Below are 55,050 nucleotides of genomic sequence, written 5' to 3' on the forward strand. Positions count from 1 at the left end.
GTCGTTGACTACCTGCCTGATCTTGCGGAGCAGGTGCCGCGCGGGGATGCGCTCTTCCAGATCGACATAGCTGAAAAGCGATCCGCTTACTTCATCCGTCCCGCGCATCATCACCCCCCGCCGAAGTTGTGCTGAGGGTGAATCATGTTCCTCAGACCGCGTCGAGAACCAACTTCTTCAGCAGCCTGTTAAGGGCGGACGGGTGAAACGTTCCCCCGTAAAAAGCCGGTTAAAAAGGCTCTGCCGCTAGGGGATGAGCGAGCAACAGCCGGTCAGGACGTCCATTTTGCCGCCGGCGCGTAGCTGCAGCATGTCGATCGTGATCCCGAAGGTCCGGTCCGACATGCCATCGGAGCAGTGCTGTGCTGTCAGAGTTCCAGACAGGCTTGCGGGCTCGGAGTCGGGATACTTGCTGTGGCGAAGGTTCACGGCGTGGAAGCCGGCTTTTCCGCTGCGGCCTGATGCCGCCTCCCGCGCCGCGAGAGTAAAGCGGATATCCGGATCATCCGGAGTGGTGAGATTTGGCGTTTCATCCAAAGTGAGGGACCAGAAGGGTTCCGTGCCAAAGCAATCCAGAGCCTGGTTTCGCTGCTGGTACCAGTCCCCGACGGGGGTGCGGTCCAGAAATCGCGGTGCGGTCCAGCCTGACTGCTCGCGGCTGTTCACCAGGCCCCATTTGCCGCTGGTGTCGGGGCGGATCACTTCCACCCCGGTTTGATCCGGCGCCAGCGTGCCGATGATTTCAGCGTCGGCTTGCGGCGCGCTGCGGATATTGAGCATGTCGTCAGCCGCAACGCCGGTGACGCTGTAAAGGGCCGGAAACTCCTGTGCCGCGGCGGGAATGGCTGCGGAAGACAGCCAGAGCAGAGCGGCAGCGAGGCACTGCTTCATCGCCGCGCATTCCAGCTGAGCGAGGCATGGCGGCGGGTGTAGAACTCGCCCATCAGGCCGATCACGATCAGAACCAGAGCCACCCATGCGGCGTACTCCCAGGAGCTGAAATGCGGATTGTAGTTGATAAAGACAAACCCGCGCGACTGATCGATGCAGTGAAACAGCGGGTTCCAGTCGAACATCGCCAGCATGAAACTGGGAAGCGTGTTGGCCAGGAACATTTTGCCCGAGGCGATCATGTTGGCGCGCTGGTAGATCATCGTCAGGATGCTGACAAAACTGGGTGCCCAGGGTTTCAGCACCAGAAACACCAGACCCACACCGACCCCGGTGACCCAGGCCAGCAGAACCATGCCGAAAGCCGGAATGGGTTCTTCGATGTGCACGGGCGTATAGGCGACGTGGTAAGCAAACAGGATGGTGAACAGCGACAGCACCTGAATGTAAAGCGCCCCGATCGCGGCAGACAGAATGGCCACCATCGTGTTCATCGGCGCGTGCTGCATCATCGGGCTGCTGGGGCCTTCGGCGCCGGCTACCGCACTGACGGTTTTGGTGTGCACCATGAACAGGTAAACGCCGGACATCACATAGAGCAGGAAATCGCCGCGGATGGCGGAACCGCGCAGCCCCAGCAGCGAAAACATCACGTAGAAGGCGGCAACGAACAGAACTGTCTGCAGCAGATTCAGGCCGAGCGCGACAAAGGCGTTGTTATGCTTGGAGCGGACGCTGCGCACGACGGAATGGAACACGACCTCGGTGAGGGTGAAGAAACCTGACATCCACGAAGGCCGGGTGCGCTGCTGAAACATGAACCTGCGTTCTCTGCTCGAATGTGATGCGGCTGCTTGCCGTTCTGCTGTCTGCGCATCATAAGGGGCAACAGGCAAATTTTCAATTAAACCCGTGTTGGGGAGAACCGCGTGACCTATGACGACCTGGTGCCCGTGATCCGCCGCCTGGCCATCGAAGCCGGTGCGAAGATCATGGAGATCTACAATTCCGACGATTTCGACGTGAAGGTGAAATCCGACGACAGCCCGGTGACCGCAGCGGATGAAGCCGCGGATGCGCTGATTTCGGCGGGCCTGCGGGCGGCGTTCCCTGACATGATGCTGGTCACCGAGGAGCAGGCGGCGTCGCACAAGGAACGCGGTGACACTTTCCTGATCGTTGATCCGCTGGACGGCACCAAGGAGTTCATCCACCGCCGCGGCGATTTCACCGTCAACATCGCGCTTGTCGAAAAGGGCGTGCCGACCCGCGGCGTGGTTTATGCCCCGGCGCGTCAGCGGATGTTCTTCACGCTGGCCGATGGCAGCACGGTTGAGGAGACCGGCAGCTTCGATCCGGACACAATCGGCGAGACCCGCCCGATACGGGTGGCCGACAGCGACAATTCCGCGCTGATGGTGGTGGCCTCGAAATCGCATCGCGATCAGGCGACCGACGATTACATCGGCAAGTACAATGTAAAGGACAGCAAGAGCGCCGGCTCTTCGCTGAAATTCTGCCTGGTGGCGACCGGAGAGGCGGATCTCTACCCCCGGGTCGGCCGCACCATGGAGTGGGATACTGCGGCGGGCCACGCGGTTTTGGCCGGTGCCGGCGGCAAAGTGGTGCGTTTTGATGATCACGCACCGCTGAAATACGGCAAAGAGGGCTATGCGAACCCGTTCTTCATCGCCTATGCCCCGGCAGTGGAACTAAAGGAAGCCTGATGTCTGTCCTGATCGTCATCCCTGCCCGCTACGCCTCGACACGCTATCCCGGAAAACCGCTTGTGCCGCTGACTGGGGCCACCGGCGAGAAACGCTCCCTGGCGGAGCGCTCCTGGCGGGCGGCCTGTTCTGTTCAGGGCGTTGACCGGGTGGTGGTGGCCACCGATGACGATCGTATCAAACAGGCCGCTGAGGCGTTCGGCGCCGAGGTGGTAATGACTTCGGAGTCCTGTGCCAACGGCACCGAGCGCTGTGCGGAGGCGCATTCGGCGCTCGGCGGCGGTTATGAGATCGTGGTAAACCTGCAAGGCGATGCGCCGCTGACACCTCATTGGTTTGTCGAGGATTTGGTAGCAGGGCTGCGGGCCGCCCCTGGCATGGGGCTGGCTACACCGGTGCTGCGCTGCAATGGCGAAACCCTGAACAGCCTGCTTGCGGACCGTAAGGCGGGTCGGGTCGGCGGCACCACTGCGGTGTTTGCCGGCGACCACAGCGCGCTCTATTTCTCCAAAGAGGTGGTGCCTTATTGCGGGCGCACCTTCGGGGATGGCGAAAACACGCCGGTCTTTCACCACGTTGGCGTCTATGCCTACCGTCCGGATGCCTTGGCAGCGTATCCTGATTGGGATACAGGCCCGCTGGAGCAGCTGGAAGGGCTGGAGCAGCTGCGTTTCCTGGAGAACGGACGCAAGGTGCTGTGTGTGGAGGTCGAGGCGCGGGGGCGTGAATTCTGGGAGCTGAACAACCCTGAAGATGTGCCGCGCCTGGAAGCCATGATGAAGAAGATGGGGCATGAGTGAGTGAATTATGGTAATAAATAAAGTAACAGGAAGGCAGCCGCTGCAAAGCGGCAGCCAGAGGCGGCGGGCAGCTGCTTTACAATTTGTTGGAACGAGCCGGGCATGATGCGCGCAAACCTTCCCGCGCGTGATGCGGGGCTGAGCCGCCAAGTCTGGAATTTGAGTATTGAGAGAACGCCATGCGCAAAAAAGTAACTAAGGCAATTTTTCCGGTTGCGGGCCTGGGGACCCGGTTCCTGCCGGCAACGAAGTCCGTCCCGAAGGAAATCATGACTCTGGTCGACCGGCCACTGGTGCAATACGCCATCGACGAGGCGCGGGCTGCCGGGATCAAGGAGTTCATTTTCGTCACCTCTCGCGGCAAGGGCGCACTGGAGGATTATTTCGATCACTCGCCGGTTCTGGAGCAGGAGCTGCGCAAGAAGGGCAAGGACGACCTGCTGGAAATCCTGAAAAGCACCGACATGGAATCCGGTGCCATTGCCTATCTGCGCCAGCACAAGGCGCTGGGCCTGGGCCATGCGGTGTGGTGCGCCCGCCGCCTGATCGCCAATGAGCCCTTTGCGGTGATCCTGCCGGACGATGTGATCGCGGCAGAGAAGCCCTGCTTGCAGCAGATGGTCGAGGCCTATGACGAAACCGGCGGCAATATGGTTGCCGCTATGGAGGTTCCGCCGGAGAAGACCTCTTCCTACGGTGTGCTCGACGTGAAAGAGGATATGGGCCGGGTGGTCGCCGCCAATGGCATGGTCGAAAAGCCGAAGATGGAAGACGCGCCGTCGAACCTCGCGGTGATCGGCCGCTATATCCTGGCGCCGTCGGTTCTGAAGAACCTGAACAAGATGAAGCAGGGCGCCGGCGGCGAGATCCAGCTGACCGATGCGATTGCCGAGGATATCGCCCAGGACGTGCCGGTTTACGGCTACCGCTTCAACGGACAGCGTTTCGATTGCGGCTCCAAGGCTGGCTTCCTGCAGGCGACCGTTGCCTTTGCGCTCGCGCGCGATGAGTTGCGCGATGACCTGATGAGCTACATCACCGAGATCGCGCAGGTCGGCAAGGCCGCGCAGTAACCACTCTGGCCGCCCTTCTTGGGGGCGGCCCAGCATGGGGCAGAGACAGTGACCAATATCCTCGTGACCGGCGGAGCCGGATACATCGGCTCGCACGCCTGCAAGGCGCTGAAGGCGGCGGGCTATACCCCTGTAACCTATGACAACCTGGTGACCGGCTGGCAGGATGCGGTCAAGTTCGGCCCCTTCGAGAAGGGCGACCTGAACGACCGCGCGCGGCTGGATGAGGTGTTTGCTAAATATCAGCCGGCAGCGGTGATGCATTTCGCGGCGCTGAGCCAGGTTGGCGAGGCAATGAGCGAACCGGGCCTCTACTGGGCCAACAACACCGGCGGGTCGCTCAATCTGATCGAGGCCGCGGTGGCGGCGGGCTGCCTGGACTTCGTGTTCTCCTCGACCTGCGCCACCTATGGCGAGCATGACAATGTGGTGCTGGACGAAAACACGCCGCAGCTGCCGCTGAATGCCTATGGCGCATCCAAGCGCGCGGTGGAGGATATCCTCAAGGATTTCGGCGCCGCGCATGGGCTGCGTTCGGTGATATTCCGCTATTTCAATGTGGCGGGCGCCGACCCCGAGGCGGAAGTGGGCGAGTTCCACCGTCCGGAAACCCATCTGGTGCCACTGGTGCTGGATGCGATTGCGGGCAAGCGTGATGCGCTGACCATTTTCGGCACCGACTACGACACCCCGGACGGCACCTGCATCCGCGACTATGTGCATGTCTGCGACCTGGTGGACGCGCATGTGCTGGGCCTGCAATGGCTGGAAAACGGCAACGGAAGCCAGGTGTTCAACCTGGGCACCGGCAGCGGTTTTTCGGTGCGCGAGGTAATGGACAAGGCAGAAGCCGTGACCGGGCAGAAAGTGCCCTGCAACACCGGCCCGCGCCGGGCGGGCGACTGCACCAAGCTGGTGTCGGGATCGACCCGCGCGGTCACCGATCTGGGCTGGGAACCGCGCCGGTCCAGCCTGGAAACCATGATCGCAGACGCCTGGAAGTGGCACAAGACAGGCTACTACGAGCGCTGACAATGGCTAAACCCGCCGCGCCAGAACTGCCGCCGCTGGGCCTGACCGGGGCCTACCGGATGCGGTGGAAGCGGCGGCGGATGCTGTGGCGGGCCCTGCGCGCCCGCCGCCAAATGCAGAAAATTGCGGACCGCACCCTGCAAATCCCCAGAGGCGGCGTTCTGGTTTTTACTGTGCTGCGCAACGAGATCACCAGACTGCCCTATTTCATGGAGCATTACCGGCGGCTGGGTGCCTTGCATTTCCTGGTGGTGGATAATAGCAGCGATGACGGCAGTGCGGAATTCCTCGCGGTTCAGCCGGATGTTTCCCTCTGGTCTGCAACTGGCAGCTACCGGGATACGCGCTTCGGTCTGGACTGGCTGGGCTGGCTGCTGATCCGCCATGGCCACGGCCGCTGGTGCCTTACAGTGGATGCCGATGAACTCCTGGTTTATTCCGGCATGGAGGCGCACGGACTCAATGATCTGACCGGCTTGCTGGAGCAGCAGGGGCGTGCGGGGTTTGGCGCGTTGATGCTGGACCTCTATCCCAAAGGTCCCTTGGGCGCCCAAGCCTACACACCGGGTGAGGACCCGGCAGAAGTGCTGCAATGGTTTGATGCAGGTCCTTACAGGGCGGTGCGTCAGCCGCCGAAGGGCAACCTTTGGGTGCAGGGCGGCGCCCGTGAAAGGGTGTTTTTCGAGGATCAGCGGGAATGCTCGCCGACGCTGAACAAGTTGCCGCTGGTGCGCTGGAACCGCCGTTATGCCTATGTCAATTCCACCCATTCGATGCTGCCGCGGCAAATGAATGCGCTTTATGACGGGCCGGGCGGCACTGCGCCTTCCGGGGTGCTGCTGCACAGCAAGTTTCTGCCCGAGATTGTTTCCAAATCGGCAACGGAAAAGCAGCGGCAACAGCATTTCCATACGCCGCAGCAGTTTACGGGCTATTATGACCGGATCACTGATGCTCCGGATATGTGGTATGCGGGGTCGGTGCGGTACCGCGGCCCGGACCAGCTGGCGGCGCTGGGGCTGATGACGCCGCTGGCCTGGTGACGTCTGGGCATGTTCTCCCGACTGTTGCAGCCGGGCCGTGCGCCGGCGTAACTGTTTCTAAATTCATTGTTAATAGACTGTGTGCGTGACATATTGCGCGGAAGCTAGCGCCCCGCCATGGGGGCGGGCAGGTGCGCTCCTTGGAAAATGGTTTGGAGTTGACGTGGGGCTTTGGGATTCTTACCGGATGCGGTTGCGGCGCAAACGGCGGCTGGTCCGTGCTGTGCGCAAATCCGGTGAGCTGTCGCCTGTGCAGGACAATACAAAGGCAATCCGGCCCGGGGATATCCTGCTGGTCTCCACCATGCGCAATGAGCAGATCAGACTGCCCTATTTTCTGCAATACTACCGCGGTTTAGGAGTCAATCATTTCCTCTTCGTGGACAATGGTTCCACCGACGGCACCGCGGATTACCTGCGCGGGATGGAAGATGTGTCGCTGTGGCACACAACTGCCAGCTACAAGCGGTCAGGTTTCGGTATCGACTGGATGAACTATCTCAAGCGCAGATACGCGCATGAGCATTGGGTTCTGGTGGTCGACCCGGATGAGTTCTTCATCTACCCGTTCTGCGACACAAGGCCGATCCGGGCGCTGACCGACTGGCTGGACAACTCCGCGATCCGCAGCTTTTCGGCGATGCTGCTGGATGTCTATCCCAAGGGCCGGATCGGCGAGGTGCCGTATCAGGCCGGGCAGAACCCGTTGGAAATCGCCCATTGGTTCGACAGCGGCAACTACACCATCAGCCGAAACCCGGAATACGGCAACCTGTGGATCCAGGGCGGGCCCCGGGCACGGGTGTTCTTTGCCGATCAGCCCAGGAAGGCACCGGCGCTGAACAAGATCCCGCTGGTCAAATGGAACCGCCGCTACGCCTTTGCCAGCTCCACCCACGCGCTGCTGCCGCGCGGGCTGAATCAGGTCTATGAGACCGATGGCGGCGAAAAGGCCAGCGGCGCGCTGCTGCATACCAAGTTCCTGGATACTTTCACCGCCAAGGCGGAGGAGGAGCTGGTACGCGGCCAGCATTACGGCGGATCAGCGGAATACAAGGCCTATGCCGCCAGGCTGGCGGAGCAGCCGGAACTGTGGTGCAAGTGGAGCGAGAAATACATCAACTGGCGCCAGCTCGAGATCCTGGGGCTGATGTCCAAGGGGAATTGGGCATGAGCACGGTCGGCGTTGTCATGCTGGTGCACACAGCGCTGGAGCGCGCGGCGCAAGTGGTGCGCCATTGGACCGCAAACGGTTGCCCCGTGGTTCTGCACGTCGACCGGAATGTCAGCCGCGATCTGTTCGCCCGCTTCCGCCAGTCGCTGGACGGCAACCCGCTGGTGCGGTTTGCAGCCCGGCACCGCTGCGAATGGGGCACCTGGGGCATCGTTGCCGCTTCGCAATCCGCGTCGGAGGTGATGCTGGCGGAATTCCCGGACGTTCGGCATGTCTACCTGGCCTCCGGTTCCTGTCTGCCGCTCAGACCGGTACAGGAGCTGACAGACTACCTGGCCGCGCGGCCGCAGACGGATTTCATCGAAAGCGCCACCACCGCGGATGTGCCCTGGATCGTCGGGGGCCTCAGCCATGAGCGGTTCACGCTGCGGTTTCCGTTTTCATGGAAAAAGCACCGCTACCTGTTCGACCGCTATGTGAACTTGCAGCGCAGGCTGCGGATCAAGCGGCGGATACCTCCGGGGCTGGTACCGCATATGGGCAGCCAATGGTGGTGCCTGACGCGGCAAACGTTGTCAGCGATCCTGCAGGACCCGGAGCGCCCGGTTTATGATGCCTATTTCCGCAAGGTTTGGATCCCGGACGAAAGCTATTTCCAGACCCTCGCCCGGCTCTATTCCGGCAATATCGAGAGCCGCTCCCTGACGCTGAGCAAGTTCGATTTTCAGGGCAAGCCGCATATCTTTTATGACGATCACCTGCAGCTGCTGCGCCGCTCTGACTGTTTCGTGGCGCGCAAGATCTGGCCGCATGCGGAGCGCCTGTATCAAGCCTTCCTGACCGATCCTGCCGGGGCGATGAAGCGGACCGAACCGAATCCGGGAAAGATCGATCGGATCTTTGCCAAGGCGGTGGAGCGGCGCACCCGGGGCCGGGCCGGATTGTATATGCAAAGCCGCTTTCCCGGACACGGGTCGGAAAACGGCGTTACCTCCAGCCCCTATTCGGTGTTCCAGGGCTTCACGGAGCTGTTCGAGGATTTCGAAACCTGGCTGGCGCGGACAACCGGCGCCCAGGTGCACGGGCATATCTTTGCGCCGCAGGGAGCGGCGTTCTCCGAAGGTCAGAGCCTGGTCAACGGCTGTCTGAACGGCAACGCCAAGGCGCGCGATTACAACCCGGAGAGCTTTCTGACCAGCCTGATCTGGAACACCCGCGGGGAGCGCCAGTGTTTCCAGTTCGGACCGCGGGACAATCAGGCGGTGAACTGGCTGGTCGCGCGAGATACCAATGCCCAGGTCTCTGTCATTAGTGGCGCCTGGGCGATCCCGCTATTCAAGTCGAGCCGCAGTTTCGCGGAGCTGCGTCAGGAGGCCGCCAGGCTGCAGCAGCGGGAGGCAGAGCAGCTGCAGATCCTGCGTTCGCAATGGACCAAGGCGCGGGTGCGGATCTGGAGCATGGCAGAGTTTGTCGAAGCGCCGATGGAACCCTTGCAGACAATCATTGACGAGATTGGCCCGCTGACCGCGCGGCACCTGGGAGAGGCCCCGAGAATGACCGATCTTGAAGGCTTCGGGCAGTTCCTGCAGAATCTGAAAAATCAGGGCATGCATCCCTACCTGATGGGGGACTTCCCGGTCGGGCAAAGCCCTGCCAGCCCGTCCAAGCCGCAGCGCAAACCCTATCTGGTGCGAAAATCCTGATGTCATCTTCCTTTGATTACTTCGTCGTCTTTGCAGAAATGCGGACCGGCTCCAATTTCCTGGAGACCAACCTGAATGCCTTTGACGGGCTGGCCTGCCATGGCGAGGCGTTTAACCCGCATTTTATCGGCTATCCCAACAGCACAGATATCCTGGGTGTGACCCGGTCCATGCGGGAAGCAGACCCGGCACGGCTGATTCAGAAGATTAAGGCAGATCCGGGTGCGCTGGGCGGCTTCCGCTATTTCCACGATCATGACCCGCGGGTGCTGGACCTGATGCTTGAGGATCCGCGCTGTGCCAAGATCATTCTGACCCGCAATCCGTTGGACAGCTATGTGTCCTGGAAAATCGCCAAGGAGACCGGCCAGTGGAAGCTGACTGATGTGAAGCGGCGCAAGGACGCCAAGGCGCGGTTTGATGCAGCGGAATTTGCAGCCCATGTGGGAGCGCTGCAGGATTTCCAGATCACACTGCTGAACCGGCTGCAGGCCCTGGGCCAGACAGCGTTTTATGTGGCCTATGAGGACCTGCAGAGCGTAGAGGTGATGAACGGGCTGGCCCGCTGGCTGGGGGCTTTGCACCAGCTGGAAGCGCTGGACGGCAGCCTCAAGCGGCAGAACCCGGCGCCGGTGCTGGCCAAGGTGGCCAATTCTGAGGAGATGCAGGAGGCGCTGGCCGGCATGGATCGGTTCAACTTGACGCGGACTCCGAATTTCGAGCCGCGCCGCGGTCCGGCGGTGCCGGGTTATGTGGCCGGGGTGGTGACGCCGCTGCTTTATCTGCCGCTGAAGGGCGGCCCCGAGGCCGAAGTGGTGCAGTGGATGGCAGGGCTGGACCGCGTGGCGCCGGAGGGGCTGATTCAGGGCATGAACCAGAAACAGCTGCGCCAGTGGAAGCGCGGCAACAAGGGATTCCGCAGCTTTACGGTGCTGCGCCACCCGGCGGCGCGGGCGCATGCGGTGTTCTGCCGCCGGATCCTGAATGCAGGCGAGGGCAGCTACCGGCAGATCCGTAACACGCTCCGGCGGCAGTTCGGTTTGCCAGTGCCAGAGGAGGGGCCTGGTGCGGATTATTCCCGGGCGCAGCACCGCGAAGCGTTTACAGGGTTCCTGGAGTTTGTGCGTGCGAGCCTTGCAGGGCAGACCTCAGTCCGGCTGGATGCGGAATGGGCCACCCAGAGCCAGGCGCTGGCCGGCTTTGCCGAGCTGGGCACGCCGGATCTTCTGGTCCGGGAGGCGGAAATGGGCGAAGATCTGCCCGCGCTGGCCTGCAAACTGGGCCGGATGCAGCCGGAGGCTGTGCCGTCTTCGCCTCCGGATGTACCATTTGAGCTGACGGATATCTATGACGCGGAGCTGGAGGCGCTGATCGCCTCTGTTTACCAGCGCGACTACCTGGCCTTTGGCTTCGGGCCCTGGCAGGGCTGACCTCTCCGTTTCCGCCGGCAGGCTGCCGATGACGGGCGGGAGACCTGACGGATCTGCCGGGTGAAGGTGCTTTGTGCGGCAGCCGGGCTGTGCGGCCGACGCTGCCTGGTGCCTCAGGCCGCTTGGACGGATTGGCCTTCGGTCAGGATGGTATAAAGCGTGGCCGGATCGTGGTTGGCGCGCAGCTTGGTGCAGAAACTTTGCTCGCGCAGAGTGCGCGAGACCAGCGCCAGGGCCTTCAGATGTTCGACACCTGCATCTTCAGGGGCAAACAGGGCAAAGGCAATATCCACAGGCTGTCGGTCGACCGCGCCGAATTCCAGCGGCTTTTCCAGGATCAGGAACGTGCCGCAAACTTCGCTGATGGTGTCCAGCCGGGCATGCGGCAGGGCCACACCGTGGCCGACCCCGGTGGGGCCGAGGCTTTCGCGGTCCAGCAGCGCTTCGAGCGTCGGCTGGGCGTCCAGACCGTAGGCGGCCTGAGCGACATCTGCGATTTCCTGGAACAAGCGCTTCTTGCTCGAGACCGCTCCGATCACCCGGACGGCCTCTGGCTTGAGGATGCTGGAAATATGCATGTGTCTGCTCCGTTCCGGCGCCCCGATTGGGGGCGCCGATGCCTTAGGTGTGTTTACGGATCAATCCAGCCGATGTTGCCGTCGTCGCGGCGGTAGACCACATTCAACCCGTCTTTGCCTTCGTTGCGGAAAACCAGCACCGGTGCGCCTGCCAGCTCCATCTGCATCACCGCTTCCCCGACAGACAGGGAGGGGATGCGGGTCTCCATTTCGGCGACAATGATCGGCTGCAGCGAGTCCGGTTCGGAATCCGCTTCCTCAGAGGCGAGGATATACGAGTTGGCGCCCAGATGTTCAACCGGCTCGCTGCGCTCCTTGTGGTGATCCTTGAGGCGGCGCTTGTACCGGCGCAGCTGCTTTTCCATTTTCTCGCAGCAGGCATCGAAAGCGGCGTAGATTTCGGTTTCGTGAGCCTTTGCCTGAGCGCTCAGCCCCGTTGACAGATGGACCGTAGCTTCACACACATATTCATGCGCCGAACGGGAAAAGACCACAGTCGCGTCGGTTGGCCGTTCGGCGTATTTTTGTACGGCCGAACCCAGCTCATTCTGCACATGAACCTGCAGAGCGTCGCCGATGTCGATCTGTTTGCCGCTGATTTTGTAACGCATGTGATCTCCTTCACAAATTATTGCGGCCGGGCCCGCCGCCAAGGCAATCCTTGGCGGTGTCACGTCAGGTCCGGAACCGGGGGGCAGGCCGGCCATCCGGTTGCATCCGTCCGGGCCTTGTCGCCAAGGCTTCTGTTCGGACTGCATCGGATTGCGCGTATGCCATGAAACAATTCCACGGCAAGACAGCGGGAGAGTCAATGGATAACGCGAAAAAAGAGCCCCGGGTTTACGGCGGTTTTCCGCGATCCTCCAAGGCGGCTGCAAGGGTCAGGAGATGCGGAAATTGTCACCCAGATAGACCCGGCGGACGTTCTCGTTTTCCACGACTTCCCCGGGGCTTCCGGACATCAGCACCTGCCCGTCATGCAGGATGTAGGCACGGTCGACAATCTCCAGAGTCTCGCGCACATTATGGTCGGTTATCAGCACCCCGATGCCGCGCTTCTTGAGGTCTGCCACCAGATGACGGATGTCGCCAACCGAGATCGGATCCACCCCGGCAAAGGGTTCGTCGAGCAGCAGGTACTTGGGATCGGCGGCCAGGCAGCGGGCGATTTCCACCCGGCGCCGTTCGCCGCCGGACAGTGCCAGAGCAGGCGCGCGGCGCAGGTGCTCGATCGAGAAGTCGGACAGCAGCTCCTCCAGCCGCTCGCGGCGCTTGTGCTCGTGCTTTTGCGAGATGTCCAGAACCGCGGAGATGTTGTCCTCCACCGACAGTCCGCGGAAAATGGACATCTCCTGCGGCAGATAGCCGATGCCCAGCCGCGCGCGGCGGTACATCGGCAGGCCGGTGACGTTCTGGCCATCGATGCTGACGGTGCCGGCCTCGGGGAAGACCAGGCCAGCAATGGCGTAGAAGCTGGTGGTCTTGCCGGAGCCGTTGGGGCCGAGCAGGGCCACGACCTCGCCGCGGTTCAGGGACATCGAGACATCCCGGATCACCACTTTCTTCCGGTAGGATTTGCGCAGCCGCTCGATGCGCAGCCCGGAAGAGCCCTCAGTCACAGTCAGGTCCGGTTTTGCCATCAGTTGCTGCCGCCGTTCGGGTTGAGGATGGTTTTTACCCGGCCGGCCATGCGGGCTGTGCCCGACGTGAGGTTCACTTCCAGCCGGTTCGAGGCCAGTGTGCCGTTTTCCTGATTCAAGAGTACATTGCCGGTCATCACAATGGTGCCTTGGTCGATTGTGTATTCTGCCCGTTGCGCTTCAGCGGCGTCCGGGCCGCTGACCAGCACCACGTTGCCGGTCGCCTCCAGCCGTTCGATGCCTGCCTTGCCGCCGCTTTCGCCCGCCGTCTTGTAGATGACCAGAACCCTATCGGCGGACAGCCGCATAATGCCCTGCACGATCAGCACGTTGCCGGTGAATTCGGCGGAACCGTCGGTCTGGTTCACGGCCAGATTATCAGCGGTGACTTCAACCGGCAGACTGGGGTCGGCCTTGACCGCGCCGAAGGCAACGGAAGCCGTCTGTGCCATTGCGAGGCCGGGAAGCACCGCGAAGGGCAGGCAGAAAATCAATGCGCGCAAATAGGACACAGGCTATCTTTCCGGTTGCTGGGGTTCATATAGCAGCTTCACCCCGTTTTTGAACAGCATATGGACCGGGCCGCCCTCGGTTTTTGAGCTGATCTGCATGTTTCCTGCGGTCAGTTTTCCAATTGCGCCGGTTGCGCGGACCGGGCCGGGGCTGTTGGCCTCCAGCCCGCTGAGCGCGGTGTTCAGTTCTTCGGTTTCGACTACCAAGCCATCCGCAGAGGTGATGGTCACATGACCGGTAAAGCGTGCGATGTCCTGGCCGGGGTGGATGGCGCCGGTTCGGGACGCAAGCGTAATCCTGCCGCCGTCTGCCAGCCGGAATTCCGCAGAAAGGTCGCTGGCAACCGCAGGCGTTCCTTCGCCGCCAGGGCGGGCCAGTGCTGCGGTGACCATGATCTCGTCGCCTTGGGCAGTGGTGCCCGAGAAGAACGGCGCGGTGACCTGCTGGCCTTTCATCCGGTCTTCGATTTCCCGTTGCGCGAAGGGGATCACCGCATCTGTATTCACGCCGCGGGAGATCAGGAACAGGGTCGACAGCAAAGCCAGGGCTGCCAGCGGCAACAGCACTTTGAGGTAGGCGACGGCTCTGGAATGGCTGTCCATGGTCTGCTCTCGGGCCCCTGTCTCAGCCCAGTCCTGCGCGCAGGCAGTCGTGGATGTGGAGAAGACCCTCGGCCTTGCGGCCGTTCTCCGGGTCGACCACGAACAGGCAGGTGATCTTGCGCTGGTTCATCACCGCGACGGCCTCTTGCGCCATGGCGTCCGGTGCGATGGTGGCGGGACCGGTGGTCATCACCTCGGCCGCGGTCTTGTCCAGCAGCCCGTCCATGTGGCGGCGCAGGTCGCCGTCGGTGATGATGCCGGCCAGCGAACCATCGGCAGCGGCCACGCCAGCGACACCAAACCCCTTCTGGCTGATTTCAATCAGCGCGTCGGCCATCGGCGTGGTTTCGGAGACCAGCGGCAGGGCGTTATCCGCATGCATCAGGTCGCGCACCTTGCTGAGCTGGGCGCCGAGCTTGCCGCCGGGGTGGAAGTCGCGGAAGTTTTCCGGCCGGAAATTGCGGTGCTTCATCAGCGCAATTGCCAGCGCATCGCCCATCGCCAGGGTCAGCGTGGTGGAGATCGAAGGCACCATGCCAAAGCCGCAGGCCTCGCCCATCGAGGGGATCTGCAGGTGCACATCCGCCTGCTTCATCAGAGTGCTGTCCATTTTGCTGGAAAGCCCGATCAGCGGGATGGCGAAGCGGCGGGTGAAGGCCAGCAGGTTGGCCAGTTCCGGCGCTTCGCCCGAATTGGAGATCGCCAGCACGACGTCGCCTTCGGACAGCATCCCCAGATCACCGTGGCTGGCCTCAGCCGGGTGCACGAAATAGGCCGGCGTGCCGGTGGAAGCCAGGGTGGCGGCGATCTTGTGGCCGATGTGGCCGGACTTGCCGATGCCGCTGACGATGATGCGGCCCTTGGCCCCGAGGATCAGCTGCACCGCTTCGGCAAAGCGTTCGTCCAGGCCTTCAGCCAGGGCGTTCAGCGCCTTGGCCTCATCGGCAATCACCTGCCGCGCGGTGATGAGGAATTTTTCTGCGTCGGTCATGAGTGGGCAAAGATGTCCGTTTCGGGCCAGCCGGCCAGGTCCAGCTTGGCACGCATGGGGAGGAAGTCGAAGCAGGCCTGGGCCATCTCAGAGCGGCCTTCGCGGGCCAGCCGTTTGTCCAGCGCCTCGCGCAGCTTGTGCAAGTGCAGGACGTCGGAGGCCGCGTAGTCCAGCTGTGCCTCGGTCAGCTCTTCGGCGCCCCAGTCGCTCATCTGCTGCTGCTTGGAGATATCGATTCCCAGCAGTTCCTGTAAAAGGTTCTTGAGACCGTGACGGTCGGTGTAGGTGCGTACCAGCCGGCTGGCGATTTTAGTGCAGTAGACCGGAGCCGTCAGGGCTCCGAAGGCGTGGTACATGGCAGCAATGTCAAAGCGGCCAAAGTGGAAGAGCTTCAGCACGTTCGGGTCTTCAAGCATCCGGCACAAGTTGGGCGCTTCGGTCTGGCCCTTTTCCACCTGCACGATATGCGCGTTGCCGTCACCGCCCGACATCTGGATCACGCACAGCCGGTCGCGGTGCGGGTTCAGCCCCATGGTCTCGCAGTCGATCGCGACAACGGGACCGAGATCCAACCCGTCGGGCAGGTCGTTCTTGTACAGGTGATTGGCCACAGGAGTTCCCTTTAGATTATGATCGCGGCAGCAGGGTCTGGAGAGGAAATAGGCGCTTTGGCCGACAAACTCAACTACACTGGGCGAGCTGGTTTATTCGGGCGGAAACGGAATTGCGCCGGTCAGCCGGAGCAGGATGTAGATTCTAAGGTAAGGGGGATGGTGCCCAGGAGAGGACTCGAACCTCCACGTCCATACGGACACTAGCACCTGAAGCTAGCGCGTCTACCAATTCCGCCACCTGGGCAGGTGTCTTGGGATGGGCGTATAGGACGGTTTTGCGGGGCCGTCAAATGGAAATGGGAGGCAAGCCGCCGGAAGCAATAGCGGCCGGTGGCAGCCTGAAGCTGCGAGCGCCGCGTGGCAGGATTTATGTGACAAATGAGACTGAGTGGGGGCTTTGTCATTCCTTTTCGGAATGAAGCCAGAACGCAAACTCATTGGCATTAGGCTCCGCATTCACGGATAAGGTTCCGGTCATTCAGCGCAAGGAGGCCGTATGGACCGCGCCCAGATCGTGCATCAGAACTTCCTGGACCGGGTTCAGGCAGGTGATTTTCCCTCCGGCGCCGGACCGAAGGGGCCGCTTGCGGCAACTGAAGCGGTATCCGTTTTCCGCGCACAGGTCCTGAGCCGCGCGCTGGATCTGGCCAGCCGGTCAATGCAGAAGGCGGGGGAGGGGTTCTATACTATCGGCTCTTCAGGCCATGAGGGGATGGCCGCGGTCGCGCGCGCCCTGCGGCCATCCGATATGGCGTTTCTGCATTACCGCGATGCGGCGTTCCAGATCGCCCGCGCCGATCAGGTGCCGGGGCAGCGGATTGCCTGGGATATGCTGCTGTCCTTTGCCTGCTCCAGCGAAGATCCGACCTCTGGTGGGCGGCACAAGGTCTTGGGCTCCAAGGCGCTGATGATCCCGCCGCAAACTTCGACCATCGCCTCGCACCTGCCCAAGGCGGTGGGGGCGGCCTACTCCATCGGTGCCGCGAAACGGCACCAGCCGGAACATCAGGTGCTGCCGGAGGATGCCATGGTCATGTGCTCCTTCGGGGATGCCTCGGCCAACCACTCCACCGCGCAGGGGGCGATCAATACGGCGGGCTGGACCTCGGTGCAGTCGACGCCGCTGCCGCTGCTGTTTGTCTGCGAGGATAACGGCATCGGCATCTCGGTGAAGACGCCGAAAGGCTGGATCGAGGCGTCGATGGCGCAGCGGCCCGGCATCCGGTATTTCAAGGCGGACGGACTGGATATTTACAACGCCTTTGCAGTGGCGCAGGAGGCGGCGGAGTATGTGCGGACGCGCAAGAAGCCCGCGTTCCTGCACCTGCGCACGGTGCGTCTTTATGGCCATGCCGGGGCGGATGTGCCGACAACCTATATGGCCAAGGCCGAGGTGGAGGCGGATGAGGCCAATGATCCGCTGCTGCATTCGGTGCGGCTGCTGGATGAGGCGGGGGCACTGGGTCCGGAAGAGGCGCTGAAGATCTACACGGACACCTGCGCGCGGGTGGAGCGGATCCGGGCGGAAGCGGTGACGCGGCCGCATCTGAAAACCGCAGAAGATGTCGCGGCCAGCTTGATCCCGCCCAAGCGGGCATGTGCGCCGACCAACGGCCCCAGTGCCGAGGCGCGCGCCAAGGCATTCGGCAGCGACATGCGGGCGATGGAGGAGCCGCAGCCGATGTCGCGCCTCATCAACTGGGCACTGACCGACCTGATGCTGGAGCATCGCGGGATCGTCATGATGGGCGAGGATGTGGGCCGCAAGGGCGGGGTCTATGGTGTCAGCCAGAAGCTGCAGCAGCGGTTCGGGCCGGACCGGGTGATCGACACGCTGCTGGACGAGCAGTCGATCTTGGGACTGGCGATCGGCATGGGGCACAACGGGTTCCTGCCGATCCCGGAAATTCAGTTCCTTGCCTATCTGCACAACGCCGAGGACCAGCTGCGCGGCGAGGCGGCGACCCTGCCGTTTTTCTCGAACGGGCAGTTCTCCAACCCGATGGTGCTGCGGATCGCCGGACTGGGGTACCAGAAGGGCTTTGGCGGCCATTTCCACAATGACAACTCACTGGCCGTGCTGCGGGATATTCCGGGGATCGTGATTGCCTGCCCGTCGGACGGGGCAGAGGCGGCGATGATGATGCGCGAGGCCGTGCGGCTGGCGCGTGAGGAGCAGCGGGTGGTGGTTTTTGTCGAGCCTATCGCTCTCTATCCGATGCGGGATCTGCACGAGGCCAAGGATGGCGGCTGGATGCGGACCTACCCGTCGCCGGACCAGCGGATCAGCTTGGGGGAGGTTGGCGCGCATGGCGATGGCACCGATCTGGCCATCGTCACCTATGGCAACGGGCGGTATCTCTCCACCCAGGCACAAGCAGAGCTGGCCGTGCATGGCGTGAAGACCCGGATCGTCGATCTGCGCTGGCTCGCACCGTTGCCGGAGACGGCGCTGCTGGGGGCGGTCGAGGACTGCAAGAACGTGCTGATCGTCGACGAATGCCGTGTCACCGGCAGCCAGTCGGAAGCGCTGATGGCGCTGTTTGCAGAGCAAAGCTATATCCCGACGGCCAGGATTGCAGCCACTGATTGCTTCATTGCAACTGGCCCTGCTTATGGAGCTACGCTGCCGTCAAGGGACAGCATTGTTGGGGCCGCTTTGAAGCTGGCAGGAGGCAAGAAATGACCCGCACTGCTGTTTTGATCTGCCCGGGACGGGGTACTTACAACAAGGCGGAGCTGGGTTACCTGCATCGTCATCATACGGACAAAGCCGCACTGTTTGCGGGCTTTGACGCGCAGCGCCGGGATGCCGGGCAGGAAGAGGTAACGGCTCTGGACGGGGCTACCCGGTATTCTGTGTCGAAGTACTCCCGCGGAGATGTTGCCTCGCCGCTGATTTTTGCTTCGGCGCTGGCGGATGCGCAGTCGCTGGCCGAGGATATCGAGGTTGTTGCGGTAACCGGCAATTCGATGGGCTGGTATATTGCGCTGGCCGCAAGCGGGGCGCTGAGTGCGGCGGACGGGTTCAGGGTGGTGAACACCATGGGCACACTGATGCAGAAGCAGCTGATCGGCGGCCAGCTGGTCTATCCCTTTGCCGGGCCGGATTGGCAGGATGATCCCGCCCGCAAGGCGGAGCTGCTGGCGCTGGCAGCAGAGATCAATGCGCGCGAAGGGCATGACCTGGCGCTCTCGATCGATCTGGGCGGGCTGCTGGTGCTGGCCGGGAATGAGGCCGGGCTGACGGCGATTGAGGCGGCAGTGCCGGTGGTGGAGGAGCGTTTTCCGATGCGGCTGGCTAATCATGCGGCCTTTCACACGGCACTGCAGGCGCCGGTGGCGGCCGAGGGGCGCAAGCGGCTGGGGGCGGAGATGTTCACCCAGCCGGAGCTGCCGCTGATCGACGGGCGCGGGCAGATCTGGTGGCCAGGCGCGACGGACACACGGGCCCTTTGGGACTACACCTTGGGGCATCAGGTGGTGGAGGCCTATGATTTCACCCGCGCGGTGCAGAATGCGGCTTATGAGTTCGCGCCGGACCTGTTCATCGTGACCGGCCCCGGCACTACGCTGGGAGGCGCGGTGGCGCAATCGCTGGTTCTAGGCGGCTGGCAGGGTATGACCGGCAAGGAAACGTTCAAGGTTCGGCAGGCCAAAACGCCGATGCTGGTTTCAATGGGCGATGATGCACAGCGCGGCCAAGCAACCGGCTGATCCGAAAATGTTTAAGGCGTCCCTCACAGGAGGGCCAAAGGGCAGAGGCTATCCGGTGGCTGCCTGAGGTTTCTGCGCCGCTGGAATGGCGAAGCTCGCGACCGGCCGTGAGACATTGTGCAGGCTGATCTGCCCGAGGGAGAGAGCCTCGGACGGGTCGTTCACAATGTCGCTGCTGACTACAATTGCGTGGTTGACGGTTTTTCCGTAGTCGCCCAGACGGGCGGCGACATTGGCGGCCTGGCCGATCACCGTAAAATCCAGCCGTTCGCGCGAACCGATGTTGCCATAGGTGACCCGCCCATAGGCGATGCCGATTGCGGCCTCGCAGCGGTGGCCGTCTTCTTCCCGGGCGATCTCCTCCAGCCGGGCAACAATGGCGCGGGCGCTGTCCAAAGCCTGAGAGCGCGCTTGCTGCGGTTCGCTGCCGGCCGGAAACACCGCCAGCACAGCATCGCCGATGAACTTCAGGACCTCGCCGCCATGATCATGCACAATGGTCGAGGCGGTTTCGAAAAACTGGTTCAGAAGCACGATATAGTCTTTCCGCCCCAGCTGCTCCTCCAGCCGGGTGGAGCCGCGCAGATCGCAGAACATGATGGCAGCATCGATTTCATCGCCGTCGCCGCGGCGGATTTCGCCGCCCAGAACCCGGGCGCCGGTGCGTTTGCCCACATAGGTTTCCAGAAGCGACCGGGCGTTTTCGCGCTGCATGAAGATTTCGTAGTAGCGGGCAATTACCCCTGAGCATTCGAAGGTAAGGCCTAGATTGGCGGTTGAGAAGCCTTCCGGGTGATCGCTGGTGAGCGTCAGCACATTGATGCGCCCGTCAGAAAACCGCAGCGGCATGGCGACATAGTCGGTGGCACCTTCTTTGCGCAAGTCCTCGAGAATCGGGAAAGCGTCGTCCGTGCAACAGCTGTCTAGCCTGTGCCGAACCCCGCCCAGCCCGTTTGAAACATGCCGCAGCGGGCTGTTCTGGTAGGCTGGGTGGTCGTGGATTTCATACGACGGGGCGTAGGTCGTGACCTCGCCCGTTCTTCTCTGCCAGATAAAGTTCTTGCCCGCGATCAGCGGGTGCAGAGACCAAGCCATGACCGAGAGGCGGGACAGGCAGATACCCTGCTCGACAAACTTTTCCGCCAGCGCGGCGGTCAGCTCTTCCGGCGTTGGCACTGTGAAGGCGTCCCGCAGCAGCCAGTCGATCACCGGGCCGGAGATATTCCCGTAGTCCGGCATCTCAACGGTGTTGCGGCCGTAGTCGAATTCAACCCCGGCACCGGGCATGAACCCGATATAGCCGGAGATGGCAGACGCTTCAGGCAGGGCATCCTCATAGGCCCAGACGCCGTTCTCGACGGTCTCCCCGGGCAGCAGGATGTCGCGGTAGCTTGCGGTGCCCTTGAACGGGCAGAATGTCTGCAGCGGGGTATGGGCAGAGAGCGGAGCGGTTACGTCTTCTGCAGGGAAATAGACCGCTGGGAGAAGCCGGGTTTCATACATCACCTTGGCGCGGCTGCTTTGTGCCAGAATGGTTCCGCCGCGCTGGGCAATGACCCGCCCCTTTAGCGGTTCTACGACAATCCCGTATCCCGGATTGCGGGTCTGCACCTGCGTATCCATCCCTAAGATCCTTGTTCAAGGTGCCGGGCTAGCGGCGGCAACAGGACCGGCCGGCGCGGGCCGGTTCTGCATTATCTGGGGGATCGGGGCGGAAAATCCAGAGCCGGACACATGATGTTGAGCAAAACGGCGCGGCGGATCAGACCATGCGGATCACGTCTTTGCTGATCGCCAGCACATAGCCGCGCTTGGCGATGTTCTTGACCAGCAGCTCGCTGACCATCTGGTTGCCCAGGGTGTCCCGAAGGCGTTTGATCCGGGTGGCGCCGGCGGCTTCCTCGCAATCCGCCGACGTGCGGCCTGAAATCACTGCCTCGATCTCGGCGCCGGACAGCACATCGTCGTCCAGTCTCGCCTCTGCGAGGACCGACAAGGTTTCCATTGCAGCCGGGGTGAGCTTGAACCCCATGTTGTTGAGGTAGACGGTGTTCTCGTCGCGGCTGATCAGCAGCTCGTTCACCTGAATGCCGGAGCGTTCGATCTGGGCCATGCGGCGGTTCAGCATGACCAGCATGCCCAGCACAGTCAAAGCCGCAACCATCATCGCAGTGGCAAAGACCAGCAGCACAAAGATCACCATCCGGTAGCTGGTCAGCGTGTCGGCAAAGGCGGTGCCGGATTGGGCCAGGATCTCCAGCAGTTTGATTTCGGCTTGGGCGGTCAGGTCGTTTTCGACAAACAGCCGCTCGACCCGGGCATTGAAGGCATTGGCATCGGGCAGCGTAAGCAGCAGCACAGTGCCGGCAATAACCAGCAGGGCAACGATGGCGGCGATACCAAATGCAATGACCCGTCCGCCGGCGGCACGGGCTTCAGAAACGGAGATAGTAGGGTCCGGCATTGGCCTTCCTTTGCTGCAGGCCTTCGGGGCCGAAAACCGAAAGGACGTTCAGAAGCGTCCAGCCGTCAGGAGCAATGCGGGCCTGGATTTCACCTCGGGCGGCCTGCTTCTGGCAGTCACCGGACAGCTGAATCACACCATAGTGCAGGCGCAGCGGGTTGTCCTGCTTGGCCTTGTAATCGGCGTAGCAATCAGCGGCCTGAGCTGGCGCCGAGAATGCCAGAAGAGCAGCCGCAAGGGCGGGGATCAGAAGGGTCTGTTTCATGCGTGCATCCTGCGTCTGCGCTGCTTGAAATTCAATAACCGCAGGAGGTTGAGTGCGCTGATATCCGATAACAAGCTGCCGATATTGCCTGTCTGACGGGGACGGGGACAGGCTGGCGGCATCAAGTGTTCCGCATTTTCAATAGAAAGGTCCCGTCATGGCTCGTATTCAACGCCCCCAACCGCACCGGAAATTCATTGCAATGATTGTTGCTGCAGCAATTGCCATAACCGGTTTCTCTGCAGCGCCTGCCCGCGCCGACGACGATGTCGCGAAGATCCTTGGCGGTCTGGCGCTGCTTGGGATCTTGGGCGCGGCCATCAAGCATTCCCGGGACAAGGACGACCACGCTGTGACACGCACCTACAGTCCGCCGCAGAACCACGCGCACGGCGGCCACCGGCACCATGGTCACAACCGCCACGGCGGTCACGTCAAACCGCTGCCGCAGTCCGTGCGCCGCTATGATTTGCCTGCGCAGTGCGTCCGCTACTACCCGCGGTACAGCACCAGCTATCCGCTGGCCGCAAAGCGCTGCCTGGAGCGCAACTACGGCTACACACACAAGCTGCCGAGCGCATGCAAGGTGACCTTCTGGAACGGCCAGCGCAACCGGACCGGCTTCAAACCCGGATGCCTGAAGCGGCATGGCTACCGGATGGTGAACCGCTGATCCGCACAGGGGGTTCGAGCAGCAGCAAACCTGGGGGGCTTCGGCCTCCCTTTTTTGTGCGGGTTGCATCCGGTGCGGGGATTGGGTTTGTCAGAGGCATGATACAGCCCGATTACAATCTTGAAGCCGCTGCCCGTGACAACGGGTTCCTCAGAATTGCAGGTGTGGACGAGGTAGGCCGGGGGCCGCTGGCTGGTCCGGTGACCGCCGCCGCGGTGGTTCTGGATGCCAGCGCAGTTCCTGAAGGTCTCAACGATTCGAAAAAACTCAGCTTGAAAAAACGCGAAGCGCTGGAGGTGGAAATCCTGTCCTCGGCCCAGACAGCGGTCGCCCATGCGACGGTGGAAGAGATTGATTCCCTGAACATTCTGCGCGCATCGCACCTGGCAATGGAGCGCGCAGTGGCAGCGCTGGACCCGCCGCCGGACTACCTGCTGATTGATGGCAACCTGATCCCCAATGGTCTGGCCCTGCCCGCGGCCGCGGTGGTGAAGGGGGATGCTATATCTGTGTCCATCGCGGCGGCCTCGATTTTGGCGAAACTGGCACGTGACAGGATCATGGTGGATTTGGCGCAACAGTTCCCGGGTTATGGCTGGGAGAAAAACGCAGGCTATCCCTCGAAACAGCACCGGGATGCGCTAGTTCAGCTGGGGGTAACCCCACATCATCGGCGCTCATTCAAACCGATACACAATATCTTGTATCAAGAGTGAACCGTAAGGCGTTGTTGTAATAAACAAATTGACCTCGAATCCGCGATGACTCATCCTGTGGACAACCTAATGAGCGCAAAAATGCGCCGCGGTTATGAGGCAGAGCAATGAATAAAACCATGACAAAGGGCGCGGCAGCGCTCCCTTTAAACACGATTATTGGCGGGGACTGCGTCGAAGCGATGAACAGTCTGCCGGCCAATTCGGTCGATCTGATCTTCGCGGATCCGCCGTATAACCTGCAGCTGAAAGGCCAGTTGCACCGCCCGGACAACTCCAAGGTCGATGCCGTGGATGACCACTGGGATCAATTTTCCAGCTTTCAGGCATATGACAACTTCACCCGCGATTGGCTTAAGGCGGCGCGCCGGGTGCTGAAGCCGAACGGTTCGATTTGGGTTATTGGGTCCTACCACAACATCTTCCGCGTCGGCTCTGTGCTGCAGGACGAAGGCTATTGGGTGCTGAACGACGTCATCTGGCGCAAGTCGAACCCGATGCCGAACTTCCGCGGAAAGCGCTTTACCAATGCTCATGAGACGATGATCTGGGCGTCGAAGTCCGAAGGCGCGAAATACACCTTCAACTACGAGGCGCTGAAGGCGCTGAACGAAGGCATTCAGATGCGCAGCGACTGGGTGCTGCCGATCTGCACCGGCCATGAGCGCCTGAAGGACGAAAACGGTGACAAGGCGCATCCGACGCAAAAACCGGAATCGCTGCTGCACCGGATCCTGGTTGGTGCGACCAACCCGGGCGATGTGGTGCTGGATCCGTTCTTTGGCACCGGGACCACCGGTGCGGTGGCCAAGATGCTGGGGCGCGAGTATATCGGCATCGAGCGCGAGGAGGCCTACCGCAAGGTGGCGGAAAAGCGGATCAAGGCGGTGCGCAAGTTCGACCGCGAGGCGCTGGAGGTTTCCGCCAGCAAGCGCGCGGCGCCGCGGGTGCCGTTCGGCCAGCTGGTCGAGCGCGGCATGCTGCGCCCGGGCGAGGAGCTCTATTCGATGAACCGCCGCCACAAAGCCAAGGTCCGGGCTGACGGCACCCTGATCGGCGACAACATCAAGGGATCTATCCATCAGGTGGGCGCGCATCTTGAAAACGCGCCGTCCTGCAACGGCTGGACCTACTGGTGCTTCAAGCGTGATGGCAAGACGGTGCCGATCGACGTGCTGCGCCAGCAGATCCGGGCCGAGATGCAGAACTAGGGCCCGTAGGTCCTTCAGGTCTCGATAGGCTATTGCAGGCGCCTGCGCACCTAGCGCAGGCGCACACCTCGCCCCGCCTGGATCAGGCGGGGTTTTTTGCTTTTGGCGCTTGATGCGCTATTCCCTGTTCGAAGTCCGGCATTTATCTGAAGCCCTGAACCAGCCGGCGGGATAAGGGGACACCATGACCGATACCGCGTATGTATCCGCGCCCCGGGGCTCCCAGGCGGCCGCAGGCGAAACCCCGCAGGGGTCCGCCGCGGAAAACAGGTATGCCGAAGCCGCACTGGATGCGCACAAGCGGCGAGGGCTGCAGCTGGCGGTGCGCGCCCGCTGGATTGCGCTGCCAATTATCGCAGTGTTCATTGTTTTCCTGAACCCCAATTGGAGCGTTCTGTACTATCACGGGCTTCTGGCGCTCTTGTGCCTCAACGGCTGGTTCATCAGCCGGGTGGGGAAAGTCGGCCGGTCGCGCCTGGAGCTGTTCCTGATTTTCCTCGACCTTGCGATCATGACGTTCGGGCTGGTCGTGCCCAATCCGTTTGACAGCCGCGGGATACCCGCGTCCATGCTCTACCGGTTCGACAATTTTCAGTACTTCTTCATCATCCTGGCAGCCGGCACGATGGCCTATTCCTGGCGCACGGTGATTGCCATCGGCACCTGGACCGCGGTGATGTGGCTTGGTGCGCTGGGGCTGGTTTGGTGGTTCTCCAGCCCTGTACCCGGGCTCAGCGAAGCAGCCGCGGCTGCCTTTGGCTATGAACCGGAACTTGCACAGTTTTTTGACCCGAACAGTTTTGTGGTGCAGCTGCGCATCCAGGAAGCCGTGATCTTTGTTCTGGTTGCTGTGACGCTGGGGTTTTCGGTGCGCCGCTTCAACGGGCTGCTTCGGAGCAATGCCGGCCTGGAACGGGAACGGGCAAACCTGTCGCGCTATTTTTCCCCTAATGTGGTGGAGCAGCTGTCGCAGAACGATGAGCCGCTGAAGCAGGTACGCAGTGAAAACGTGGCGGTGCTGTTCATCGACATCATCGGTTTCACCCGGCTGTCGGCGGGGATGGATCCGCACGCGGTGATCGGGCTGCTGCGGGAATTCCACGGCCGGATGGAGAGGGAGGTGTTCCACCACCATGGCACGCTGGACAAGTATCTGGGGGACGGGCTGATGGCGACCTTCGGCACGCCGGTCGCCGGTCGGCAGGATGCGACCAACGCGCTGGCCTGTGCCCAGGCGATGCGCGGCTCGCTGGCGAAATGGAACCGCGAGCGTGCAAAGCAGGGCAAGGAAGAAATCCGCGCCGGGATTGGTATCCACTACGGTGAGGCGCTGCTGGGAGATATCGGTGCCAACAGGCTGGAATATGCGGTGCTGGGAACGACGGTGAATGTTGCCGCCCGTTTGGAAAATCTGACCAGAAAGCTGCAAGCCAGGATAGTGATCAGTGAAACGCTGGCAGAGCGGGTGACCGCGGAACAGGCGCGGGGGGATTTGCTGGAGGGGGCCGCCCTGCACCGGGATCAGGAGGTGCGCGGGCTGGACCAGCCGATGACAGTGCTGGCGTGGGGCTGACCCTTTAGCGCGGCATCGGATTCTGTGCCTTGTTGTATGGGTGCCAGTCGGTGATTTCCGGATAATACCTCTGCCGCCAGCGCCGCACCCGCGGGTTCATCACCCGGCTCCACAGCGGCGGGATCATCGCCGCGATAGTCATCACCGGGTAGCCATAGGGCAGCTGCGGCGCGTCAGCCTCGGTATAATTCTGCAACAGCGGGAAGCGGCGGTTCGGTTTGTAATGGTGGTCCGAGTGGCGCTGCAGGTTGATCAGCAGCCAGTTCGAGGCCTTGTGCGCGGCGTTCCAGGAATGGCGGGGCCGGACCGGCTCGTATTTCCCGTCGCCCAGATGTTTGCGGGTCAGCCCGTAGTGCTCCACATAGTTGACCACCTCCAGTTGCCAGATTGCGGTGCCTGCCTGCACAAGGAACAAGAGGACGCCGGTCAGACCGCCCAGCATCAGCGCCAGCAGCAGCATTGCCGCCTGCAGCGCCCAGTAACGGAAGAACGGGTTGGAGCGGTCAGTCCAGGGGCGGTTCTTCTTGGCAAGCTTGTCCTTCTCTGCCTGGAAGGCGGAGTGCCAGCACTGCCGCAACACCCGCGGATAGAAGCGGTGGAAACCTTCGTTGTAGCGAGCGGTTACAGGATCGCGCGGGGTGCCGACATAGCGGTGATGCACCAGCAGGTGCTCGGACCGGAAGTGTGAATAAAGCACCATCGCCAGCAGGATATCCCCCAGCCATCGCTCGATCCGGCTGGGCTGATGCATCAGCTCGTGGCTGTAGTTGATGCCGACAGCGCCGGTCACAACGCCGACGCCGAAAAAGGCGGCGAACTTTTCGAAGCCATTCAGGTGCTCCGCGCCGCTGACGTACCAGATCAGCCCGAACAGCATGATGAACTGCAGCGGCACCCAGGCCGCAGTCAGCGCTTTGTACCATCTGAGGTCGCTGTCCGGCGTCTCTGGGTCGGCGTTCTCAAGATTCAGCCCGAACATCCCGTCCAGCACCGCAAACAGATGCCAGGTCACCAGCGGCGGCAGCAGCAGAGCCCATCCGCCTTGCAGCGCGGCGGCAACGACCAGCGGCAGCAGCAGAAAGGACATCCAGAACGGCAGGGCGCTTTGCCAGCGGGCAAGGGTTCCGGGGGCAATCATGCCAGTGTCTCCCAATCAATCAGCGCGCGTTTGCGGAAACCCTATGCGTCCGGAAATGAAAACCCAAGAGGGGCGTAGGGTCATCTACCGGCCTTTGTACAGATCGAAGGCTTTGCGCATCACCGTTGGCAGGCTGGCGGGGCTGAAATCGCGGTGCGTGACCAGTTCCTGATCTGCTTTCTGACTGAAACCGTTGGGAAGCTGGGCGGTCATGACCCGCAGAATCAGGTGGAAATGGGTAAAAGTATGCCGGACCTCGCCGTCCAGCTCCCGCCAGTCTGCTTCAAACGGCGGGGCTGGGACCGGGGCGCCGTTCCACTCCGAACCGGGCCAGCCCAGCATGCCGCCCAGCAGTCCCTTGTCAGGGCGCCGTTCCAGCAGCCACGTTCCGTTTGCCGCTTCCGCCAAGTAGACGATGCCATGCCGGATTGGTTTAGGCTTCTTGGGAGCCTTCTTGGGCAGTTCTGCGGCTGTGCCTGCTGCCCTCGCCGCACACGGGTCACGCCAGGGGCAGATACCGCAGGCCGGGCGGCGCGGGGTGCAGATGGTGGCCCCAAGATCCATAACCGCCTGTGCGTAGTCGCCAGGCCGCAGTGCCGGGGTCAGCTCCGCCGCGCGCTCCTTGAGGACAGGTTTAACGTCAGGCAGGGGGGCGTGGATGTCATGCAGGCGGGCCATCACCCGTTCAACATTGCCGTCCAGCACGGTTTCAGGACGGTCAAAGGCGATCGAGGCGATGGCGGCGGCGGTGTAGGGGCCGATGCCCGGCAGGTTGAGCAACCTCTCATAGCTGTCCGGGAAGTTTCCTCCGTGATCCGCTGCTATTGTGCGCGCGCATTTCAGCAGGTTGCGCGCCCGCGCGTAATAGCCGAGGCCTGCCCATTCGTTCATCACATCGGCGTCTTCCGCTGCCGCCAGATCTAGAACCGTTGGCCAGCGGCTGATGAAGCGCAGGAAGTAACCGCGGACGGCGGCCACGGTGGTTTGCTGAAGCATCACCTCGCTGAGCCAGACCCTGTAGGGGTCCGGGCGGATGCCCGCAGCGCTGTCTGCCGGTCCCACCCGCCAAGGCATTTCGCGGGCATGAACGTCATACCACGCCAGCAGGTCATTGCTCATCGCTGCGGAATCGATCTTCAAGTCACGCATTCGTTATTCCCTGGCTTGCGGTTTGGCTGGCGCCTGCATTACCGCTCTTTACAATAGGGCAGGCAGTCGAGCAAAACCTAGATCATGGCATTCAGACGCAGCACAACACGCGGGTTCGCACGGACCTCCAAGCTCCTGAACGAGCAGATCCGCAAGGCAGGCGAAAGCCGCGGGTTTGCGGTGTCGCGGCTGCTGACTCATTGGGAAGAAATTGCGGGGCCGGATATCGCCGCCATGGCGCGGCCGGTCAATGTCGGCTACGGGCGCGGCTCATTCGGGGCGACGCTGACGGTGCTGACCACTGGGGCCAATGCGCCGATGCTCGAGATGCAGAAGGAGCGCCTGCGGGAGCGGGTGAATGCGGTCTACGGCTTCAACGCGATTTCCAAGGTGCGGATCACCCAGACTGCACCGACGGGATTTTCCGACGGCCGCGTGGAATTTAAATATGCCCCCAAGGTGCAAGCGCCGCTGCAGCCGGACCCGCAGGATGCGGCAGAGGCCAGCAGGACAGCCGCGGGGGTGGAGAACGACGATTTGCGCGCCGCCCTGGAACGCCTGGGGCGCAATGTGCTGACAAAACAAAAAACGCAAGGAAAGGGGTTCAAATGACCCGTTTGATGTCTGGTGTCTTTGCCGCGGTGGCGGTGGTTGCGGGCGGTTATGCCCTGTCGGGGTTCAACAGCCAAAGCAGCCTGCCCAGCAATCCGCTGGTCGGCGCCGCCTTCGCGCAAGAGGCCGAAGTTGACACCTCCACCATCACCGAGATGACCTTGGGGGCAGAGGATGCGCCGGTCACGCTGATCGAATACGCGTCCTATACCTGCCCGCATTGCGCCAGCTTCCACAATGACACCTTCAAGAAGCTGAAGGCGGATTACATTGACACCGGCAAAGTGAAATTCATCTACCGCGAAGTCTATTTCGACCGTTACGGCCTGTGGGCCTCGATGATTGCGCGCTGCAACGGGCCGGAGAAGTTTTTTGGCATTTCCGATCTGATCTACAAGGGCCAGTCCGAATGGGCGCGGGCCGGCGGTGCGTCGGAAATCATTGACGAGCTGCGCAAGATCGGCCGCCTGGCGGGCATTGAAAATGACCAGCTGGAAGCCTGCCTCCAGGACGGGGAAAAAGCGCAGACACTGGTTGCCTGGTACCAGGAAAACGCCACGGAGCACGGCATCGAATCGACCCCGTCCTTTATCCTGAACGGCGAGAAGATTTCGAACCAGTCCTACGAGGACTTCAAGAAGCTGCTGGATGCCGAACTGGAAGGCTAAGCGCTTGCTGCCAGAAAGCAAAGTCCGGGCAGAGTGTCCGGGCTTTTTCGTTTAAGGTAGTGCGGTCTCCCTGCCGGTCAAGGTGCAGGTGCTGCTGCTCTCAGCATGTCTTTCAGCCTTACGTCCCCGGCAATCTGCAATCGGACAGGCAGGGTGATCACCTTCGAGCGGAAGCTGTCGGGCAGACGGACGGCGTCTTTTTCAGTCGTGACCAGTTGGGCGTTCAAAAGCTGGGAGTCATTCTGAAGCCGGTTCATTAGCGCAGGAGTCAGCGGCTGGTGGTCGTCCAGTGCTTCAGCCCGGACTATTTCCGCACCGAGGCTGCGCAGGGTGGCGAAGAACTTCTGAGGGTGGCCGATGCCGGCAAAGGCCAAAACCCGGGTGTCGTTCCAGGGCATCCCTGTCTGCAGCGGTTCAAGCGCGCCTGTGAAATGCGGCAGACCTTGCAACTGGCCGCCCCAAGTGTCGGCGAACAACTTTTGAGCCGGGTCCGGCCCGAGGGACAATACCGCATCTGCCCGTTTCAGACCGTTTGCAACCGGTTCGCGCAAGGGGCCTGCCGGCAGGCAGCGGCCGTTGCCGAACCCATGCTGCGCGTCCACCACAATCAGCGAGAGGTCCTTGGCGACTGCAGGGTTCTGAAACCCGTCGTCCAGCACAATGACTGTTGCTCCGGCCTTCGCAGCGGCGCGTGCACCTGCAGCGCGGTCCTTGGCGACCCAGACCTCACCGAAGGCGGCCAGCAGCAGGGGTTCGTCTCCGGTCTGCGCGGCCTTGTGGCGGCCGGGCATGACCTGATCCGGCCCCTCCAAAGTGCCGCCATAGCCACGGGTGACCACATGCGGCTCATGGCCCAGGCTGCGCAGGACCTCCAGCAGCCAGATCACTGTCGGGGTCTTGCCTGTGCCGCCGGCATTCAAGTTGCCCACGCAGATGACAGGCACCCCGGCAGGTGCCGGATTGCCCTTGGCCAGCCTCGATGCGGTGGCACGCGCATAAGCCCACCCCAGCGGTGCCAGCAGGCTCGCCCTCAGGTCGAAATCCGCCGGCGGCTTGTGCCAGAAATCAGGAGCCCGCATCACTGTCCTCACGCTGGTCCAGAAGGGTCTGGACCCTTTCCAGAAGAGTATCTGTTGTGGCGGCGCTTTCGGTCACGCTTTGCCAGCCGGCAAGGGCCATTTCGGCAGCCTTGTCCGGTGCGGAAAGTGCAACCACGGTGTCGGCCATACCGCTTTGAGTTTGCACCTGAACCGCGGCGCCGACCTTGGCCAGCCGATCGTAAAGATCGCGGTGTGCATGGATGCCAGGCCCATGCAGCATGGCTGACCCCAGCGCGGCGGCATCCAGCGGGGATTGGCCCTGTGCTGCCGGGTCCAGGCTGCTGGCGATCAAGGCAACGGGAGACAAACGGTACCATAGGCCCAAATCCTCACCGCCGGTCAGCAGGACCTGATTGAAGTCCTCGGGCTCACCGCCGTTTTCCCAATCCGCAAAGGACAGCCCGCTGTCTTGCAGCAGGCGGCGGGCTGCCTCCAGATCCGTGATACTGTCCAGCGCAACCACCAGAAGCAAGCGGTGCAGCAGCCGCAGGGCATTCCGGTGGGCGTCCAGAATACGCGGCAGCTCATCCAGCCTGACATGTGCTGCTAACCACACAGGGCGGCTTCCGAGCGTCTGCTGCATGGTGGCCAGTTCGTCTTCGTTGCAGCCGGGCGGAATGGCGGACACCCGCAGTTTGCCGGCCAGTTCCAGACGTTCCGAGGGGAAACCCAAGCGGATCAGCCGGTCTCGCACCGTTTTGGACGGCGTCAGGATACACGTGAGCCCTTCAAGCATTCTGCGGCGCTGGTCCGGCAGCCAGCGGCTTGCACGGTGGGGCATTTCTGAGTCAAGAAGGTCGGCCAGAAGCACACCGGTTCCCTGCTCGCGCAGATGGCGCAGCATGACCCGCCGGGACGGCGGGCCTGTCCAGATGCAGGCATCCGGCTGCCAGTGCGCCACGAAACTGCGCGCCTCGGTCAAGGTGTCCTCCGCCAGCGGACCAACCGGAATGTCGCAGCCGACAGTGCCGGTCAGCCGCAGCTCCGGCTCCCAGCTGGCCAGCACGGAGAGGTCCGGGCGCAGGCTCTTCAGCCGGCGGCCGATGTCGCAGAGCGCTTGGTAGCGCTCAGGCGTGGTTGCATGCACCCACAGCAGTTCCCCCTGGGGGCGGGGCTGCAGCGTATAGGAGTGGCCGGATTTGATGGTTCGCCGTTGCATCTGGTTCGGTTTGAATTTTACGGCCCAAGGTATCTGCAACATGCGGGTTTGTCTGTGGAAAATTTTGGCGTGGCCCTGGCGCCGCCGCTGGAACCGCTTAGTCCGGGGCGGGCTCAATGTCCAGCTATGCCGGGTCCGGCCGGATCCAGCGTCGCCATCAGTTCCCCGTGAAGGGTGCTGTTTCCGGCGATGACGCCGCTCAGCCGCGGGTTCGGATTGTTGAACCGCAGGGGACTGCCGGAGCGGTCAGTGATCGTGCCGCCCGCCTCGCGCAGCAAAAGATCGCCTGCGGCAATGTCCCATTCCCAGCTGGGGCGCAGGGTCAGCATAGCGCCGAACCGGCCATCCGCCACCTTGGCCAGACGGTAGGCCAGCGAGGGCCGGTAACTGCGGATGAACGCAGGCGGGGTACCGCCCTGCCAGTGGTGCGGCTGCAAGTTGGGTTTGGCAGCCAGGATTTCCGTGCGGGCAAGGTCAGTTGCGGTGGAGACTGCAATAGGGCTGCCGTTGCAGTGAGCCCCCCGCCCAACGGAGGCGGTGTACATCAGATCCCGCTGCGGCAGATAGATCACCGCTGCCGTCACAATGCCCTGTTCGGCTACGGCAATGGAATGCGCCCAAGTGCGGGAGCCTTCGGCAAAGCTGCGGGTGCCGTCGATCGGGTCGATGATGAACACCCGCCCGCGGGAGAGACGCGCAGTACTGTCCTCGGTTTCTTCGGACAGCCAGCCGTAGTCCGGACGCGCCTGCTGCAGCAAGTCTTCCAGCATGGCGTTGACCGCGAGATCAGCCTCGGTCACCGGACCGGCTCCGCCGGGCTTGTCCCATCGCCTGGCGCCGGGTCCCGTGTAGCGGCACGCGATGTCCCCGGCCTGTTCCGCCGCTTTGACAAGCAGGGCAAGGTCAGTTGCCGGCAAGGGTCATTCCTTCGACCAGCAGCGAAGGCACCACAGTGGAAAGGTGCCGGCGCGCATCATTGGCAGGCACGATGCGGCGCAGCATGTCGAGCAGGTTGCCTGCAATGGTGCATTCATTGACCGGATAGGCAATTTCGCCGTTTTCCACCCAGAAACCCGAAGCGCCGCGGGAATAGTCGCCGGTGTTCGGGTTGATGGTGGATCCGATCATAGAGGTGACCAGTAGCCCTGTCCCCATTTGCGCAATCAGATCCGCGCGGCTGGCACCGCCTTGGGTCAGCGCGATATTCCAGGTGGAGGGCGAAGGCACCCCGCCGATACCGCGGGCGGCGTTGCCGGTGCTTTCCAGCCCCAGCTTGCGGGCGGAGGCCAGGTCCAGAGTCCAGCCGGTCAGCATGCCGTTGTCCACTACGGTTCGGCGGCGGGTCGGCAGCCCTTCGCCGTCAAACGGACGCGAGCCGGAGATGCGCGGGCGGTGCGGGTCCTCAATGACCGAGAGGGTTTCCGGGAGCACCTGCCGCCCCAGCGAATCCTTCAGCCAGGAGGAGCCGCGGGCGATTGCGGCGCCATTGGCGGCCGACATCAGGTGCCCGATCAGCGAGGAGGAGATGCGTTCGTCAAACAGCACCGGGAAGCTGCCGGTCTTCGGCTTGCGAGCGCCCAGCCGGGCAACGGCTCGTTCGCCGGCGGTGCGGCCAATATCCCCGGCGCTGCGCAGGTCAGCCTGAAAGGTGCGGGAATCCCCGTCGTGGTCACGCTCCATACCGGTGCCGGTGCCAGCGATCCCGGTGCAGGACAGCGACCGGCCAGTGCGCTGATAGCCACCGGAGAAGCCATTTGTTGCAGCGAGATGAACCGCATGGCGGCCATATCCCGCGGCGGCCGATTGAACCTGGGTGATGCCGTCCACGTCCTGGCAAGCGGCCTCGGCTGCCAGAGCGTCAGCCTGCAGTGCTGCGGGCTCAGGTTCGCCGCTCGGGTCTTCAAGCTCCAGTGCAGCCAGGTTCCAGCCGTTGGCCAGCTGAGACGGGTCGGCCAGACCGGCATAGGGGTCCTCCGGCGCTTCCTTGGCCATGGCAACGGCGCGTTCGGCCATTGCTGCGATGGTTTCCGGACGCATGTCCGACGAGGACACCAGCGCCTGGCGCTTGCCGACAAACACCCGCAGGCCCAGATCCGTGCCTTCCGAGCGCTCCGCATGCTCCAGTTTGCCCTCGCGCACTTCGATGCTGAGGGAACTGCCCTCAGCCGCCATGGCGTCGGCGGCATCCGCGCCGGCCTTGCGGGCGGCATCAATCAGGGCGTGGCAAAGCGCTTCGGGGGACTGGGTCATGGGCACCTTCTGTTCTGCTCTGTTAAAGAGCTATCCAGTGAGGCGGCACGCCGCAAGAGCGGGCAGTAAAAAAGGGGCTGCGCGCGGCAGCCCCTGTGCAGTTCCCGCAAGGGAATTGACGGTTACTTGATGCGCTGGCCGTTGGCGTGAATCTGGCCGTCCTCGGAGATTTCGATCTTCGAGGTCAGCGTGTCCTCGCCTTCGCCTGGCACTGCCAGCATGCCCATCATCATCCGTGCGCCCATGGCGTCGCTGTCGGACATCAGGCCCATGCCGATCAGCTTGTCGATCAGCGTGTTGGCACCGACCAGCTTGAGGTTGGCCACACCAGCCGGAGCGGGCATGCCGTCGAAGCTGGTCAAGTCCTCGTTGTTGAAGGTGAAGTCGCCAGTACCGGTCAGCTCGGCGCCGGCGGCGGAGACCTGCAGCTGCTTGACGGTCAGCGCGTTCAGCTCACCCGGCTGCTCTTCTCCTTTTTCTACGGCTTCCATGGCTTTCGGGTCGAACAGGTCGAACAGTACCTTGCCCTTGCCGGCCAGGTCCAGAATGACGGTTGCCGGGTCATGCGGCAGCTGGCCGGTCGGGTCGACCATGCCCCACAGCATTTCCGGTACCGCAAAGTCCCGCAGAGTAACGCCCAGGGCGAAATCCTGCTCCTCCTCGGATTTTGCCAGCGGCATCATCAGCTTGAACCCGGTCTCGGCCATGCTGAGCGCCAGGGGAAAGGGAATTTCGGAGCCGGAGATGTTCACATTGGTCGCGACTTGCGAAATGTCATAGGTCAGGTGCTGCTTGTCCATTGCCACGGTGAATGCGCCGCCCTGGGAATTGCTTTCCATGGCGAAGCTCTCGCTTCCGTCCATGCCGGAGATGGCGCCGTTGCCACCGGTAAAGGTGAAGGTGCCGTCAAATGCAAAGCCGGCCTCCAGCAAGGCTGCCATATCGGGGCTTTCCAGCCCGTCGGGAACGGTGCCGGTGCCGGTGAAGCTCAGGCCTTGCAGAGCGCCTTTAAAGCTGCCGTTGCCTTCGCCCTCGGGATCATTGAACCCCATGTCATAGGTCAGACTGGAGGCCGTCATAGTTTGATCGTAGCTGCGTGCGCCGGCCACTTTCATGGTGCTCTTGGTGACGACGTCGTTCATGATCACCTGAACCTTCGCCGCTTCGGCCGGCACTGCCTCGCCGTCAGCGGATAATTCATCCAGCGTCAACGACACCTTGGAGGAGGTGTAGTCATAGCTCATGTTCTCGTCGTCGCCGGCCACCTTCATCGGGTTGCCATCGTGGGAATAGATCAGCTTGCCTGCAAAGGTCTCGCCGTCGCCGGAGAATTCAAAGCCCATCGGAAACTCGGCTGGCAGAAGCACGTTGACGGTGCCGTCGCCGTTTTCAATGAATTGGATTTCCGGGAAGCTGATGGTGCCGGTGCCGTCCTCTTCGGGAATCGGCATGGCCATCGACACATCGGAAATGGTCAGGGTGCTGCCCGAAACGGCCTCGGTGCCGGAAACGGTGTAACCGGTGCTGGTCAGATACGCCTTCCAGTCACCCCAGACATCCTGAGCGCTGAGATCGGCCAGGGCGCCCTGCGCGGAAACAACCAAAATTGCCGCTGCGGCCCCGCCGCGCGCAAAAATTACGGACATTAGAGAACCTTTCTCTGAGAGATAATTGAAAACATCGTCGGCCCGGCGGGCGGTGCCGTCAAGGGGGCCTTGGGCTGGACCGTTCCCCGTAACCGCTTTACCACTTGGGTCAGCAGCCAATTGGAGGGACAGCGGATGGATTTCAATGGAAAAACAGTTGCAATTACAGGGGCCAGCCGCGGCATTGGCGCGGATGCAGCCCGGGTGTTTGCCGCTGCCGGGGCCAATCTTGCCTTACTGGCAAGAAGCGGTGAAGCGCTGCGGGACCTGGCGGCGGAGATTGGCGGAAACGTGCTGACCTTTGCCTGCGATGTGGCTGATTTTGCTGCGGTTGAGGCAGCGCTGTCTGAAACCCACCAGACATTCGGCAGCCTGGATGTCCTGATCAATAACGCCGGGGTGATTGAGCCGATTTCCCGGCTGGAACAGGCGCAACCCGAAGACTGGGGCAAGCTGATCGATATAAACGTCAAGGGTGTGTTCAACGGGATGCGGGGCGCATTGCCGCTGATGAAGCCAGCAGGCGGCGGCACCATCATCACCGTCAGCTCCGGCGCCGCGCACCGGCCGCTGGAAGGCTGGAGCGCCTATTGTACTTCCAAGGCGGGTGCGGCGATGCTGACTAGCGCGCTGGACCTGGAAGAGCGCGGCAACGGCATCCGCGCCATGGGCCTTTCGCCGGGCACGGTAGCGACCCAGATGCAGCGGGAAATCAAGGCCAGCGGCATCAATCCCGTGAGCGAGCTGGAGTGGGAAGACCATATTCCAGCCGAATGGCCTGCACGGACCCTGATGTGGATGTGCTCAGCGGATGCAGATGACTTCATCGGCGCGGAGGTTTCATTGCGTGAGGACAGCATCCGCAAACGGGTGGGGCTGGCATGATCGGACTGGAGATCGCGGACAACGGTTTGTGGACTATCACCATTAACCGGCCGGAAAAGGCAAACTCGCTGACAGAGGCGATGCTGACCGAGCTGGCGGAAATTGCCGAACGCGCGCAGGAAGCCCGCGGGCTGATCCTGACCGGTACCGGCAAGGTCTTCAGCGCGGGTGCTGACCTGGATGAAGCGCGGGCCGGTCTGGCCACCTCGCCCGTATGGGAGCGGCTGTCGGCGGCGATGGCAGCGGTTCCTTGCCTCAAGGTAGCCGCGCTTAACGGCACCCTGGCGGGTGGCGCGAATGGCATGGTTCTGGCCTGCGATATCCGCCTTTCGGTGCCGTCGGCCAAATTCTTTTACCCGGTGATGAAGCTCGGCTATCTGCCGCAGCCGTCGGACGCGGGCCGCATGACGGCGCTGATCGGGCCTGCACGCACCAAGATAATTCTGGCGGCGGGGCAGAAGATTACCGCGCAGGAGGCCTATGATTACGGGCTGGTGGATCGCATCGTGGAGCCGGAAGAACTGATGGGTACCGCGCATGAGCTGCTGGCGCATGCATTGGAGGCCAAGCCGGAGATTGCCGCCGGGATTCTGAGGATGTGCCGGTGAAGCGGCTTTCCGGACTTCATTTGCAGGTGGAGAACCCGGAGCGGCTGGCAGGTTTCTATGCGGAAGTGCTCGGAATGGAGGCGCGGGCTGACGGCGAGGTGTGGCGTGCTGGCTATGCCGGCGAAGACGCCGACCTGATTCTGCGGCCTGGCGGGCACCGGGTGCCGCATGCGCGTGATGAGCGCTATTGGAAGCTTGGAATCTGCTTGCCCGACCTGGATACAGCTTGTGAATATTTGCGGCAAAAAGGCGTGGAGGTTTCGGCTCCGCATCAGTTCCGTGATATCGGCTACATGGCGCATCTGCACGACCCCGAGGGTTTTGCGATTGAGCTTCTGCAGCACGATTTTCTTGGCAACCGGCCGGAAGGGGCTGGAGATCCTGCGCTGCCGCTGGGCGGCGGCGCGCATGTCGGGCAAATCACCTTGCGGACCGGGGACATCGCCGCCGAACTTGCGCTTCACGCCGAAATGAAACTGCTTTCGGTGCAGGATGTGGCGGAGTTCGGGTTCGATCTGCATTTCCTGGCATTTACAGGGGAAAACCCGCCGGATCCGGATCCGCGGTCAGTGGCAAACCGGGAATGGCTGTGGCAGCGCCCCTATACCACGCTGGAATTTCAGCACATTGCCGGGGCGCAGTTGCGCGACAGCCCGGCCTTCTTGGGGCTGGAAATCACTTAACGCTTGCGCCGCTTGCCCGGCACGCGCGACCGGAATGCAGGCGGGCGCTTCTGGACCCAGGCGATGAATTTCGCCAGCCGGGGGTGGGTTCGCAGCGTCTCCGGGGTGCTGTAGTCGCGGGCCAGTTCCGCCTCAGTCAGCGTGGCATGGATCTCTCGGTGGCAGATGTCGTGCAGCAGAGCCGCCGGGCCGCCCTTGCCTCCTTTCAGTTTTGGGATCAGATGGTGCAGGCTTTGCGCGACACCCTTTGGGATTGGGCGGCCGCAAAGCGGGCAAACCGGATCAGACATGCACAGGCCTCGGCTGGTTGCGTGCGGATACTAGACACGCCGGCGGCAAGGGCTGGCAAGGGGATGGTATGACAGAAGCATGGGACGCAGTGGTGATCGGGGCGGGACCGGCCGGTTTGATGGCCGCCGAGGAACTGGGCCGTGCCGGGTACCGGGTGCTGGTGGCCGAGGCCAAGCCATCTGTTGCGCGCAAATTCCTGATGGCGGGCAAGTCGGGCCTGAACCTGACCAAAGATGAGCCGTTTGCACAGCTGATCACCCGGTATGGGGATGCTGCGGACTGGCTGGCGCCGATGATCCGGGCCTTTGACGCGCAGGCAGTGCAGGCCTGGGCGCAAGGTCTGGGAAGCGAGTTGTTCACGGGCTCAACCGGCCGGGTATTTCCCAAAGTGATGAAAGCGTCGCCGCTTCTGCGGGCCTGGCTGGAGCGCCTGGATGGGTATGGCGTTCAAGTCCGTACCCGCTGGCGCTGGGCCGGCTGGGATGCTGGGGCCGTTGCGCTGGAAACACCCGGCGGGCCGGTGCGGATTGAGGCGGGGGCTATTGTTCTTGCGCTAGGCGGTGCAAGCTGGGCGCGGTTGGGAGCGGACGGTGCCTGGGTCCCGTTCCTGGAGGAACAGGCCGTTGAGGTCGCTAACTTCAAACCTGCCAATGCCGGTTTGCTGGTGGATTGGTCCAAGCACATGTCTCAGCAATTCGGCCAGCCTCTAAAAGGTATAGCCCTGCGGGCCGGCGGTCTGAGCTCGCGCGGGGAGGCTGTGATTTCGCAGCGCGGCCTAGAGGGCGGCGGGGTCTATTCCATCTGTGCAGCAGTGCGGGAGGGGGCTGCACTGCATGTGGATCTGCTGCCGGATCTGAAGGAGGCGGAGGTCGCCCGCCGCCTGTCGCGCCCGCGCGGCAAGGCAAGTTTTTCCAACCATCTGCGCAAGTCCTTGAAACTGGCACCGGCTGCGGCGGCTCTGCTGCAGGAGTTCGGGCGGCCACTGCCTCAGGAGCCCCTGGCCCTGGCCGGTCTGCTGAAAGCGCTGCCAGTGGCGCACGCAGGCCTGCGCCCAATGGATGAGGCAATTTCCACCGCTGGCGGTGTCTGCCGGGAGGCACTGGATGGCGGACTGATGCTGAAGCAAATCCCCGGGGTATTCTGCGCCGGGGAAATGCTGGATTGGGAGGCCCCGACCGGCGGCTATCTGCTGACCGCTTGCTTGGCGACCGGGCGCTGGGCGGGCACCGCGGCTGCGGACTACCTGGCCAGTTCGGCGACCCGCTGAAACGCCTCGCGGCCCCGCATCCGCTTGCCGTAATCCTGCATTTTTTCGCCCTCGACCGGGAATTTGGCGCTGCGGGCCCAGTTCAGGCAATGGGTGCAGATGATGTCCGCGATCGTGAAGTCCTCCCCCATCAGGAAAGGACCGGACATTTTGCTCTCGAGGCGCGCAAGGTTGTGGCCGAATTCCCATTTCAGGCTGCCTTTCACTTCCGGCACCCGCTGCTCCTCGGGCAGGATGAAGCTGTGCCGCGCCGCGGCCCACAGGACAGCGTCGATCTCGTCCAGCAGCAGATGGGTGATCGCGTCCTGCTTGGCGCGCGCGATCGTGCCGGCAGGAGCGGTCAGCGCGCGGTGCTTGTCGGCCAGATAGGTGATAATGGCGGTCGAGTCGGTGATGGTTTCACCCTCTGCCTGCAAGACCGGAACTTTGCCCGAGACATTCAGCGCCTGAACTTCCGGACTGCGGGGGCCGTGCTGGTGGAGCTCGTAAGGTTCTCCAAGCTCTTCAAGCGCCCAGAGCACCCGGAAGGTGCGGGTCAGCGGGATGCCGGTGACGGTATACATCGTCTCTCTCCTGTTGTGCCCTACTAAAATGGGCAGAGCGGCACAGAGGATCAAGCCGGACGGCGCGTAGCCGGTTCAGCGGGCGCGGCTCAGCATGGCCAGCCGGATCAGGGCGCGCTCCATCAGCGCCAGTGCCGGGGCGGTCTGGCCGGCGGAGCGCAGCGCCAGATCGGTATCCGTGATGATGGTCAGAGCGGTTTCCAGCCGGTTCGCACCCCAGTTCTGCGCCTGGCGCAGCATCCGGTCGCGGCGCTTGCCGTAAAGCGGCGGTCGCAGCTGGCCGATGCCCTGGGCAGGGCCGCCGGGGGCAGAGGCGATGGTGTAAAGCGTGCGGAAATGCCGGGTGGCGCCGATGCACAGCGTTACCGCATTGGTGCCCTGCGCCTGCAGGCGGCGGATCAGCGGGCCGATTTCTGCGCTGCGCCCCTCGGCCACCACATTCAGCACATCATCCAGTGCTGCTTCGGTCGATTGCGGGGCGACCGCACCGATATCCTCCAGAGACAGCGGGCTGCTGTCGCCGTGTTTGTACAGCGCCAGCTTCTCGATCATGCGGGAGAAGTCTCCGGGGCCGATGTCATTGGCAATGTCTGTGAGTGCCGACATGCTGTCGCCGGGCACGTCGCGGATATTTGCCTCGCCCAGAATCCGCTCGATCTCGGCGCGCGAGGGCGGGTCGTCATAGATGCCTGCTGCATAAGCATTGCTGTGACCTTCAAACGCTTTGCGCAGTTTGGAGGACGCTTTGAGCTGGCCGGCCGTGACCACGATCCGGGCGTCTCCCGGCTGCCATTCCTCCAGCGCTGCGATGATGGCAGGAGTGGCGGTGTCATTTGCGCCTTCCACAAAGACCGCCCGGACGCCCGGAAAAAAACCAACCGCCTTGACCGCATCCAGAAGCTGCGCCGGATCCTTGCGCAGGTCGCCGCCAGGCAGGCGGGTCAGGCGCATTTCCTCCTCGGCGCCGGGGCCAAGCAGGGCAGCCAGCACCTGCTGCCGCTTCAGAGACACGCGCATGGCGTCGGCACCATAAATCAGAATGCCGGTCTTGCCCGGGTCAGGCTTGGCGAAATAGCCGTCTGCTTCACGGGGCGAGAGCTTCATTCAGCGGCGGCGGAAAGATCCGCGGTTGCCAGTATCTGGGCCGTGATCTGGTCTGCCAGGATCACCATCAGCCGTTCGTGCGCGTCGCGTTCGCCCGCCAGAGTCTCCACCGTGGATCCGGTGGCGGAATAGCCGGTGAAATTCCGTACGGTGCCGCTGGAGATAATCTTGCCGTCCGACAGCCGGGTCAGCGAAAACCCTGCGGTTCCGATTACCGAATAGCGGGTGATTTCGTTGTCCGCTGTAATCGCCTGACCCTCTTCCTGGGTGCTGAGCGTCAGGCCCAGCTCGTAGGCAGCACTGCTGCCGCGGCCCAGGCGCTGCTCCAGATTCTGCACCAGGAAATATGCATCGGCGCCGGTGGCATCCCTGATTTCCTCCGGAGCCTGAACTTCTATTTTCCCATGCAGCTCGGATCCGGTGCCGCCAGGGCCGTAGACCGGCGTGAAGCCGCAGGCCGTTGCCATTAGTGGCAGGGCCAGCAGCAGGGTGCGGAGGTTAAGCAACGACATTCACAATCCGGCCCGGAACCACGATCACCTTTTTCGGAGCGCCGCCATTCAGCGCCTTCTGCACAGCTTCGTGCGCCAGGGCGAGTTTTTCAACCTCCGCCTTGTCCAGATCCTTGGCGACCTCAATCTCGCCGCGGCGCTTGCCGTTGATCTGGATCGGAAGGGTGACGGTGTCCTCGACCAGCATCGTTTCGTCGGCAACCGGCCAGGGTGCGGTGGCGCACAGGCCCTCGCCGCCCTGATGGTTCCAAATATCCTCGGCCAGGTGCGGGGTCATCGGCGACATCAGCTGCGCCAGCGTCATGATCGCCTGCTTCTGCACCTTGGCGCTGGCCTTGGATTTGGCGAGTGTGTTGGTGAAGGCGTAGAGTTTGGCAATCGCCGCGTTGAAGCCGAAGGAATCAACACCCAGCGTCACGTCGCGGATCGCCTTGTGCATTTCGCGCAGCAGATCTTCGTCGCCTTCGCCGGCTGAATCCGGATCCATGGCGCCGATGCGGTCGCACAGGTTCCAGACCCGGTTCAGGTGTTTGTAAGCGGCCTCGGCGCCGGCCGCGGTCCATTCAACGTCCCGTTCAGGCGGCGAATCGGACAGCACGAACCAGCGCGCGGTGTCCGCCCCGAAGGACGAGATGATGTGCAGCGGGTCCACCACGTTGTTCTTGGACTTGGACATCTTGGCGGAGGGGATGATCTCCACCTCGGTGCCGTCCTTCAGGAAACCCTTGCCATCGCGCAGTTCCACTTCCTCGGGGTAGTGGTAAACCGGGCGGTGATTGTCGCCGGTGGTCTTGTAGATCGCGTGGGTCACCATGCCCTGGGTGAACAGTGCATCAAACGGCTCGATGGATTTCTCCGGCAGGTGTCCGCATATCTGCATCGCGCGGGCAAAGAAGCGCGAATAGAGCAGGTGCAAAATCGCGTGCTCGATGCCGCCGATATATTGGTCGACGTTCATCCAGTATTCAGCCTCGGCCATGTCGGTCGGCGTATCGGCGCGCGGCGCTGTGAAGCGGGCGAAGTACCAGGACGAATCTACAAAGGTGTCCATGGTGTCGGTTTCGCGTTTGGCCGGCTTGCCGCAGGACGGGCAGGCGCAGTCGCGCCAGGTCGGGTGGCGGTCTAGCGGGTTGCCTGGCACCGAGAAGTCGATCGGCTTGCCGCCTTCATCGTAGGGCAGGGCGATCGGCAGGTTTTCTTTCTTCTCCGGCACCACGCCGCAGTCTTCGCAGTGGACCACAGGGATAGGGCAGCCCCAGTAGCGCTGGCGACTCAGGCCCCAGTCGCGCAGGCGGTACTTGGTAACGCCCTGGCCCCAGCCTGCCTTCTCGGCAAAATCGACGGTGGCGTTGATCGCTTCCTCGCCGCTTGCCTCGGTCAGCCCGGCGAAGTGGTCGACCCAGCGGACCTTTTCGGTTTTCGCAGGCACCAAGGCCTCGTTCTCGACCGAAGAGTCGTCTGCCAGTGCAAAGAAAGCGTTGGTGACCGGCAGGTCGTATTTGCGGCAGAAGTCGAGGTCGCGCTGGTCATGCGCCGGGCAGGCAAAGATCGCGCCGGTGCCGTAATCCATCAGGATGAAGTTGGCGATCCAGACCGGCAGCTCCCAGTCGGGGTTCAACGGGTGCTTCACGCGGATGCCGGTGTCATAGCCCAGCTTCTCGGCGGTCTCGATGGCTTCCTCGGTGGTGCCGCCCTTGCGGCATTCGGCGACAAAGGCTGCGACCTCTTCCGATTCAGCTTCCAGCTGCTTGGCAATCGGGTGGTCGGGCGAAATGCCGACAAAGGACGCGCCCATCAGCGTGTCGGGGCGTGTGGTGTAGACCTCGATCGCCTCGCCGCCATCGGTGCGTTCAAAGGCGAACTGCAGGCCGCGCGACTTGCCGATCCAGTTTTCCTGCATCAGGCGGACCTTGGCGGGCCAGTTTTCCAGCGTGTCCAACGCCGACAACAGCTCTTCAGAGAAATCCGAGATCTTGAAGAACCACTGGGTCAGCTCGCGCCGCTCCACCAGTGCGCCGGAGCGCCAGCCGCGGCCGTTCTCGACCTGCTCGTTGGCGAGCACGGTCATGTCGATGGGGTCCCAGTTCACCACTGCGTTCTTGCGGTAGACCAGACCTTTTTCGAGGAAATCCAGGAACAGCGCCTGTTGCTGGCCGTAATATTCCGGATCGCAGGTGGCGAACATGCGGCTCCAGTCCAGCGATAGGCCCAGCGGCTTCATCTGCTCGACCATCGTGTCGATATTCGCGTAGGTCCAGTCCTTGGGATGGCCGCCGCTCGCCATCGCGGCGTTTTCGGCCGGCATGCCGAAGGCGTCAAACCCCATCGGGTGCAGCACGTTGTGGCCGGTGGACAACTTATACCGCGCGATCACGTCGCCCATGGTGTAGTTGCGCACATGGCCCATGTGCAGCTTGCCCGACGGATAAGGGAACATCTCCAGCACATAATACTTGGGCTTGTCGCCGGTGCGCTTGGCCTGAAAAATTCCGGCCTTGTCCCAGGCTTCCTGCCATTTAGCTTCGATTTCCGTGGCGGAGTAACGCGACATCAGAGCGGTCCTTTGCATGAAAACGCCGGGCTAGGGGCCCGGCGCTTCTGATAATGGGGTTTGGCTGGCGATTCCAGAGGGCAGCGGGTCAGAGTTTCTTGTCTGCAATCCGCAGCTGGCGCGCGCGGGACAGAATCGCATCCTCAACCGCGCGGGTGGTGCTGGCGCTGACCGGACCGCCTTTGGACTGCAGTGCCACATTCAAGGAGCGCGCATCCAGCGCAGGATCCTTGATGTGGATGGTGGCGCGGTAAGAGCGGCCGCCGCCGGGCGGGGTGCCATAGCCGGTCACGATGACGCCGGTAAAGGGATCGACCGACTGCACGGGCAGGAAGCTCAGCACGTCCAGGCTGGCCGTCCAGAGATAGCGGTTAACCTGCACGGTTTGGTCCGGCTTGGCGTTCAGGAAGTCAAAGACGGAGGACTTGGTCGCTTCGCCCTGGATCTCTTCCTTATGGCTTGTTGTGCGCGCAGTGCTTGACGGCGCCTTGCCGCCCCGGCCGCCGCAGGCCGCAAGGCTAAGGCAGATCGCGCCGATCACTGTTACCTGCAGGGTCTTTCCGTATTTCATAACCGCTCCCGGAGCCATTTTCTGCGCGAACACCTAACGCAAGCCGCGCAGGCGGAGCAAGGGCTTTGGCTTCTATGACTCTGCTCCTGTGGGGCATTTCCGGGCTGACAGGCCTGTTGGCGGGCCGGCCGGGGCGGTTCCAGGCGCCTCGAAGGGGCGGACTGTGGCAAAGCTGCACCATCCGGAACTGCATCGTTTCACCTGTCTTTCCCAAGTCTTGCCAAAACGGGGGTGAAAGAGCGAAACCCCTTGGCATACCCACGCCGGATTCCCCGGTTTGGGCTGAGGAATAGAAAACCGAGGGAAAAACTATGAAAAAGGTTCTCTTCGCGACCACCGCGCTGATCGCCACCGCAGGCATGGCCGCGGCAGAAGTCAAGATCTCCGGCTACGGCCGCTTTGGTCTGGACTGGAACGAAGCCAACGAAACCAATCCGGGCGTTTCCGAAACCAACATCACCAGCCGTTTCCGTCTGACCTTTGATGTGGCGACCGAAACCGACGGCGGCGTGACCGTTGGTGGTCGTATCCGCGCTCAGGCTCGCAGCCGTGACGGCGCACCGGGCGTGGCCGGCTGGTCCGCACCGCAGTTCCACGTCGCATACGGCGGTCTGCGTGTGAACGTTGGCAACATCTGGGGCGCGATCGACTCCGCACCGGGCCTGTACCTGAACACCACCTCGGTTGGCACCGGCATCGACGGCATGGGCTTCAACTCCCTGGCCACCGGCAACGGCTTTGACTGGGATACCTTCACCTCCGCAGGCGCTGGCCGCAACGGTGTTGAAGCGATCTACTCCGCTGGCGGCTTCACCGGCCACCTGTCCTACTCGCAGTCCAACGGCGGCGTTGTCCCGGGTTCCGCGCAGGGCCTGGAGCGCACCGCAATCATGCTGAGCTACTCCTTCGGTGACTACTTCGTGACCGGTGCATACCAGGACGAAGAAAACGGCCGTACCATCGTGAAAAACGGTGCAACCCTGAGCGCCGGTGACGACCTGATGTTCTTCGCTGCAGGCGCAGACTTCGGTCAGTTCGGTGCAACCCTGTCCTACGCTCAGACCGAAGAAGCTGATGCTGTGACCCTGGCAGGCGAAGCCGAAATCGGCGCAGCCTCGACCATCGTTGCTTGGGTGAACTCCACCGACATCGACACCGGTGTGACCGCGGCGACCCAGACCCGTCTGGACGGCACCGCGTTCGGCATCAACTACGAGTACGACCTGGGCGGCGGCGTGACCTTCGTTGCTGGCTATGTGAACACCGCAGCAGCCACCAACGAAAACTCCGTTCAGGCAGGTCTGCACTTCAGCTTCTAAGCTGAAGCACGCCTAGCGTGACTTTCGGGGCGGGTTCCTTCGGGGGCCCGCCCTTTTCTTTTGCCCCTTAACATTTCCCGGCAAACAGTGTTTTTTGCGGCCAAACAGAGATGAGGCCGGACCCATGCCGCTTGAAGAGATCAAAACCAGGATTGCCAAGGCCGAGAGCAAAGCCGGCCGCGAGCCGGGCAGCGTGCAGCTGATAGCGGTGTCAAAGGTGCAGCCGGACGAACGGGTTGAGGCAGTGCTGAAAGAAGGCCACCGGTGCTATGGCGAAAACAAGGTTCAGGAAGCGGCCGGCAAATGGCCGGGATTCGCTGAGCGGTTTGACGGCATCGACCTGCATTTGATTGGCCCGCTGCAAACCAACAAGGCGCGCCAGGCGATGGAGCTGTTTGACAGCATTCACTCGGTTGACCGTCCCAAACTGGCCAATACAATTGCCCGGCTGGCGCAGGAAATCGGGAAATGCCCGGAGCTGTATGTGCAGGTGAACACCGGCGAGGAAGCGCAGAAGGCGGGTGTGATGCCTGCTGATGCTGATGGTTTCATTGCCGAATGCCGCAAGCTGGACCTGCCGGTCAAGGGCCTGATGTGCATCCCGCCGGTGGATGAGGAGCCAAGCCTTCATTTCGCGCTGCTGGCAAAGATCGCGGAGCGGAACGGCTTGCAGGGACTGTCCATGGGGATGAGCGGCGATTTCGAGAAAGCCATTGCCCTGGGCGCGACGCACGTCCGGGTCGGTTCCGCGATATTCGGTGCGCGAACCTACTGAAGCACAATCTTCTGCGAATAAATCTGCCGGGAGGTCTTGGACTTTCCTGTGCGCCGGCGCCTACCGGCCAGGCACGATAACCCGGGTGCCGGGCTGCACCCGGGCTGCAATCCAATGCAGGTCGGCGCGTGAGAAGGCGATACAGCCTTCGGTCGGATAGCCCGGCCGCCGCCATTGGTGCAGGAAGATTGCAGATCCTTTGCCCGGCGCGGCTACCGGCCAGTTCCAGTCAGTGATGAGCACCAGGTCATACAACGGGTCCGCCCGGCGCAGCTTTTCATGGCTGAAAGGGTAGGGAGCCCGAACATGCTGATTATATCTGTGGTGGCTTTCATCATCCGACCACAGATCTCCTGGTCCGATGGGCTCAGCCCAGGGCGCAGGGCGGGGCAGGCGGTCCGGCCGGTAGAGCATGCCTGCAATCCGGTGAATGCCGACCGGAGTTGCTCCATCGCCTTCACGCTTGCTGCTTGACAGTCCGCCTTTGCCGATGGAGCAGGGCAGCAGGCGCCCCATAAACCGGACACCGGCCGGGGTCAGGACCAGGTCCGAAGGAGACATTACAGCATGTGTCCGGACTTGCGGGCTTTGGTTGCCAGATAATGCCGGTTGTGCGTGTTTTCGCCCACTTTCAAAGGCACCCTTTCGGCCACCTGTATGCCGGTTTTTTCCATCATGGCAATCTTGTTCGGGTTGTTGGTCAGCAGCCGCACCTGCGAGAAGCCCATCTTCTGCAAGATCGCTGCCCCCAGACGGAAATCACGCTCGTCGTCTTCAAACCCCAAGCGGTGGTTGGCCTGGACGGTGTCAAAGCCCTGGTCCTGCAGGGAATACGCCCGCATCTTGTTGGCCAGACCAATGCCGCGGCCTTCCTGGTTCAGATACAGCAGAACGCCGGCGCCTTCCGCTCCCATCTGCGCCAGGGCGCCTTGCAGCTGTGGGCCGCAGTCGCATTTGAGAGAGCCCAGAACGTCTCCGGTGAAACAGGCCGAATGCAGCCGCGCCAGCACCGGAAGGGACCGGTCAGGCCGGCCTATTTCCACTGCGTAATGTTCTTCGGCCCCATCTTCGGGACGGAAGATATGGAGACGCCCGGCTTCCGCGGCTGTCATCGGCAACCGCGCTGCGGCAACCGGGTGCAGCGGCGAGCTTTCGCTCAGCAACGGAGCAGCGGCGGCACGCGAAACGGTTGTCAGACCGTGGCTGGCGGCGAATTCGGCGGGGCTGTTCAGCGGGACCAGCGCTGCGGCGGGCAGCAAGCGGGCGGACTTTGCCAATGCAATGGCGAGCCTGTGCAATTCGGCGCTGCCGCCCCGCTGGCTTGCCAGCGGACCTTTCATCGGCGTGTTCAGATCATCCGCCGGATCCGCCAGGGCCTGGATCCAGGATAATCCTTCGGTTTCGGGGACGCACACGCGCGCGGTGTCCTCGTCATACACCCGCGCTTTCAGTGTTTCCGCGCGCCGCGCCGTCAGACCCAGCGACAATGGCCCCAACGACCGCATGTCTGACAGGCGGAGTTCCGTAAGCGCCTCCACGGCAATTGCCAGCGCGGCATCTTTGCCGTCTGTCAGCACTACCGGCAGGCCCATGCGCAGATCGACCCGGGCGCGGGCCAGAAGTTCGATCATGGTGGGCATCAGGCTCATGCAGTGCATCCGGTGTTATTTTGTAACAGAAGCTCGCTGTCTTTACGCCTAAATGCAATGGATGTGAAACATTTTCCATGCCAAGGACACGTCGGCGTGAGAGTTTTGCAGCAAATCTTGCCGCGGGCGCAAGGGATGCGCATGTGTGGTCAGAGAACAGGAGGGCGAGCTGATGGCGCAACTGAAGAAGATTCTGCTGGTTGATGACGATGAGGACCTGCGCGAGGCCTTGAGTGAACAGCTGGTGATGACCGAAGATTTCGACGTGTTCGAGGCAGAGAACGGTCAAACCGCGATGGAGCGCGCCAAGGAGGCTCTGTACGACCTGATAATTCTGGATGTGGGCCTGCCCGATACTGACGGGCGCGAACTGTGCCGCCTGATGCGAAAACAGGGGGTGAAGGCGCCGATCCTGATGCTGACCGGTCACGACACCGATGCGGATACGATTCTGGGACTGGATGCGGGGGCGAATGATTATGTCTCCAAGCCCTTCAAGTTCCCGGTGCTCCTGGCCCGCATCCGCGCTCAGCTGCGCCAGCACGAGCAATCAGAGGACGCTGTTTTTGCGCTTGGCCCCTATACCTTCAAGCCGTCGATGAAGCTCCTGATCACCGAGGATGAGCGCAAGATCCGGCTCACCGAGAAGGAAACCAATATTCTGAAATTCCTGTACCGCTCCAGTGACGGCGTGGTGCCGCGTGATGTGCTGTTGCACGAGGTCTGGGGGTATAACGCTGGCGTCACCACACATACGCTGGAAACCCATATTTACCGGCTGCGGCAGAAGATCGAACCGGACCCGTCGAACGCGCGCCTGCTGGTGACGGAATCGGGCGGATACCGCCTGGTCGCGTGAAGCGGCGGGGACCGGGGCCGAAACAAAGATGAGTGTCAGGCCCGTTTTCAGTGAAACCCAATCCCGCGCATATCCGGGTCACGATATGCACCTCCCTGTTGGACCTGGCCGGGCTTAGCGCCCGGCCATTTTTCTTCCGGCCGCCTGCTGCCGCAGTGCAAATCCACTCTGGCCCTTCCTGGCTCGGACAGGCAGTATCGCCGCCGAACCCGGACTTCAAAAAGAGACGCGCGATGCCGTTTACACTTGCCACCTGGAACATCAATTCTGTCCGTTTGCGCGAACCGATCGTGCAGAAGCTTCTGCAGGAGGAAGGGCCTGATGTTCTCTGCCTTCAGGAATGCAAGAGTCCGGTGGAGAAAATTCCGATGGAGGGGTTCGCAGCGCTGGGTTACTCGCACATGATCGCCCGCGGCCAGAAGGGCTATAACGGGGTGGCGATTCTGTCCCGACTGCCGATCGAAGATGTTGGCGACAAGGATTTTGCCGGTCTCGGCCATGCCCGCCATGTGGCGGGGCGGCTGGAAAACGGGGTGGTTATCCACAATTTCTATGTGCCTGCGGGCGGCGACGTGCCGGACCGGGAGCTGAACGAGAAATTCGGCCAGAAGCTGGATTACCTGACGGACATGCGCGACTGGTTCCACGCGGACAAGCCTGAAAAATCCATTCTGGTTGGCGATCTCAATATCGCGCCGCGTGAAGATGATGTCTGGGACCACAAGAAGCTGCTGAAAGTTGTCAGCCATACACCGGTTGAGGTGGAGCATTTCGCCGACGTGATGGAAGCGGGCAATTGGTCGGACGTGACCCGCAACGACATAACGGACGGCCGCCTCTACAGCTGGTGGAGCTACAGAGCCAGAGATTGGGACGCGGCCGACAAGGGGCGCCGCCTTGACCACGTGTGGGCAACACCGGACATTCGGAATGCGGCCCACTCCAGCCGGATCCTGCGAGATGCGCGCGGATGGGAAAAACCCAGCGACCATGCGCCGGTGTTCGCAACTTTCGACCTTTAACGGCAAGCACGGTACCCCGCCCGTTTCAAGCCGTCTGCCGGACGATGGCATGGTCAGGATCTGCTGACGGGCGCAGGCCCGGTCCGCGCAGCCAGATTCCTGATCAAACGGCCAGGGCATCCGCGGCAGCACCGGCTCCGGCTGGGAGCGCTCCGGGGGCTGGCGGCCGCGCCCAAGCGCACCGAGGGTCTTCATCGGCTGCTCAAACGCTTCAAAGAGATCGAACCGGCCGAGGATCTTTGGCAAACTCCTCTCTTGGTTTCCGGCGCACAGGATTCCATATAGGAGGCAAGTTCCAACCGGAGAACAAACTGATGACCGAAATTCTTGGCAATGCCGCCCCGGCGGATGACCTGATCAAAGACGTAACCGAAGCAACTTTCATGCAGGACGTCGTGGACGCGTCCATGCAGGCTCCGGTGATCGTGGATTTCTGGGCGCCATGGTGCGGCCCTTGCAAGACTCTCGGCCCGATGCTGGAGGCTGCCGTTACCAGAGCCAAGGGCGCGGCCACAATGGCCAAGATCAATGTGGACGAAAACCAGCGCCTGGCACAGGCACTGGCGCAGCAGGGCTTGCCGCTGCAATCGATCCCGACCGTTGTGGCCTTTGTCCAGGGCCGTCCCATCGACATGTTCCAAGGCGCATTGCCGGCGTCCGAGATCGATGCCTTCGTGAAAAAGGTGATCGAAGCGGCTGGCGGTACTGCTGATGGCGGTCTTGGAGAAGCGCTGGAAGCGGCGGAGCAGATGCTGGCCGAGGGCGCGGTTGCCGACGCAGCGCAGACCTTTGCCGCTGTCCTCGGCGAAGATGACAAGAATGCTGCTGCCTATGGCGGTCTGGCGCGCGCCCATATCGCCTTGGGGGACCTGGATCAGGCCGAGGCGGTTCTGAACGGCGCTCCTGCGGAAATCTCCACTGCAGCCGAAATCGAAGCTGCTCATGCACAGATTGCCCTGGCGCGCCAGGCGGAGAATGCCGGTCCGGTGGCGGAGCTGCGCGCGGCGGTTGAGGCTAGCCCGGATGACCTGCAGGCCCGTTTCGACCTGGCCCAGGCGCTGCATGCAGCGGGAGATGCAGAGGCAGCGGTGAGTGAGCTGCTGGAGCTGTTCCGCCGTGACCGGGAGTGGAACGACGGGGCGGCAAAGACGCAGCTGTTCACCATCTTTGACGCGCTGAAACCCAACGACCCGGTGGTCCTGAACGGCCGCCGGAAACTCAGCTCGATGATATTTGCCTAAGACCGGGGCAGCACTACACTCTGTCCCATGATCCAGCCTGCCGATCTGCCGGACACGATCGCTGTGTTTCCCTTGCCCGGGGCGCTGTTGCTGCCCCGGTCGCGCCTGCCGCTGCACATCTTCGAGCCGCGGTATCTGCAAATGCTTGAGGACACGCTGAAAACGCGCCAGCGCCTGATCGGCATGGTGCAGCCCTGCCCGGCTCCGCATGGCAATGGCGAGGACCTTCACAGCATTGGCTGCGCCGGGCGCGTCACCCAGTTTTCCGAAACCGAGGACGGTCGCTACCTGATTACGCTGTCAGGTGTCTCCCGGTTCCGAATTACACGCGAAGCCAATGGTTTCACGCCCTACCGGCGGTGCGATGTCAGCTGGGCCGGGTTCGACAGGGATCTGGGCCGCTGCGAAGCGGATGAAACCTTGGACCGCCCATCCTTTCTGGATCTGCTGGAGCGTTTCTTTGCCTCCCGGAGCCTCTCGACCGACTGGGACGCGCTGAAAGAGGCGGATGATGAGCTGCTGATCAACTCACTGGCGATGCTTCTGGAATTCGACCCCGAGGACAAACAGGCCTTGCTTGAGGCGCCCTGCCTTGCCACAAGGCGGGAAACGCTTGTCACTTTGATCGAGTTTGCCCTGCGCGGCGGCTCTCAGGAGGAAACCCTGCAATGACCGAGACACAGGCGCCAGCCTTTGACCGGCGGATGCTGGAAGCACTGGTCTGCCCGCTGACCCAGACAGTTCTGGAATATGATGCGCAGGAACAGGAGCTTATTTCGCGCGCCGCCAACCTTGCCTTCCCGATCCGCAACGGTATTCCGGTGATGCTGGTGGATGAAGCGCGCGAGCTGGACTGATCCGGCCAGCGGCATTTTTTCCCTCTAAATTGCCTGCCCTTTCAGCAGCCGCGGCAGGTCGCCGGTCAGCCCCGCCGCCTCGCGCACAAAACCGCGGCGCAGGCCGGGCACGGCGCCCGCTAGGCCCATGCCGATATCCCGGCCCAGGCGCAGCAGCGGGTTGTCGTTGGAAAACAGCCGGTTGAACACGTCAGTCGCCGCCGCCAGCGAGGCGGTGTCAAACCGGCGCCATTGCTGGTAGCGCTGCATCACCAGCGGCGAGCCGATGTCTTCGCCGCGCCGGGTGGCTTCGGTGATCACTTCAGCCAACGCTCCGACATCGCGCAGGCCGGCGTTCAGGCCCTGACCTGCAATCGGATGCATCCCGTGCGCCGCATCGCCGATCAGCGCCATCCGCTCGCCGATGAAACTGTTGGCGATCGTCAGGTTCAGCGGGTATGTAAAGCGTTTCCCGGCCAGGGAAATCTCCCCCAGGAAGTCGCCGAACCGCGGACGAAGCGCCTGAATGTACTTCGCATCTTCCAGCGCGTGAATGGCCTTGGCAATCTCGGTCCGCTCGCTCCACACGATCGACGACCGGTTGCCCGGCAGCGGCAGGATTGCCAGCGGCCCGGGCGGCATGAAGAATTGGTGGGCAATGCCGTGATGGGGCTTATCGTGCTCGATGGCGCAGACCAGCGCGGTTTGACCGTAATCCCAGCCGGTGCGCTTGATGCCGGCCCGCTGCGCGGTGCCGCTGCGGCGCCCGTCTGAACCGACCAGGATCTGGCCGCGCAGCTCCCCGCCATCGTCCAGCGCGACGGTCACGCCGGTCTGATCGGGGGCTTGCGCCACCACGGTGCGCCCGGGTACCCAGGTGATGCGCGGCTGGTCTTCCATCGCCTGCAGAAAGGCGCGGCGCAGGAAGCGGTCCTCGACCATGAACCCCATTGGGCCTTCTTCCAGCTCGGCATGGTCGAAATGGATGAAGAACGGCGACGCCCCGTGGCCCGCATGGCCGTCCGTCACCTTGATCTCCAGCATGGGTTGCGCATCGTTGCAGACATGCTGCCAGACGCCAGTCTGCTGCAGCAGCCGCTGCGAGGCGAGTGCCAGCGCATATCCGCGGCCGTCGAACCCCTCATCAGCCAGTTTGTCAGGGGTCAGCGAGTCGACCACGGTGACGCTGTGGCCGGTCTGTGCCAGGGCCAGGGCCAGCGCCGGACCGTTCAGCCCGCCGCCCACGATCAGGATATCGGACGCATTTTTCATGCCCTGCAATATGCGCCTGCTGGCGGGATTGTCCATGCAGGAAGCGCGGGATTGTGCCTGCGTCCTGCTGCCGCTACCGTCACCAGCAACTGCTTACGGAGAGAGGGCTTATGCAAGACTGGCTGACGATGACCGCCGCCGACCTGGGACGCGGGATTGAGGCGGGTGAAATCGGCCCGATGGCGCTGACCCGCTGCTATCTGAACGCCATAGATGCGCATCCCCTGAAAGACCGCATCTACACGCAGGTTACTTACGAGCGGGCGCTGGCGGAGGCGGAAGCGGCGCAGCAGCGTGCCGGGCTCGGGCTGAGACGTTCGCTGCTGGACGGGGTTCCGATCAGCTGGAAGGACCTCTTCGACAGCGCAGGCACCGCGACAGAATCCGGCTCTGACCTGCTCAAGGGGCGGGTGCCGGATCAGGACGCTGCTGTGCTGCGCAATGCGACCCTGATGGGCATGGTCTGCCTCGGAAAAACGCACATGAGCGAGCTGGCATTCTCCGGCCTCGGCTTTAACCCGGTCAAGGAGACGCCACCTTGCGTGAACGATCTGGAGGCCGCGCCGGGCGGGTCCTCCTCCGGCGCGGCCGCCTCGGTGGCATTTGGCCTGGCGGCTGGCGGCATCGGCTCTGATACAGGCGGTTCGGTGCGCATCCCGTCATCCTGGAACGATCTTGTCGGCCTCAAGACAACATCCGGCCGGATCACGCTGGAGGGTGTGGTGCCCTTGTGCCTGAGGTTTGACACCATTGGCCCGCTGGCCAGATCGGTGGAGGACGCAGGACTGCTCCTAGGGGTGCTGGAAGGGGCCGCGGGACCGGATCTGTGCAATCCGGCCAGCCTCAAGGGCCGCAGGTTCGCGGATCTGCAAAATGTTGCGCAGGAAGAC

Annotated in this window: 56 protein-coding genes and 1 tRNA gene (1 of these 57 only partly in view); 28 read left to right on the plus strand and 29 right to left on the minus strand. The window is 62.6% G+C overall.

The genetic code is table 11. From position 1 onward, the window contains the following. Positions 1–246: 246 nt before the first annotated feature. Together KUV26_RS19215 and KUV26_RS19220 are read right to left on the minus strand one after the other, a co-directional pair. On the minus strand, positions 247–891 hold the full coding sequence (locus KUV26_RS19215; protein WP_222509604.1) for a peptide-binding protein: 645 nt from the start codon (positions 889–891) through the stop codon (positions 247–249). Then, positions 888–1,709: an ABC transporter permease gene (locus KUV26_RS19220; RefSeq protein ID WP_222503757.1), complete on the minus strand. Its 822-nt coding sequence runs from the start codon at positions 1,707–1,709 to the stop codon at positions 888–890. The genes KUV26_RS19215 and KUV26_RS19220 overlap by 4 nt, the downstream gene beginning before the upstream one ends. Before the next feature lie 111 nt (positions 1,710–1,820). Here KUV26_RS19220 and cysQ point away from each other — a divergent pair, with 111 nt between their 5' ends. The 8 genes from cysQ (at position 1,821) to KUV26_RS19260 (ending at position 10,873) form a co-directional block, all read left to right on the plus strand. Then, complete coding sequence (cysQ, locus tag KUV26_RS19225) at positions 1,821–2,618, plus strand: 3'(2'),5'-bisphosphate nucleotidase CysQ (RefSeq protein WP_222509605.1); 798 nt, start codon at positions 1,821–1,823, stop codon at positions 2,616–2,618. After that, positions 2,618–3,418: a 3-deoxy-manno-octulosonate cytidylyltransferase gene (locus KUV26_RS19230; protein WP_222503759.1), complete on the plus strand. Its 801-nt coding sequence runs from the start codon at positions 2,618–2,620 to the stop codon at positions 3,416–3,418. Before cysQ ends, KUV26_RS19230 begins: the two co-directional genes overlap by 1 nt. 179 nt (positions 3,419–3,597) lie before the next feature. After that, the gene (gene galU, locus KUV26_RS19235) at positions 3,598–4,491 is read left to right on the plus strand and encodes a UTP--glucose-1-phosphate uridylyltransferase GalU (protein WP_222503760.1); all 894 of its coding nucleotides are present in this window, start codon (positions 3,598–3,600) and stop codon (positions 4,489–4,491) included. A 48-nt stretch (positions 4,492–4,539) separates the two neighbouring features. Then, entirely contained in the window at positions 4,540–5,523 is a 984-nt protein-coding gene (gene galE, locus KUV26_RS19240; RefSeq protein WP_222509606.1) for a UDP-glucose 4-epimerase GalE, read from the plus strand. A 2-nt stretch (positions 5,524–5,525) separates the two neighbouring features. Beyond that, positions 5,526–6,566, plus strand: coding sequence for a glycosyltransferase family 2 protein (locus tag KUV26_RS19245; RefSeq protein WP_222509607.1), 1,041 nt, complete (start codon positions 5,526–5,528; stop codon positions 6,564–6,566). 187 nt (positions 6,567–6,753) lie between these two features. Beyond that, positions 6,754–7,740 carry a glycosyltransferase family 2 protein gene (locus KUV26_RS19250; protein ID WP_222509673.1) on the plus strand — a complete coding sequence of 329 codons (987 nt, stop codon included), beginning with the start codon at positions 6,754–6,756 and terminating at the stop codon, positions 7,738–7,740. Then, a complete protein-coding gene (locus KUV26_RS19255; RefSeq protein WP_222509608.1) occupies positions 7,737–9,443 on the plus strand; it encodes a beta-1,6-N-acetylglucosaminyltransferase in 1,707 nt (568 codons plus the stop codon). The genes KUV26_RS19250 and KUV26_RS19255 overlap by 4 nt, the downstream gene beginning before the upstream one ends. Then, on the plus strand, positions 9,443–10,873 hold the full coding sequence (locus tag KUV26_RS19260; protein ID WP_222509609.1) for a nodulation protein NodH: 1,431 nt from the start codon (positions 9,443–9,445) through the stop codon (positions 10,871–10,873). Before KUV26_RS19255 ends, KUV26_RS19260 begins: the two co-directional genes overlap by 1 nt. Positions 10,874–10,986: 113 nt before the next feature. Here the strand turns inward: KUV26_RS19260 and KUV26_RS19265 are convergent, their stop codons facing one another. From KUV26_RS19265 to KUV26_RS19300, 8 genes are all read right to left on the minus strand, one after another. Further along, complete coding sequence (locus tag KUV26_RS19265; protein ID WP_222509610.1) at positions 10,987–11,451, minus strand: PTS sugar transporter subunit IIA; 465 nt, start codon at positions 11,449–11,451, stop codon at positions 10,987–10,989. 53 nt (positions 11,452–11,504) lie between these two features. Then, positions 11,505–12,062: a ribosome hibernation-promoting factor, HPF/YfiA family gene (gene hpf, locus KUV26_RS19270; protein ID WP_222503766.1), complete on the minus strand. Its 558-nt coding sequence runs from the start codon at positions 12,060–12,062 to the stop codon at positions 11,505–11,507. A gap of 270 nt (positions 12,063–12,332) precedes the next feature. Further along, positions 12,333–13,091, minus strand: a complete 759-nt coding sequence (gene lptB, locus KUV26_RS19275; protein WP_222503767.1) for an LPS export ABC transporter ATP-binding protein — start codon at positions 13,089–13,091, stop codon at positions 12,333–12,335. Then, positions 13,091–13,543: an LptA/OstA family protein gene (locus tag KUV26_RS19280; RefSeq protein WP_261398667.1), complete on the minus strand. Its 453-nt coding sequence runs from the start codon at positions 13,541–13,543 to the stop codon at positions 13,091–13,093. Before KUV26_RS19280 ends, lptB begins: the two co-directional genes overlap by 1 nt. A gap of 63 nt (positions 13,544–13,606) precedes the next feature. Then, complete coding sequence (gene lptC / locus KUV26_RS19285; protein ID WP_222509611.1) at positions 13,607–14,206, minus strand: LPS export ABC transporter periplasmic protein LptC; 600 nt, start codon at positions 14,204–14,206, stop codon at positions 13,607–13,609. A 22-nt stretch (positions 14,207–14,228) separates the two neighbouring features. Next, positions 14,229–15,197 (minus strand): SIS domain-containing protein, encoded by a 969-nt coding sequence (locus tag KUV26_RS19290; protein ID WP_222509612.1) that lies wholly within the window; start codon positions 15,195–15,197, stop codon positions 14,229–14,231. Continuing rightward, the gene (locus tag KUV26_RS19295; protein WP_222509613.1) at positions 15,194–15,808 is read right to left on the minus strand and encodes a ribonuclease D; all 615 of its coding nucleotides are present in this window, start codon (positions 15,806–15,808) and stop codon (positions 15,194–15,196) included. Before KUV26_RS19295 ends, KUV26_RS19290 begins: the two co-directional genes overlap by 4 nt. Before the next feature lie 160 nt (positions 15,809–15,968). Further along, a tRNA-Leu gene (locus tag KUV26_RS19300) sits at positions 15,969–16,055 on the minus strand. 252 nt (positions 16,056–16,307) lie between these two features. Between KUV26_RS19300 and KUV26_RS19305 the strand changes: the two genes are divergently transcribed. Together KUV26_RS19305 and KUV26_RS19310 are read left to right on the plus strand one after the other, a co-directional pair. Beyond that, complete coding sequence (locus KUV26_RS19305; RefSeq protein ID WP_222509614.1) at positions 16,308–18,497, plus strand: dehydrogenase E1 component subunit alpha/beta; 2,190 nt, start codon at positions 16,308–16,310, stop codon at positions 18,495–18,497. Beyond that, entirely contained in the window at positions 18,494–19,528 is a 1,035-nt protein-coding gene (locus KUV26_RS19310; RefSeq protein WP_222509615.1) for an ACP S-malonyltransferase, read from the plus strand. Before KUV26_RS19305 ends, KUV26_RS19310 begins: the two co-directional genes overlap by 4 nt. Before the next feature lie 48 nt (positions 19,529–19,576). On the opposite strand, the gene KUV26_RS19315 is transcribed toward KUV26_RS19310, so the two are convergent. The 3 genes from KUV26_RS19315 to KUV26_RS19325 all read right to left on the minus strand — a co-directional run bounded on the left by KUV26_RS19315 (position 19,577) and on the right by KUV26_RS19325 (position 22,257). Then, on the minus strand, positions 19,577–21,151 hold the full coding sequence (locus KUV26_RS19315; protein WP_222509616.1) for a DUF427 domain-containing protein: 1,575 nt from the start codon (positions 21,149–21,151) through the stop codon (positions 19,577–19,579). 139 nt (positions 21,152–21,290) lie between these two features. After that, the gene (locus KUV26_RS19320) at positions 21,291–21,992 is read right to left on the minus strand and encodes a transcriptional regulator (protein WP_222503775.1); all 702 of its coding nucleotides are present in this window, start codon (positions 21,990–21,992) and stop codon (positions 21,291–21,293) included. Then, a complete protein-coding gene (locus KUV26_RS19325; RefSeq protein ID WP_222503776.1) occupies positions 21,964–22,257 on the minus strand; it encodes a hypothetical protein in 294 nt (97 codons plus the stop codon). Before KUV26_RS19325 ends, KUV26_RS19320 begins: the two co-directional genes overlap by 29 nt. Before the next feature lie 202 nt (positions 22,258–22,459). Between KUV26_RS19325 and KUV26_RS19330 the strand changes: the two genes are divergently transcribed. From KUV26_RS19330 to KUV26_RS19345, 4 genes are all read left to right on the plus strand, one after another. Further along, positions 22,460–22,930 (plus strand): hypothetical protein, encoded by a 471-nt coding sequence (locus tag KUV26_RS19330; RefSeq protein WP_409996954.1) that lies wholly within the window; start codon positions 22,460–22,462, stop codon positions 22,928–22,930. 98 nt (positions 22,931–23,028) lie between these two features. Next, positions 23,029–23,646, plus strand: coding sequence for a ribonuclease HII (locus KUV26_RS19335; protein WP_222503778.1), 618 nt, complete (start codon positions 23,029–23,031; stop codon positions 23,644–23,646). Positions 23,647–23,753: 107 nt separating this feature from the next. After that, positions 23,754–24,857 (plus strand): site-specific DNA-methyltransferase, encoded by a 1,104-nt coding sequence (locus KUV26_RS19340; protein ID WP_222503779.1) that lies wholly within the window; start codon positions 23,754–23,756, stop codon positions 24,855–24,857. Positions 24,858–25,041: 184 nt separating this feature from the next. Beyond that, positions 25,042–26,430: an adenylate/guanylate cyclase domain-containing protein gene (locus KUV26_RS19345; protein ID WP_222509618.1), complete on the plus strand. Its 1,389-nt coding sequence runs from the start codon at positions 25,042–25,044 to the stop codon at positions 26,428–26,430. Positions 26,431–26,434: 4 nt separating this feature from the next. On the opposite strand, the gene KUV26_RS19350 is transcribed toward KUV26_RS19345, so the two are convergent. Both KUV26_RS19350 and mutY read right to left on the minus strand, forming a co-directional pair. Continuing rightward, positions 26,435–27,568 (minus strand): alkane 1-monooxygenase, encoded by a 1,134-nt coding sequence (locus KUV26_RS19350; RefSeq protein WP_222503781.1) that lies wholly within the window; start codon positions 27,566–27,568, stop codon positions 26,435–26,437. Between the two features lie 84 nt (positions 27,569–27,652). Further along, complete coding sequence (mutY, locus tag KUV26_RS19355; protein WP_222509619.1) at positions 27,653–28,717, minus strand: A/G-specific adenine glycosylase; 1,065 nt, start codon at positions 28,715–28,717, stop codon at positions 27,653–27,655. An 84-nt stretch (positions 28,718–28,801) separates the two neighbouring features. On the opposite strand from mutY, the gene KUV26_RS19360 reads away from it, so the two are divergent. Beyond that, entirely contained in the window at positions 28,802–29,329 is a 528-nt protein-coding gene (locus KUV26_RS19360) for a DUF721 domain-containing protein (protein ID WP_222509620.1), read from the plus strand. Then, entirely contained in the window at positions 29,326–29,997 is a 672-nt protein-coding gene (locus tag KUV26_RS19365; RefSeq protein ID WP_222509621.1) for a DsbA family protein, read from the plus strand. Before KUV26_RS19360 ends, KUV26_RS19365 begins: the two co-directional genes overlap by 4 nt. A 77-nt stretch (positions 29,998–30,074) precedes the next feature. Here KUV26_RS19365 and lpxK read toward each other — a convergent pair whose 3' ends face one another. The 5 genes from lpxK to KUV26_RS19390 all read right to left on the minus strand — a co-directional run bounded on the left by lpxK (position 30,075) and on the right by KUV26_RS19390 (position 36,152). After that, a complete protein-coding gene (gene lpxK, locus KUV26_RS19370) occupies positions 30,075–31,076 on the minus strand; it encodes a tetraacyldisaccharide 4'-kinase (protein WP_222509622.1) in 1,002 nt (333 codons plus the stop codon). Beyond that, a complete protein-coding gene (locus KUV26_RS19375; RefSeq protein WP_222509623.1) occupies positions 31,063–32,256 on the minus strand; it encodes a 3-deoxy-D-manno-octulosonic acid transferase in 1,194 nt (397 codons plus the stop codon). Before KUV26_RS19375 ends, lpxK begins: the two co-directional genes overlap by 14 nt. Before the next feature lie 113 nt (positions 32,257–32,369). Further along, on the minus strand, positions 32,370–33,173 hold the full coding sequence (locus KUV26_RS19380) for an inositol monophosphatase family protein (RefSeq protein WP_222509624.1): 804 nt from the start codon (positions 33,171–33,173) through the stop codon (positions 32,370–32,372). Beyond that, positions 33,160–34,506, minus strand: coding sequence for a TldD/PmbA family protein (locus tag KUV26_RS19385; protein ID WP_222509625.1), 1,347 nt, complete (start codon positions 34,504–34,506; stop codon positions 33,160–33,162). The genes KUV26_RS19380 and KUV26_RS19385 overlap by 14 nt, the downstream gene beginning before the upstream one ends. Before the next feature lie 122 nt (positions 34,507–34,628). After that, the gene (locus KUV26_RS19390) at positions 34,629–36,152 is read right to left on the minus strand and encodes a DUF2125 domain-containing protein (RefSeq protein WP_222509626.1); all 1,524 of its coding nucleotides are present in this window, start codon (positions 36,150–36,152) and stop codon (positions 34,629–34,631) included. A 135-nt stretch (positions 36,153–36,287) separates the two neighbouring features. Between KUV26_RS19390 and KUV26_RS19395 the strand changes: the two genes are divergently transcribed. The 3 genes from KUV26_RS19395 to KUV26_RS19405 are packed head-to-tail and all read left to right on the plus strand — an operon-like array spanning position 36,288 to position 38,328. Beyond that, the gene (locus KUV26_RS19395; protein ID WP_222503790.1) at positions 36,288–37,037 is read left to right on the plus strand and encodes an SDR family oxidoreductase; all 750 of its coding nucleotides are present in this window, start codon (positions 36,288–36,290) and stop codon (positions 37,035–37,037) included. Next, positions 37,034–37,645 carry an enoyl-CoA hydratase/isomerase family protein gene (locus KUV26_RS19400; RefSeq protein ID WP_222509627.1) on the plus strand — a complete coding sequence of 204 codons (612 nt, stop codon included), beginning with the start codon at positions 37,034–37,036 and terminating at the stop codon, positions 37,643–37,645. The genes KUV26_RS19395 and KUV26_RS19400 overlap by 4 nt, the downstream gene beginning before the upstream one ends. Then, entirely contained in the window at positions 37,642–38,328 is a 687-nt protein-coding gene (locus KUV26_RS19405; RefSeq protein WP_315900148.1) for a VOC family protein, read from the plus strand. Before KUV26_RS19400 ends, KUV26_RS19405 begins: the two co-directional genes overlap by 4 nt. On the opposite strand, the gene KUV26_RS19410 is transcribed toward KUV26_RS19405, so the two are convergent. Next, positions 38,325–38,618 carry an HNH endonuclease gene (locus tag KUV26_RS19410; RefSeq protein WP_222509629.1) on the minus strand — a complete coding sequence of 98 codons (294 nt, stop codon included), beginning with the start codon at positions 38,616–38,618 and terminating at the stop codon, positions 38,325–38,327. The two genes, KUV26_RS19405 and KUV26_RS19410, sit on opposite strands and share 4 nt — an antisense overlap. A 68-nt stretch (positions 38,619–38,686) precedes the next feature. Between KUV26_RS19410 and KUV26_RS19415 the strand changes: the two genes are divergently transcribed. Then, positions 38,687–39,886 carry a TIGR03862 family flavoprotein gene (locus KUV26_RS19415; RefSeq protein WP_222509630.1) on the plus strand — a complete coding sequence of 400 codons (1,200 nt, stop codon included), beginning with the start codon at positions 38,687–38,689 and terminating at the stop codon, positions 39,884–39,886. Here KUV26_RS19415 and KUV26_RS19420 read toward each other — a convergent pair. The 5 genes from KUV26_RS19420 to KUV26_RS19440 all read right to left on the minus strand — a co-directional run bounded on the left by KUV26_RS19420 (position 39,859) and on the right by KUV26_RS19440 (position 45,187). Beyond that, a complete protein-coding gene (locus tag KUV26_RS19420) occupies positions 39,859–40,449 on the minus strand; it encodes a glutathione S-transferase family protein (RefSeq protein ID WP_222509631.1) in 591 nt (196 codons plus the stop codon). The two genes, KUV26_RS19415 and KUV26_RS19420, sit on opposite strands and share 28 nt — an antisense overlap. A gap of 75 nt (positions 40,450–40,524) precedes the next feature. Next, the gene (gene holA, locus KUV26_RS19425; RefSeq protein ID WP_222503796.1) at positions 40,525–41,553 is read right to left on the minus strand and encodes a DNA polymerase III subunit delta; all 1,029 of its coding nucleotides are present in this window, start codon (positions 41,551–41,553) and stop codon (positions 40,525–40,527) included. Beyond that, positions 41,550–42,065, minus strand: a complete 516-nt coding sequence (lptE, locus tag KUV26_RS19430; protein ID WP_222509632.1) for an LPS assembly lipoprotein LptE — start codon at positions 42,063–42,065, stop codon at positions 41,550–41,552. The genes holA and lptE overlap by 4 nt, the downstream gene beginning before the upstream one ends. Next, positions 42,052–44,616: a leucine--tRNA ligase gene (gene leuS, locus KUV26_RS19435; RefSeq protein ID WP_222509633.1), complete on the minus strand. Its 2,565-nt coding sequence runs from the start codon at positions 44,614–44,616 to the stop codon at positions 42,052–42,054. The genes lptE and leuS overlap by 14 nt, the downstream gene beginning before the upstream one ends. Before the next feature lie 88 nt (positions 44,617–44,704). Beyond that, positions 44,705–45,187 carry a DUF3576 domain-containing protein gene (locus tag KUV26_RS19440; protein WP_222503799.1) on the minus strand — a complete coding sequence of 161 codons (483 nt, stop codon included), beginning with the start codon at positions 45,185–45,187 and terminating at the stop codon, positions 44,705–44,707. 311 nt (positions 45,188–45,498) lie between these two features. Here KUV26_RS19440 and KUV26_RS19445 point away from each other — a divergent pair, with 311 nt between their 5' ends. Next, positions 45,499–46,506 carry a porin gene (locus KUV26_RS19445; RefSeq protein WP_222509634.1) on the plus strand — a complete coding sequence of 336 codons (1,008 nt, stop codon included), beginning with the start codon at positions 45,499–45,501 and terminating at the stop codon, positions 46,504–46,506. A gap of 124 nt (positions 46,507–46,630) precedes the next feature. Beyond that, the gene (locus KUV26_RS19450) at positions 46,631–47,281 is read left to right on the plus strand and encodes a YggS family pyridoxal phosphate-dependent enzyme (RefSeq protein WP_222509635.1); all 651 of its coding nucleotides are present in this window, start codon (positions 46,631–46,633) and stop codon (positions 47,279–47,281) included. Positions 47,282–47,341: 60 nt separating this feature from the next. Here the strand turns inward: KUV26_RS19450 and KUV26_RS19455 are convergent, their stop codons facing one another. Together KUV26_RS19455 and ribA are read right to left on the minus strand one after the other, a co-directional pair. Then, a complete protein-coding gene (locus KUV26_RS19455; RefSeq protein ID WP_222509636.1) occupies positions 47,342–47,842 on the minus strand; it encodes a L,D-transpeptidase in 501 nt (166 codons plus the stop codon). Further along, entirely contained in the window at positions 47,842–48,930 is a 1,089-nt protein-coding gene (gene ribA / locus KUV26_RS19460; RefSeq protein ID WP_222509637.1) for a GTP cyclohydrolase II, read from the minus strand. The genes KUV26_RS19455 and ribA overlap by 1 nt, the downstream gene beginning before the upstream one ends. Positions 48,931–49,102: 172 nt before the next feature. Here ribA and KUV26_RS19465 point away from each other — a divergent pair, with 172 nt between their 5' ends. The 5 genes from KUV26_RS19465 (at position 49,103) to KUV26_RS19485 (ending at position 52,909) form a co-directional block, all read left to right on the plus strand. Next, positions 49,103–49,789 carry a response regulator transcription factor gene (locus tag KUV26_RS19465; protein WP_222476556.1) on the plus strand — a complete coding sequence of 229 codons (687 nt, stop codon included), beginning with the start codon at positions 49,103–49,105 and terminating at the stop codon, positions 49,787–49,789. Between the two features lie 233 nt (positions 49,790–50,022). Then, on the plus strand, positions 50,023–50,811 hold the full coding sequence (locus KUV26_RS19470) for an exodeoxyribonuclease III (RefSeq protein ID WP_222503804.1): 789 nt from the start codon (positions 50,023–50,025) through the stop codon (positions 50,809–50,811). Between the two features lie 314 nt (positions 50,812–51,125). Further along, on the plus strand, positions 51,126–52,052 hold the full coding sequence (locus KUV26_RS19475; protein WP_222503805.1) for a tetratricopeptide repeat protein: 927 nt from the start codon (positions 51,126–51,128) through the stop codon (positions 52,050–52,052). Positions 52,053–52,079: 27 nt separating this feature from the next. Further along, positions 52,080–52,724 (plus strand): LON peptidase substrate-binding domain-containing protein, encoded by a 645-nt coding sequence (locus tag KUV26_RS19480; RefSeq protein WP_222503806.1) that lies wholly within the window; start codon positions 52,080–52,082, stop codon positions 52,722–52,724. Continuing rightward, complete coding sequence (locus KUV26_RS19485; RefSeq protein ID WP_222503807.1) at positions 52,721–52,909, plus strand: Trm112 family protein; 189 nt, start codon at positions 52,721–52,723, stop codon at positions 52,907–52,909. The genes KUV26_RS19480 and KUV26_RS19485 overlap by 4 nt, the downstream gene beginning before the upstream one ends. 24 nt (positions 52,910–52,933) lie before the next feature. Here the strand turns inward: KUV26_RS19485 and KUV26_RS19490 are convergent, their stop codons facing one another. Next, positions 52,934–54,160: an FAD-dependent monooxygenase gene (locus KUV26_RS19490; protein WP_222503808.1), complete on the minus strand. Its 1,227-nt coding sequence runs from the start codon at positions 54,158–54,160 to the stop codon at positions 52,934–52,936. Between the two features lie 110 nt (positions 54,161–54,270). On the opposite strand from KUV26_RS19490, the gene KUV26_RS19495 reads away from it, so the two are divergent. Continuing rightward, positions 54,271–55,050: the 5' portion of an amidase gene (locus KUV26_RS19495; RefSeq protein WP_222509638.1), read on the plus strand. Its footprint extends 552 nt past the window's final position; only the first 780 of its 1,332 coding nucleotides appear in the window; its start codon is at positions 54,271–54,273; its stop codon lies beyond the right edge, outside the window.

It is taken from the genome of Leisingera daeponensis, assembly GCF_019801465.1.
In the GTDB taxonomy this organism is placed as follows: domain Bacteria; phylum Pseudomonadota; class Alphaproteobacteria; order Rhodobacterales; family Rhodobacteraceae; genus Leisingera; species Leisingera daeponensis_A.

Coding starts and splice junctions, on each gene's coding strand:
- KUV26_RS19215 (WP_222509604.1), bottom strand. CDS start 891: ATGAAGCAGTGCCTCGCTGCCGCTCTGCTCTGGCTGTCTTCCGCAGCC.
- KUV26_RS19220 (WP_222503757.1), bottom strand. CDS start 1,709: ATGTTTCAGCAGCGCACCCGGCCTTCGTGGATGTCAGGTTTCTTCACC.
- KUV26_RS19230 (WP_222503759.1), top strand. CDS start 2,618: ATGTCTGTCCTGATCGTCATCCCTGCCCGCTACGCCTCGACACGCTAT.
- galU (WP_222503760.1), top strand. CDS start 3,598: ATGCGCAAAAAAGTAACTAAGGCAATTTTTCCGGTTGCGGGCCTGGGG.
- KUV26_RS19245 (WP_222509607.1), top strand. CDS start 5,526: ATGGCTAAACCCGCCGCGCCAGAACTGCCGCCGCTGGGCCTGACCGGG.
- KUV26_RS19250 (WP_222509673.1), top strand. CDS start 6,754: ATGCGGTTGCGGCGCAAACGGCGGCTGGTCCGTGCTGTGCGCAAATCC.
- KUV26_RS19255 (WP_222509608.1), top strand. CDS start 7,737: ATGAGCACGGTCGGCGTTGTCATGCTGGTGCACACAGCGCTGGAGCGC.
- KUV26_RS19260 (WP_222509609.1), top strand. CDS start 9,443: ATGTCATCTTCCTTTGATTACTTCGTCGTCTTTGCAGAAATGCGGACC.
- KUV26_RS19265 (WP_222509610.1), bottom strand. CDS start 11,451: ATGCATATTTCCAGCATCCTCAAGCCAGAGGCCGTCCGGGTGATCGGA.
- hpf (WP_222503766.1), bottom strand. CDS start 12,062: ATGCGTTACAAAATCAGCGGCAAACAGATCGACATCGGCGACGCTCTG.
- lptB (WP_222503767.1), bottom strand. CDS start 13,091: ATGGCAAAACCGGACCTGACTGTGACTGAGGGCTCTTCCGGGCTGCGC.
- KUV26_RS19280 (WP_261398667.1), bottom strand. CDS start 13,543: ATGGCACAGACGGCTTCCGTTGCCTTCGGCGCGGTCAAGGCCGACCCC.
- lptC (WP_222509611.1), bottom strand. CDS start 14,206: ATGGACAGCCATTCCAGAGCCGTCGCCTACCTCAAAGTGCTGTTGCCG.
- KUV26_RS19290 (WP_222509612.1), bottom strand. CDS start 15,197: ATGACCGACGCAGAAAAATTCCTCATCACCGCGCGGCAGGTGATTGCC.
- KUV26_RS19305 (WP_222509614.1), top strand. CDS start 16,308: ATGGACCGCGCCCAGATCGTGCATCAGAACTTCCTGGACCGGGTTCAG.
- KUV26_RS19310 (WP_222509615.1), top strand. CDS start 18,494: ATGACCCGCACTGCTGTTTTGATCTGCCCGGGACGGGGTACTTACAAC.
- KUV26_RS19315 (WP_222509616.1), bottom strand. CDS start 21,151: ATGGATACGCAGGTGCAGACCCGCAATCCGGGATACGGGATTGTCGTA.
- KUV26_RS19320 (WP_222503775.1), bottom strand. CDS start 21,992: ATGCCGGACCCTACTATCTCCGTTTCTGAAGCCCGTGCCGCCGGCGGA.
- KUV26_RS19325 (WP_222503776.1), bottom strand. CDS start 22,257: ATGAAACAGACCCTTCTGATCCCCGCCCTTGCGGCTGCTCTTCTGGCA.
- KUV26_RS19330 (WP_409996954.1), top strand. CDS start 22,460: ATGATTGTTGCTGCAGCAATTGCCATAACCGGTTTCTCTGCAGCGCCT.
- KUV26_RS19335 (WP_222503778.1), top strand. CDS start 23,029: ATGATACAGCCCGATTACAATCTTGAAGCCGCTGCCCGTGACAACGGG.
- KUV26_RS19340 (WP_222503779.1), top strand. CDS start 23,754: ATGAATAAAACCATGACAAAGGGCGCGGCAGCGCTCCCTTTAAACACG.
- KUV26_RS19345 (WP_222509618.1), top strand. CDS start 25,042: ATGACCGATACCGCGTATGTATCCGCGCCCCGGGGCTCCCAGGCGGCC.
- KUV26_RS19350 (WP_222503781.1), bottom strand. CDS start 27,568: ATGATTGCCCCCGGAACCCTTGCCCGCTGGCAAAGCGCCCTGCCGTTC.
- mutY (WP_222509619.1), bottom strand. CDS start 28,717: ATGCGTGACTTGAAGATCGATTCCGCAGCGATGAGCAATGACCTGCTG.
- KUV26_RS19360 (WP_222509620.1), top strand. CDS start 28,802: ATGGCATTCAGACGCAGCACAACACGCGGGTTCGCACGGACCTCCAAG.
- KUV26_RS19365 (WP_222509621.1), top strand. CDS start 29,326: ATGACCCGTTTGATGTCTGGTGTCTTTGCCGCGGTGGCGGTGGTTGCG.
- lpxK (WP_222509622.1), bottom strand. CDS start 31,076: ATGCGGGCTCCTGATTTCTGGCACAAGCCGCCGGCGGATTTCGACCTG.
- KUV26_RS19375 (WP_222509623.1), bottom strand. CDS start 32,256: ATGCAACGGCGAACCATCAAATCCGGCCACTCCTATACGCTGCAGCCC.
- KUV26_RS19385 (WP_222509625.1), bottom strand. CDS start 34,506: ATGACCCAGTCCCCCGAAGCGCTTTGCCACGCCCTGATTGATGCCGCC.
- KUV26_RS19390 (WP_222509626.1), bottom strand. CDS start 36,152: ATGTCCGTAATTTTTGCGCGCGGCGGGGCCGCAGCGGCAATTTTGGTT.
- KUV26_RS19395 (WP_222503790.1), top strand. CDS start 36,288: ATGGATTTCAATGGAAAAACAGTTGCAATTACAGGGGCCAGCCGCGGC.
- KUV26_RS19400 (WP_222509627.1), top strand. CDS start 37,034: ATGATCGGACTGGAGATCGCGGACAACGGTTTGTGGACTATCACCATT.
- KUV26_RS19410 (WP_222509629.1), bottom strand. CDS start 38,618: ATGTCTGATCCGGTTTGCCCGCTTTGCGGCCGCCCAATCCCAAAGGGT.
- KUV26_RS19415 (WP_222509630.1), top strand. CDS start 38,687: ATGACAGAAGCATGGGACGCAGTGGTGATCGGGGCGGGACCGGCCGGT.
- KUV26_RS19420 (WP_222509631.1), bottom strand. CDS start 40,449: ATGTATACCGTCACCGGCATCCCGCTGACCCGCACCTTCCGGGTGCTC.
- holA (WP_222503796.1), bottom strand. CDS start 41,553: ATGAAGCTCTCGCCCCGTGAAGCAGACGGCTATTTCGCCAAGCCTGAC.
- lptE (WP_222509632.1), bottom strand. CDS start 42,065: ATGTCGTTGCTTAACCTCCGCACCCTGCTGCTGGCCCTGCCACTAATG.
- leuS (WP_222509633.1), bottom strand. CDS start 44,616: ATGTCGCGTTACTCCGCCACGGAAATCGAAGCTAAATGGCAGGAAGCC.
- KUV26_RS19440 (WP_222503799.1), bottom strand. CDS start 45,187: ATGAAATACGGAAAGACCCTGCAGGTAACAGTGATCGGCGCGATCTGC.
- KUV26_RS19445 (WP_222509634.1), top strand. CDS start 45,499: ATGAAAAAGGTTCTCTTCGCGACCACCGCGCTGATCGCCACCGCAGGC.
- KUV26_RS19450 (WP_222509635.1), top strand. CDS start 46,631: ATGCCGCTTGAAGAGATCAAAACCAGGATTGCCAAGGCCGAGAGCAAA.
- KUV26_RS19455 (WP_222509636.1), bottom strand. CDS start 47,842: ATGTCTCCTTCGGACCTGGTCCTGACCCCGGCCGGTGTCCGGTTTATG.
- ribA (WP_222509637.1), bottom strand. CDS start 48,930: ATGAGCCTGATGCCCACCATGATCGAACTTCTGGCCCGCGCCCGGGTC.
- KUV26_RS19465 (WP_222476556.1), top strand. CDS start 49,103: ATGGCGCAACTGAAGAAGATTCTGCTGGTTGATGACGATGAGGACCTG.
- KUV26_RS19470 (WP_222503804.1), top strand. CDS start 50,023: ATGCCGTTTACACTTGCCACCTGGAACATCAATTCTGTCCGTTTGCGC.
- KUV26_RS19475 (WP_222503805.1), top strand. CDS start 51,126: ATGACCGAAATTCTTGGCAATGCCGCCCCGGCGGATGACCTGATCAAA.
- KUV26_RS19480 (WP_222503806.1), top strand. CDS start 52,080: ATGATCCAGCCTGCCGATCTGCCGGACACGATCGCTGTGTTTCCCTTG.
- KUV26_RS19485 (WP_222503807.1), top strand. CDS start 52,721: ATGACCGAGACACAGGCGCCAGCCTTTGACCGGCGGATGCTGGAAGCA.
- KUV26_RS19490 (WP_222503808.1), bottom strand. CDS start 54,160: ATGAAAAATGCGTCCGATATCCTGATCGTGGGCGGCGGGCTGAACGGT.